Origin of the sequence: Mycobacterium sp. ACS1612, from assembly GCF_001667505.1 — a bacterium.
Lineage (GTDB): Bacteria > Actinomycetota > Actinomycetes > Mycobacteriales > Mycobacteriaceae > Mycobacterium.
Genome location: NZ_LZHZ01000037.1, coordinates 54,555 through 112,225, shown reverse-complemented (window position 1 = coordinate 112,225; position 57,671 = coordinate 54,555). Strand labels below are relative to the sequence as shown.

Here is a 57,671-nt window from a genome sequence, read left to right as displayed (position 1 = left end):
GCCGTCCCGGATACTGAAAGCTGGTCTGCTGGACTTCGCCGAGGGGGGTTGCCCAATGCGGCATCTGTTCACTGCACACCCTAATGTCGTTCGCGCTGCACTGACACGAGATGGCGGCCATTGATTACATATTCAGTTGTACATCCTGCCGAGCTTAGTCAATCTCAGCTGGATAAATGGCGCCACCTTCAGTCTGAGACGCCGTTACTCGGAAACCCTTTTTTGTCGCCTGAGTTTACCCTTGCAGTCGGTGAATTCCGGCCGAGGTCGAGGGTTGCAGTCCTCACAGAGGGAGCGCAGGTCGTTGGATTTTTTCCTTACGAACGACAGCGAATGGGCTATGGAGTGCCGATCGGAGCATGGCATTCGGACTGTCAAGGCATGGTTCAGTCGCCCGGTTTGGAATTCGATCCGCAGGAGCTTTTGCGGGCTTGTGGTCTTGCCGTATGGGAATTTAATCACCTGGTTGAGGGACAAACGCGCTTCGAACCGTACGAGGTAACAAATGCTCGATCACCCATCATGGATTTCTCCGCCGGGTTCGAGGCGTACTTGGAGGCGCTACTCGAAAAAGGCCGTGGCAAATATGTTCGTAACTTGATCCGCAAACAGCGAAAGCTTGCTCGGGAAGTGGGAGCCTTGCGGTTCGTGTATGACTCGCAAGATCATGGCGCCCTGCGAACGCTGATGGCGTGGAAGTCGGCCCAATACGTCCGAACGGGAAAGCTGGATCGTTTTGCACAACGATGGTTCGTTGACGTTTGCGACCGACTTTTCGCAACTAGCTCCGAAACCTTTGCGGGTGTCTTATCGATGCTCTATGCGGGTGACGAGCCGGTCGCGGGCCATTTTGGATTGCGGTCGGATCGCTTCATGGCGTATTGGGTTCCTGCGTACGACCGACAGTTCGCGCCATACTCGCCGGGTCTAATTGTGAACCTCCTCCTCGCAGAGGCCGCTGCCAGCCGCAGAATTCAGCATTTAGATCTAGGGCTTGGCGAGCAGGAATATAAGCAAAGGTTCGCCACCGGCACGCTCACTGTGTCGCAGGGCCGTGTGACGCGGCGATCGCCGGGCGCCGCGCTGCATTCGATTCGGCGTGTGTCGTCCCACAGAATGCGTCAAGCAGTTAAGGGCCTTCCGTCCTTACATCAGGCCGCCAAGCGTGCACGCTCTACGTACTTTCGTATCGACGCCGCAATCCAGCGCCGTAGGGGCTAACAGTGCCGGCAGATTCGCCGCGAAAGCCCTTGCGATAGTTGGGTGCCGTTTCGGATCATTGCTTGCGGCGGTGACGCAAACGGTCGTCTGCACCGTGCCGAAAGGCCGGGTGCGCTCCCGCTGCAGGTTTCTGCTCTTTGCCGTAATAGGGGTAGTGATAGTTCCCGGTTTTACCCGTCGGTGACATCGCGAATATCCCGCCGAGAATTCGAGCTCCAACTTTTGTGAGGTTTTCGATCGCTTGCGCGAGCTGTTCGCGCTTGGTCGTTGCGAATTTTGCGATCACGAGCACGCCATCGGATTCGGCCGCCAGGATCGCGGAGTCGGTGACCGCCAGGAGCGGAGACGAATCCACGATGACGTAGTCAAACCCCCCACGCAGTTCCCGCAGAACTTTTTTGGCCGCCTCTGACCCGAGCAGCTCGCTCGGGTTCGGCGGAACAGCTCCCGAGGTGAGAGCCGTCAGTCCAGGAAAGCGCGTCTTCTGTAGCACTTCAGGAAGCGACGCCCGGCCAGCGAGCACTGTGCTTAGCCCTACCGACCCGATCACGTCGAGGTATTCAGCCAATTTGGGGCGTCGCATATCGCCATCGATTACTACTACGTTGTAATCGGCTTCCGCCAATGCCAAGGCGATGTTTATGGCGATAGTGGACTTGCCTTCGTCTGGCAGAGAGCTCGTTACGACAAGCACACGGGGCGGGTCATCAACTTCCAGAAATTGCAGATTTGTCCGAAGTTCGCGGAAGGCCTCGGCAATTGGCGAGACGTCGTTGGCGAAAGATATTCCTGGGTCCTTTCGACGGTCCTTGTCGAAAGGTATGTTGGCGATGAGTCCGGCGCCAGCAATTTCTTCAAAAACTTGTCGACTTTTGACGGTGTTGTCAAGCCGATCACGGAGAATTGCAAGAGCAATCCCCAACAGCACGCCCAACGCCAGGCCGATTGCAATGTTGCGAGTCGTTTCCGGGATGACCGGTTTGGCAGCGACAGACGCGTGCTGCTCGACGACAACGCGAGCAACGGGCGCCTCACCATCCGGCGGAGTCTCCAGTTCCCGCACCATGACGACAAACTCGTCGGATAGGGCGTCGGCGATATCACGCGCCCTAACTGGTGAAGCGTCGAGCACCGATACGTCTATCAAGACCGTATCCGGAGGGGCAGTGGCCTTGACCTCTTTTCGGAGCGCTTCCGCGGTCATATCCAGGTGAAGTTTGTCAACAACGCGTTGAGCCAGGGTCTCGCCGGTCAGAAGCTTCGTGTACGAGACCACGCGCTGCTGCGAAGAAAGAGTGCCCGAGTAGATCTGGCTGGCGTCACCGGGTGCGGCGGACGTTGAAACGAAGAGTCTCGTCGACGACTCGTACAACGGAGTGGTGAGGATGTTATAGAAAACGGTCGCAGCGACAGCAACAGCCGCAGTGGCGACGATAATCAGCCAACGAGCCCGCATTGCCCGCAGCAATTCCTGAATGGTCATGTGGCCCCCTCGTAGCCCGCCCCCACCGTCAAACGATCTCGCGTTTGCTGCAGCAGCATACAGTCCCTTACTTGCGCTAGTGTCACTAATCAGCTATCACTTCCGCGCAGAGAGCTAGCACAGCAGGGCTACAGGTCCCCGATGATCTTGCCCAGCTCCGCCCGCGTCTTGATCCCGAGCTTGCGGTAAACCCGGCCGAGGTTTGCCTCGACGGTCTTCGGGCTGATGAACAGTGCGGCGGCGACGTCCTTGTTCGTCATGCCCGACGCCGCCAACTCGGCGACGCGTTGCTCGGACGGCGTGAGGGCCAGGTCCCGACTCGGTGCCACCTCCGCCCGAGCCAACTCGGCTTCCACCCGCTTCGCCCACAGCGGTGTCCCCAACTTGTGGAACGTCTGCAGCGCCTCACGCAACGTCGCGCGCGAGCCCTCCTTCTGCCGCTGCCGGCGTTGTAACTGTCCGAGCAGTAGCTGCGTACGGGCCCGCTCGAACGGCATCGGCAGCCGATCGTGGACAGCCATCGCCTTGTTCGCCGATTGCGCCGCAGCCTCGACATCGCCCTGGGCCGCCAGCCACATGCTGCGACACCGCCCGCCGACGGCCAGCATCCACGCCCGGTTGAATCTGCGGCCGTTGAATTCCAGCCGATGAATCAACTGCTTCGCGTCGTCGCTGCGGCCAAGCGAGATCATCGCTTCGACAGCGTCGGGGATGAACGACGCCGTCATGATCTCGGAGCCCGGGATCGCCTTGAGGATGCGGCGCATCGGTGCCAGGACCGCCAACGCGTCCGCGTAGTTGCCGACCGACACCTCCAAGAACCCCATCGTCATGACCGGCCACTGCGCCAACCGCGGCGTGGCCCCACGATTCGCGATATCGATGGCTGCCGTGGCCGCAGCCCGTGATTCTTCTTCGCGCCCAAGGTAAGCCGTCGCCAACGCCCGCATCGACAAAGCGATCGCCAACGAACCGCTGCCTTGTTCGGCCCGTTCCATCGCCTCGTCGGCCAGCTTCTCGGCCGCGACGAAATTGCCCCGCCAAATCTCGACCAACGCGTCGCAACTCGCCACCGCGGTGAGATCGTTCTCGGCGCCGCAGTCCGCGCACCGCCGTTGCACCGCCACCATCCTGTCGTGCGCCTCGTCCAACCACCCCGTCCAGGCGAACATCAAACCCTCGATCATGCTGGCGCTGAACGGCGACAGCGCATCGACGTCGAACTCCTCCAGTTCCACCGCCCGACGCAGCGCATCCTCCTCGACGCCATTGCCGAACATGAAGTTCAACTGCACCGACATCGCCAGCGCCCTACTGGTCAGCGCCGGATCACCGAGATGCTCGGCGTAGGTCACCGCCTTACGCGCGTAGAACAACGAGTCGTCGTACTTCGACATCATCCGTTTGCCGAACGCCAGCAGCACAAGCGTCCGTATCAACAACGGCGGATTGTCCTCGGCGTCGTCGAGCGCACGCTCGAGAACGGCAACGGCTTCACCCCAGTTGTCGTCATAGAGATGGATGCCGGCCATCAGGTTGAGCGTCGCCGCACGCAGTGCCCGCGGAGCCGGCGCGTTGAGCGTTGCTTCAACCAACGCGCGTGCCCGGTCCGGATCACCGGCGTTGAAATGTTGTTCCGCAGCGCGGATCCGGCGTTCGGGCGCATTGCCCCCGAGCCCGATCGCCAACTCGATCAACTCTGCCGCCGCGGCCGGCGCCCCGCGCGCTACCGCTTCCTCGGCCGCGGCATCCAAAGCGCTCAGCGTGTCGGCGTCGGCTTTGGCCGCCGCCAACGCCATATGCCTGGCCTTCAGCTCCGGCAGCGTCACCGCCTGCGCCAACGACCGGTGCATCGCCCGACGCTCACGCGCGGTCGCATCGGCATAGACGCTCTGCGCCAACAGCGGATGGGTGAACCGCACCAGGTTGCCGTCGATCACGACGATCCCCTTGGCTTCCGCCTCGCCGAGCGACTCGATCGGTGCGCCAGTGACCGCAGCCAACAACTCCACGGTGGGATTCGCCGCCGATGCCGCCGCCAACAGCAACGTGCGCGCATCGCGTTCCAGCCGTCCGATTCGCAGCCTCATCAGCTCCGCCAGTGAGCTCGGAAGCCCCGTCAGTGAATTCGACGGGCCCGCGTCGATCGCCCGAGCCAACTCGAGTGCGAAGAACGGGTTGCCACCCGAGATTTCGGCGATGCGCACCATCGTCGGCCGCGGAAACGACCGGCCGAGACGCCCGGAGATCAGCACATGCAGCCCACCAAGGCTCAACGGCCCGACGCGCAACCGCTCGATGCCGTCCGGCCTGGACAGCTGCAACCACGACACCGTGCTGCCGCCGTCTGCCTCCGACCTCTCGGTGAACAACAACGCGACCGGACCCTTGAACCGCCGGGCCGCGTAAGCCACCACGTCGTGGCTGGACCTGTCGAGCCACTGCACGTCGTCGATCCCGATCAGCACCGGAGAGTCACCGGCCAGGCGGTCGAACACCGCCGCGAACGCCGCGGCCACCACCCGCTGATCGGTGGCATGCTCATCGCTGCTCGCCCGCAGCAGCACGCGGTCGACGGCCAGCTTCTGCACGTCGGGCAATTCGGCGAGGATGTCGGCGTCGACGTCGCGAAGCAAATCCGCCACCGCGGCATATGCCAGCCCCGACTCCGCCTGCCCCACCCGCGCGGTGTGCACCCGAAAACCACTTTGCCGGGCCTGCTCGACGGCGGACAACCACAGCGTGGTCTTGCCGATGCCGGCTTCACCCTCGATAACGAGCGCAGTGGGCTGGCGTCCTGCTGATCGCAAGAAGTCCGAGACCGCACGAATTTCCAGCGGCCGGTCCACCATGCCCGGCATCCACGGCACCCCCAATCGCACCCAGCAACTGAGAGTACATGGCACTTGCAACAGCCGTACAGCAATGTGCAACGGCGTTTGCCAGCTGAATCGTCGGTTTACTGACGATTTCGCAACTAAACAGGGGCGCTATCGGCAACTTCGACGACGGGGCTCGGCTGGATCCGGGCGCCGACATCACCAGAAATCCGCTGGAAGGGGACACCGGCCTGGTCACAGGTCAACGACACGATGTCCGGCGACGTCGCGCCGAACACCCCGTACAACACTTCGTCGGTCGGCACGGACAGTGTGACGACGAGGCGGACACGTTCTTCGGCGTTGCTGACCGCCGCCGCGGCCGCATCGAGCTTGGCGACCATCTCATCGACCGAGGTGGTGGTCATCTCCGGGAGATACCACTCGGCGAGGAAGTACGCCAAGTTGTCGGTGGCCTCCATGACTCCGGACGGTAATGCCGACGTGCTGTTCCGGAATCGGGTGTTTCCCTATAGCTTCATCACGGTTTGGTCATCGGGACTGACGACCGCCAGCAGGGCCCGATGGTCCGAGCCGGGGATGGCCGCGGTGCGCACGACGGTGGCCGTCGCGCCGCGCAGCAAGATGTGATCGACCGCGAATACCGGGGGAAGCAGGATGTCAGCCGGGTGCGTTCTGGTCAGTCCAGCCCCCGCTTGCTCAGCGGCGTCGCGGTAGCCACCGCGCAACAGTCGCCGAAACTCGCGCACGTCCGGCGTCGCGTTCAGATCACCCGCCACGATCACCGGGCCCGGCGCCGACGCGCCGATCTCGCCGAGCACCTCCGCGAGCCTCGCGAGGTCGTCGCGCCAACCCTTCATCGGATCGGGCCACGGTGCCGACATGTGCGTCGTCGCCACCGTGGCCTGCCCATCCAGGCCGGGAAGGGCGACCCGCGCCGTGATGAGCCCGAGCCAGAATTCGTCGTAGTCGCGGCAGGCCGAGAGCGCATACCGGCTCCAGATACCGACACCCGCGGGACCCTCACGCGCCCGCAAATAGCGATGGGGCAGGACCGCGCCGATGCCCGCAGCCTCGATCTGCTCCGCCTTCTCCGGCGTAAGTTCCTGTACCGCAAGGATGTCCGCGTTGTCGGCCAGTCGCACGACGCCGACCGCATCCGCGCGTCCGTAGCGCAGGTTCGCCGAGACGACCCGAACACCGACCTCCCCATCGGCCTTCACCGAAACGTACCAGCGCCACCGGACCCATACGCTGGCGACCGTCAAGGCGCCTGCCGCAGCCACACCGACCCAGTTGCGTGTGAGTCCGAACAGCACCGCGGCGACGGGCGCACCGACCGCCAGGTACGGCGACAGTGCGGCGGTCGCCAGGACCGCGCGGTGCAGACACGGAAGGTTCCGGCTGGCCAACGCAAGCACGGCCACGGCGGTAGCCACGATCGCAAGTATGTCGAGGACGCTGATCAATCGGTGCCGCCGCACTCGACGAGGCGGCGCTGGAGGAACTCCTGTGCAGCGGGGGAGCCGTTGCGCTGTAACGCAACCCGATAACACCGCACCGCGTCTTCATAGCGGCCGGCGCGGCGCAGCAGATCAGCGCGGATCGAGATCACCGTGTTGGTGCCCGCCAGTCGCGGATCGTCGGCGACCGCGTCGAGCGCGGCCAGACCCGCGCTGAACCCGTCGCGAAAGCCGATGGCCATCGCGCGGTTGGCACGGGCGACAGGGGAGTCGGTGATCTCGATCAGCCGGTCGTATGCGGTGCAGATCGTCGCCCAGTCGGTGTCGCGCCAACTCGGCGCCGTCGCATGCAGCGCCGCGATCACCGCCTGCGGTAAATACGGCCCCGTCGCTCCCTCGGCGCGGGCGAGCCGCTCCAACCCACGCGCGATTTTGCCGCGGTCCCATCTCGTGCGGTCCTGCTCTTCGAGTGGCACCAGCGCCCCGGCAGCGCTGATCCGGGTCTGTCGACGCGAATCATGCAGCAGCACAAGCGCTGCCAACGCGTGTGCGTTGCGCTCGTCGGGCATCAGCGAACACAACTCACCGGCCAGCCGCACTCCCTCGTCGCACAACTCGTCGCGGATCACCGACGGACCTGCGGTCGACCAGTAGCCCTCAGTGAACACCGAGTAGATGCAGGCCAACACGTGCGGTGTGCGCTCAGGAAGCAGTTCTCCCGGCGGCACCCGCAGCGGGATGTTGGCGTGCCTGATCTTGTTCTTGGCCCTGGTAATTCGCTGTCCGACCGCGGCCTGCGACTGCAGCAGCGCCCGCGCGATCTCGGCGACCGTCAACCCGGAGATCAGCCGCAGCGTCAACGCCAGCTGGGAGGCCGGGTCGAGCGCCGGGTGCGCGCAGGTGAACATCATCCTCAGCTCGTCGTCGCGAACGGGATGCACGTCGACCCGGTCGGTGCGGGCCCGAATGTCGTCCACCACGGCTGCGAGTTCCTTTCCCGGCCGCACTGATTCACGTCGCAGTCGATCCAACGCTCGGTTACGGGCCACTCTCACCAGCCATCCGCCCGGGTTGTCCGGCACACCGTCGCGCGGCCATGCCCGCAGCGCCTCGGCGAAGGCTTCCTGGACGGCGTCCTCGGCGACGCTGAGGTCACCCGACCAGCGAGCGAGCGCGGCGACGGCTGGTCCCCATTCGCGTCGAAAGACGCCGTCCAGGCTTGTCATCGACGCGGTTACAGCCCCGAAACGCCCATGAGTTGCCGAAGCTCCACCGTTGTCCCCGGGATCATCGACGCGACCTTGACGGCCTCGTCGCGGTCGGAGGCCGACAGCAGGTAGAAGCCGGTGGCGATCTCGGCGCTCTCCGGGAACGGGCCGTCGGTCAGCAGCACCTTGCTGTCGCGGACACGCACCGTCGTCGCCGACGCCGGCTCGTGCAGCGCGGCGCCTGCCACGATGTGGTCGCCTGCGGCAGCCGCGAATTCGCCATGCCGGTCGGCTTCGGCTTGCCACTCGGAAGTACCCGGTGTGTGGGCGGATGCGGGTGGTTCCAGCAGCAGCGCCAACCATTGCGCGCCGGAGACCGACCACGCCGGATCGAAGGTGTGGTAGATCGGTCGAACCTCGACGGCGCCGTGCTGCGCGGCCGGGACGTCTCGTGCCAACGCCAGCGCCTCGTCGAGATTGTCGGCCTCGAATATGTAGTAGCCGCAGGCCACCTCGGCGCCTTCGGCGAATGGGCCGTCGGTCACCGTCGGCGCATCGGGGCCGCCCGTGATGCGCACACCCATCGCCGACGGGGTCAGTGCATCGCCCGCCAGGATCGCCGATCCGGCCTTGGCGTGGAACGCCTGATATGCCGCCATTCCGGCGGCCTGTTCGTCGGGGGTCAGCGGTGTGGTGGGCTCGCCGAGCAGCAGTGCTAGGTAGTGCATGAGGGTCACCTTCCTGTCGCGGAGCGGAGCCGTCTGCTCCACTTTCTACCCGTCCGACGAACGGCGCCGCGCGAATCCGACATCACAGGGAATTTTGCGGAAGCAAATTCATTGTTCCGCTACCGAGCCTCGCTAACTATGTGATCGTTTACCCATGCGTAAGACGGCACGCGCCTTCGCCCTTGTTCTGCTGGCCCTGCTCACCTCGACCGTTCTCGGCATCTCGTCGGCCTTCGTGGCGGCATTCGCCCTTGGCGCCACAACGGCACTCATCGTGCCGGGGACGGGCACACCGAACGCGAACAACGTGACCGACTACATGGAGAACGCCCGCAGCCGCTATTTGGCCCCGTTCACCACGTGCACTGACGCCTCGTGCACCCTTGACGGCATCAACTACCCGGCGTCGTTTTACCCCTTGGGTTTCATCGGCAACTGGTGTCCCGGGTTCAAGTGCGACACCTGGAACAAGTCGGTCGGCACGGGTGTGCAAAACCTTGACTCTGCACTGAGGAACCTGCTCGACAACACTACGGACGATGTCGTCATCTTCGGCTACTCGCAAGGCGGTGCGGTTGTCTCCGATGAGCTCGGCAATCTCGGTGACCTCACGCCGGAGCAGCGCGCCCGCATCCAAGCGGTCACGATCGGCAACGCCTTCAATCCCGACGGCGGAATCTTCACGCGTCTGGGCTTCCTGCCGACGATCCCGTTCCTGAACATCACATTCGGTCCGAAAATGCCGACCAATACCGGGATTCCGATCACCAGCATCGGGTTCCAGTACGACCCCGTCATGTACGCCCCCACATTCTGGGGTAACCCGTTGACGATGCTGAACGCGTTGGCGGCGTTCGACAGCGTGCACGGCTACTACCTGACGCCCAACGGGAACGGGCCAACCGATCCGATCGCGTATGGCTATCCGGATGCGCAGCTACAGACCATTTTGGCCGGGCCGTGCCCGGGCCCGAACTGCCGCGTCGACGCGAACGGCAACAAGTACTACATGATTCCGGCGAAGAGCCTGCCGATCGTGAATGCGGTCATGGCAGCGGTTCCCGCTCCGCTGCAGCCGGTGGCCAAGCCGGTCGCGGATCTGGTCTCGCCGGTGCTGAAGGTGCTGATCGACCTCGGCTACGACTTCAGCGGCGATCCGGGCAAGGAGCGGTGGCTTTCGCCGTTGCCGTTCAACCCGATTCAAAACTGGCCTGCAGTGGGCGTGAAGCTGGTTGCCGCCACGGTGCAGGGCATCCAGGCGTTCGTCAAGGACCTCGGTGGGCTGGCTCCGAACCTCGCCCCTGCGGTGCAGGCGCCCGTCACCCCCGCGCCGCTGTCGACGCTGGCGGCAGCGAAGACCACCGAAACGGTCGAGCCGACCGACAAGAAGCAACTGACCACGAAGCTGACGGCGGTTAAAGACAACGACACCGACACCGTGGCGCAGCAGTCGACCGACGAGCCTGAGAAGACGTCGGCGGCGTCCGAGGAAACACCCGCGACGAAACCGGAGTCGACGGCGGACGAGAAGAAGTCCGATGAGGACAAGACCGACGCCAAGAAGACCGACGACAAGAAGACCGACGACAAGAAGACCGAGAAGGCCGAGAGGGCCGACAAGAAGACCGAGAAGGCCGACAAGAAGAAGGCCGCGAAGTCGGAGAAGAAGACCGAAGCCGACAAGTCGGACGCGGGCAAGGCGGCGGCCTGACCCACGCCATTCCGGCAAACTTTTTGAGTAGTTTCGGCCACTTAGCCAACTGCCGCGTGTGATGGTTGACGCATGCGTAAATCGGTGCGGTCAATTCTCCTTGTGGTGCTGGCTCTGCTCAGCACGGTCGTCCTTGGTGTGGCCGCGGCGTTCACGTCGGCCATCTCGCTTGCCGCCTCGACAGCGACGGTGCTGATCATGGGCGGCAGCGGGACTCCCGACCCTGACGCGGAGCCCGGCTACGTCCCGAATGTCATGAGCTACTACATCTTGACGAACACTCCGTGCACGGATCCGACGGTGCAATGCAACCCCCTTGCGGTCGTCACCCCCTCGGAGGCGTGGCCACTGTATGGCGGGTTGTCCGCCCTTACGTGGCAGGATTCGGTCAACGAGGGCGTCGAGGACCTCGACGCGGAGGTGCAGCCGCGGCTCGCGACATTGAGCGCCGACAACCAGCTGGTGATCTTCGGCTACTCGCAGAGCGCCGCGATCGCCTCGATCGAGAAGCAACGCCTCGCCGAGCAGCTGACACCCGAGCAGCAGGCGTTCGTGAAGTGGGACATCATCGGCAACGTGTCGCGGCCTAACGGCGGCCTCAACGGCCGCCTTCCGTTGACGCTCCCGATCGTCGAATTCCCTTACGGCCCAGTGACACCCACCAACACCTCGATGGAGACCGACGACATCGCGTTGAAGTGGGACATCATCGCCGACGCACCGCTGGTCGTGACCAACCCGCTCGCAATGTTCAACGCCTTGATCGGCGGTCCGGGTCTGGGGATCGTCCACGGCACCTATCCGAACCCTGAAGGCAACTCGCCGACGGGCTTGGTCGGCGGCTGGACGCAGGAGCAGTGGCAGGCGATCATGGACAACCCTGAGGGCTACGCCGCGACGAACCCTGACATCGTCAACGTGCAGCAATACAACGACACCCGCTACATCACCGTCGCCCCGCGGGTGCTGCCGATGTTGGTGCCCCTGCACATGATCGGCCTCGGTTTCGTTGCGGATTTGTTCGAACCCGCACTGCGGGACATCATCGAGCAAACCGGTTACGACCGCTCGATTCCGTACGGCCAGCCGACCACGTTCCGGCTGATCCCGATCTTCAACCCGATCAAGCTGGCCGTCGACCTGATCCAAGACATCCCGGAGGGCATCCAGCAGGCGCTCAACGGTGGACCTCCGCCGCTGAACCCTCCGGAGACGCTGACCATGTCGACGCTGGCGAGGACGCAGGAAACGACGGAGCCGACAGTGGAGCCGGATTCGACGGAGCCGCCCGAGAACAAGCGCTCGGCGCACAAGCTGACCGTGGTCAAGGACACGACGTCCGCCGTCGAGCAGACCACCGCGGTGACGGAGGCGAAGCCTGAGTCCGTGACCGACGAGAAGCAAGCCGACGAGACGAAGGCCGACGGGAACACGGTTGACAAGAAGGTCGACACGAAGAAGGCCAGCGACAAGAAGAAGGCCGACAAGAAGAAGGCCGACAAGAAAAAGGCCGACAAGAAGGTCGACAACGAGAAGAAGGCCGAACCCGATACCAACGATGCGGATTCGGATACGGCCGCGGCCTAACCCGATAAGCCAATCCCCCGTCACATCAGGCAGTGGCGGGGGATTTCCTTGTGCGGGCTCAGGCCGCGGCGCCCGGCTTCAGGTACGTGACTAGATGGACGTCGATGTACTCGTCGGCGAACTTCTGCGCGCAGCCCCGCAGGTATTTCATGTAGTTCTCGTAGACCGTCTCGGACTGCAGTGCGATCGCCCGGGCCTTGTTGGCCTCCAGCGCATCCGCCCACAGCGTCAACGTTCGCACGTAGTGCAACCGCAGCGACATCACGTCGTCGACGCTGAACCCGGCCGCCTCGCCATGGGTCCGCATCATCTGCGTCGACGGCAGGCGCGCGCCGGGGAAGATGTCCGTCACCATGAACTTGATGAACTTGAGCACATCGATCGACAGCGGGATGCCGCGCGCCCGGAACTCGTCGGGATGGTAGCTGATGTTGCTCTGGATGGTCATCCGGCCGTCTTTGGGCAGGATCGAAAAACACTTCTTGAAGAACTCGTCGTAGCGTTCGAATCCGAAATGCTCGAACGCCTCGATCGACAGGATCCGGTCGACCGGCTCGTCGAACTCCTCCCAGCCGCGCAGCAAAATTCGCCTGCTGCGGTCGGTGTCGATTTCGTCGAGCAGTTTCACGCTGGCCGCATGCTGGTTGCGGCTCAACGTGAGGCCGACAACGTTGACGTCGTGTCGCTCGATTGCGCGTTTCAGCGTTGAGCCCCAGCCACATCCGATGTCGAGCACCGTCATGCCGGGCTCCAACTGCAGCCGGTCGAGGTGCAGGTCGACCTTCGCGTGCTGGGCCTCCTCCAGGCTCAAATCCTCGGGCTCGAAATAGGCGCACGAGTAAATCCTGCTGGGGTCCTGAAACAGTCCGAAGAAGTCATCGGAGAGGTCGTAGTGGGCGCCGATGTTGTGGAAGTTCTTGCGCATCTTCTCCGAGATGACTGCCGATTCCGACACCGCCCGCTACCTCCCTCGACCTTGATTTCAAGGTATATAACCGCAAATCCCCCGCGCGCGCCACACGCCGGGGGATTTGCTAACGGAGTTGCAACTAGGCTGCCGCACCCGGCTTCAGGTATGTCACAAGGCTGACATCGATGCTGTCGTCGATGAAGTAGAACTGGCAGCCCTTCAGGTAGCGCATGTACCGGTGGTAGTTCTCCTCATCGGTCGCAGCGATCGCCGCTTCCTTGTTGCGCTCTAGGCGGTCCGCCCAGATGCCGAGGGTCTTGATGTAGTGGTTGCGCAGCGAGATCGGCTCCGGCACGACGAAGCCGGCCTTCTCGCCGTGCTCGATCATCATCTGCGTCGTCGGAATCCGGCCACCCGGGAAGATCTCGGTGATCATGAACTTGATGAACCGGGCCAGCTCGAACGTCAGCTTCTTGCCGCGCTCGGCGAGGTCGTACGGGTGGTAGCCGACACTGCTCTGAATGGTCATCCGGCCGTCGTCGGGCAGGATGTCAAAGCAGGTCTTGAAGAAGTCGTCGTAGCGCTCGAAGCCGAAGTGCTCGAAGGCCTCGATCGACACGATCCGGTCGACCGGGCTGTGGAACTGCTCCCAACCCTCCAGCCGCACGTCGAACGTCCGGTTCGTGTCGATCTTGGAGAGCAGCTGGTCGCAGTACGCCTTCTGGTTCTTGCTCAGCGTGAGGCCGATGACGTTGACGTCGTACTTCTCCATCGCCCGCTGCAGCGTCAGGCCCCAACCACAGCCGACCTCCAGCAGCGTCATGCCCGGCTTCAGGTCGAGCTTGTCGAGGTGCTGGTCGACGTTGGCGATCTGGGCCTCCGACAGCGTCACATTGGGCCCGGTGAAGTACGCGCAGCTGTACTTGCGGGTCGGGTCCTGGAACACGCCGAAGAAGTCGTCGGACAAGTCGTAGTGCGCCTGAATGTCCTCGAAATGCGGCGTCATGTCCTTGGTGCCGGATGAGTTGTCAGACATATTTCCCCTGCTTGGCCTTCCGTCGTGACCCATTGGTGCTGCGGCAAGCAGCCGTTCACGTATCAGTATTGCTGCGACCGTACCCCTGGCACAGTCCATCGACGTGCGAACACGCGTCTCAAGCCTGACACCCTAACGTTTTGCAGGGTCAGGACTGAAATCCGGCTACTTCTGCAGGGTGAATTGGTTGACGTCGATGTAGCCGACCCGGAAACCCTTCGCGCAACCGGTCAAGTAGTGCAGGTAGCGTTCATAGACCTCTTCGGACTGCACGGCGATCGCCTCGTCCTTGTGCGCCTGCAGCGCCTCGGCCCAGCAGTCCAGGGTTCTGGCGTAGTGCGATTGCAGCGACTGGCGACGGGTCAGCTCGAAGCCGGCATTGGCCGAATGCTGCTCGACCTTTTCGATCGACGGGATCCGTCCGCCGGGGAAGATCTCGGTGACGATGAATTTCACGAACCGGGCGACATCGAAGGTGAGCGGAATACCGCGCTCGGCCATCTGGGGAAACGTCAGCCCCGTGATGGTGTGCAGCAGCATCACGCCGTCGTCGGGAAGCAGGCCATAGGCCAGCTTGAAGAAGTCGTCGTAGCGGTCGAAACCGAAGTGCTCGAACGCGCCGATCGACACGATCCGGTCGACGGGTTCGTCGAACTGCTCCCAACCCTGAAGCAGCACCCGCTTGCTGCGCGGACTGTCAGACGCCGCGAAAATTGTCTGCACATGCGCCATTTGGTTTTCGCTCAGCGTTAACCCGATGACGTTGACGTCGTACCGCTCGATGGCGCGCATCATCGTCGAACCCCAACCGCATCCGACGTCGAGCAGCGTCATGCCCGGCTGCAGCCCGAGCTTGCCCAACGCCAGATCGATCTTCGCGAGCTGGGCTTCTTCCAGCGTCATGTCGTCGCGTTCGAAGTACGCGCAGCTGTACGTCTGGCTGGGGTCCAGCCACAACCGGAAGAACTCGTCGGACAGGTCGTAATGAGCCTGGACGTCCGCGAAATGCGGCGTCAATTCGGCTTTGTCAGCCATGGATGATGCCTTCCTGGCAGTTCAGAACCCAGCGGTGTCGCCGTTGAGGGTATTCAAGCCCTGAAGCACTCGACCTCAAAGAGCGTACGCGACCAAAATTTCTCCGTCGTACTGGCAAGGTGTGCTAACCGTTACCAGGCTTCGGCGAAAGTGGTCTTCAACTCGCCGACGATGTCGTCCCACAATTCGCGGGGCAGATCGTGACCCATGCCGTCGAACAGCACCAACCGGGCGCCTCTGATGGCGCGGGCGACGGCGCGACCGCCAAACGGTCGCATCAGCTTGTCGGCCTTGCCGTGGATGACGACGGTCGGGGCGCTGATCTGACGGTCATAGCCGAGCAGGCTGCCGCTGCCGAGGATCGCGGCGAAATGCCTGCCGACGCCTGCGGGGTAGTAGGACCGGTCGTAACCTTCAATTGCCTCGGCGCGGATCCGGTCCTCCGGCGGTGGATAACCGGGGCTGCCGGTGATGCGCGTGACCCGGATCGTGTTCTCGACGATCGCCTCGCGCGTCGCCTCCTTGGGTTTTTGCAGGATGGCGAGCAACTGCCTGGTTCCCGGCGGCGGCAGCAGCGGTTGGTTGTTGCTGGAGAAGATGACCGCGAGCGTCTTGGTGCGCGCGCTGTGCACCGCCGCGAACACCTGCGCGATCATGCCGCCCATCGAGGCGCCGACGATGTGCGCGCTGTCGATCTGCAGGTGGTCCAGCAGCGCGGCGGCATCGTCGGCGAGATCCTCCAGCGTGTAGGGCGCCGGGCTCTTCAGCCCCAGGAATGAGCGAACCATCCGCATCGGCAGAGGCATGCCGGAGTGTTGATGCCTGACCTTGGACGACAGGCCGACGTCGCGGTTGTCGTAGCGGATAACCCGCAGGCCCTGATCGACGAGCTTCTCGCAGAAGTCGGTGCGCCACAACAACAATTGCGCGCCAAGGCCCATGATCAGCAGGACGGCGGGATCGTTGGGATCGCCCATGTCCTCGTAGTAGATCTCGAGATCACCGGACCCCGGCGCGTGGTCGCCGGAGATTCGGCTCCGTGCTGTGCCGGAACGAATTTCCACTTAGGCCTCGACTTCTTCGGTGTGTTCGCGGCTGACCTCGACCATGAAGTTGGCGAAGTAGCCCGTCAACTGCGGGTCGGACATCATCTGCCACTTTGGCGCCAGCAGCTTCATGTAGCGCTCGACGTAGAGGAACTGCTTGCCTATCAGCACCAGTTCGCGGGGCAGCTTCACGTCGTAGGCGTCGGCCAAAGCCGAAAGCTGGCGCCCGATTTCGGCGTAGCTCATATCGCCGAGCGACTTCATGGTCAGCGGGGTGGCGAACTTCTCCAGGTCCTTGGCGGCCTCCGCCTCAGGCTTCATCGTCCCCACGGCGCCCATCAGCACGACGATCTTGCCCGCCGCGGCGTGGTCCTTCTTGACCAGCAGCGCGTACACCAATTCCCTCAGCAGCCAACGGGTGCGGGGGTCGATGCGGCCCATGATGCCGAAGTCGAAGAACACGATCTTGCCGTCGGGGTCGACGTACAGGTTGCCCGCGTGCAGGTCCCCGTGGAACAGCCCGTGCCGCAGACCGCCCTCGAAGACGCTGAACAGCAACGCCTTGACCAGTTCAGTGCCGTCGAAGCCAGCCTTGCGGATGGCGGCCGCGTCGTCGATGCGGATGCCGCCGACGCGCTCCATCGTCAGCACCCGCTCGCTCGTCAGGTCCCAATAGACCTGCGGCACCCGGATGTTCTTGCCCAGCGGCGACGCATGCATGTGCGACACCCAGGCGTCCATCGACTGCGCCTCCAGCCGGAAGTCCAGCTCCTCGGCGAGGTTGTCGGAGAAGTCGGCGACGACGTCCTGGGCGGACAACCGCCTGCCCAGCTTGGCCAGCTCGACGATCTGCGCGCCGCGTTTGAGGATCTGCAGGTCCGCGGCGACCCGGCGGCGGATGCCCGGCCGCTGGATCTTGACCACGACCTCTTCGCCGCTGTGCAGCGTCGCGTAGTGCACCTGCGCGATGGAGGCCGAGGCGAACGGCTTCTCCTCGAAGGTCTTGAACAGCTTGCTCGGCTCGTCGCCGAGTTCCTCGCGGAACAGCTTATGGACTTCGTCGGCGTCGGCCGGTGGGACAGCATCGAGCAGGCCGCGGAACTCGCGGCTCATCTGTTCGCCGAACGCACCCGGGCTGGACGCGATGATCTGGCCGAACTTGACGTAGGTCGGGCCGAGATCGGCGAATGCCTTCGGGATTTCCTTGATGATCTTCTGCTGCAACGAGCCCTTACCGGCGAGCTTGGTGACGACTCGCGCGCCAGTGCGGGTTATCTGCCAACCCGTCGCGCCGATCCGGGCGGCCTCGACCGGCAACGGCACCCGGTCCAACTTGGCCACCTCGCGGTGTCTAGTCGTACTCATGGTTGCAGTGTCTCAAACGGCGGGTTGACGAGTAAAAATCGTGTGCAGCGGCTCACAGTCCTGCTGGCGCCGAAACGGCATTCCAGCACGCCTCTTCTCGCACTTTTCGTCCCGGAATGCCGTTTCGGCGAAATGCGCAGAACGTCGAGAACGCTGGTTACCCGGACAGTGCGCACAACCGCGACTTGGCGGCAGCTAATCCATAGCTTCGGACGAAAACTACGTCTGAGGAGCGAATATGGCCATGCTGATACCGGGAATGCGGCGGGTCGCTGCCGCCAGCTTCGTCGGGTCCGCCATCGAGTACTACGACTTCTACATCTACGGCACCGCCGCCGCGCTGGTGTTTCCGAAAGTGTTCTTCCCGCACCTGGGCACCGCCTTGGCCACGGTCGCGTCCATGGCGACCTTCGCCGCGGCGTTCGTGTCCCGGCCGTTGGGCGCGGCGTTCTTCGGACACTTCGGCGACCGCCTCGGCCGCAAGTCCACGCTGATCGCCACGTTGCTGACGATGGGTCTATCCACGCTGACTGTGGGGCTGGTGCCCGGCACAGCGACCATCGGCATGGCCGCACCGCTGATCCTGCTGACCCTGCGCCTCGTGCAGGGCTTCGCGGTCGGGGGTGAATGGGCCGGCGCCGCGTTGTTGTCCGCCGAGTACGCACCGGCCCACGCCCGCGGGCGCTACGGGATGTTCACCCAGATGGGCGTCGGCAGTGGCCTGGTGATGAGCAGCCTGCTGTTCCTGGCGGTGAACAAGACGGTCGGGGAGTCGAGTTCCGCCTTCCTCGACTGGGGCTGGCGCATTCCGTTCTTGTTCAGCGCGGTGCTGATCGCTATCGCGTTGTACGTCCGGTTGAACGTCGCGGAGACGCCCGTCTTCGCCGAACAGAAACCTCACTCGGGCACGCCATTGGCGGCGCTGTTGCGCGAACAGCGCCGCGAGGTGGTGCTGGCCGCGGGAAGCATGATCGGGTTCTTCGCACTTGGCTACATGGCCAACGCCTACCTGATGAACTACGCCCATACCCACGTTGGCTTTTCGCCGGACCTGATCCTCGCGGTCGGTCTGCTCGGCGGCGTCGTCGTGGTGGTGTTCAACGCCCTGAGCGCCGTGCTGAGCGACACCTTCGGCCGCAGGCGGGTCATCATCGCCGCGCTGGTCGTCGGGGTCCCGTGGGCGTTCCTGGTGCTTCCACTGATCGACACGGGCAACGCCGCGTTGTTCGCGTTGGCGATGGCGGGCACGTATGCGGTCGCCGCCAGTTCCTACGGCCCGATGGCGGCGTTCATCCCGGAGATCTTCGGCACGCGGTATCGCTACAGCGGTGCGGGCCTGTCGCTCAACCTCGCGGGGTTGGTGGGCGGCGCCGTGCCGACCGTTGCCGCCGCACCCCTTCAGGCGGCGTGGGGTGTGCCCGCCGTGGGCGCCATGATGGCCGCCGTCGTCGTGGTCAGCCTGGTGTGCGCCGCGGCCCTGCCTGAGACGAAAGGTGTTCCGCTGCAACAAGTGCGAGCACAATGCGCAAAACGTGGAGATCGCCAACAGCGCGTGTTGTGAGCACAACCGCGACACCGTCATTCCCGGTCCGTAGTTTCGTTGATGTGACACCGTCACGGACAACCAAACACCAACTCACACAGGAGAATTCAAATGAACACCACCACCAAGTCACGGTTCTTCGCCCGGTTCGTTGTCGGCCCGATCGCCGCCGCAGGCATCCTGGGCGGTGCCGCAATGGGATTGGCCGCCGCCGCCAATGCCGACCCCGGCCCGTCGGATCACCCCAGCGGTGGCTACTCTACGGAGTACCGGCCTGGCCACGACTCGCGCGACTTCTACCGCGAGTTCCGCCCCTTTTTCTGGGATTTCTGGGGCTGGCACCACCACCGCGATCACGATTTCGGGTGGCGTCACGGCAGCTGATGCGGGCACACACACTGAACCCCTTCTCGACGTATCGAGAAGGGGTTCAGTGTATTTGGCGTATCAGGCGAAGGTCAGCTCGACCTCGGCGCGGCTGAGCTCGGGGTCGCTGCCGGGCACATGCGTCGGGACGGTGTGTGGGACGGTGGTGCCCGCCTTGACCCGTGCCTTGGCTTGCCGGAATTCCGGCGTCGGGCCGGACACCACGCTCAGCCCGTTGATCACCGACCACACCGCCGCCCGGCGTGCGGTGCGCTCGACGACATTGGGGTCGCGATGCTGGATGAGTTGCTTTGCCCACCGGGGCATGGTGTCGCGGATCGCCCAATCGATGACGCTATGCGGCAACGGCACATTCGGGCCGGTGGCCATCGCCGTGCCGTGCGTGACCGCAAGCCGGGGCAGGTAGGACTTCAGGCATGCCAGCGTCTCGGCCTTGGTGGCGGGCAGGTCGGTACCGCCGAGCGCGTGGCCGACCCGGACGAACTCGCCGTAGTACCGGTCGAGTTTCTTGCCGCGCAACGGGTTCGGGTGATACAGCTCGTGTGCGGTGGCCAGCCCCCACACCACCGTTGCGTAGTTCCAGCGCAGCCACTCGGGATCGTCGGCGTCGTAGCGCGCGCCGTCGGGCCTGGTGCCCTTGATGGTGTGGTGCATGGCGCGCACGGTCTGCGCCAGCCGTTCGGCGGTCTCCGTCGACCCGTACGCCGTGCCGATGAAGAACGCCACCGAATGTCCGAGGCGCACCGCGGCGCCCTTGGGATCGATCTCCGGTATCGCGGTTCCGTCGTCGTCGCGCTTCACCAGCCGCGAGTGGTGCATGCCCATCCAGTAGATCGACGGGTCGAGCCGCTCCAGATAGGCCGCGCACTGCAACCCGAAGATCACCGCGTGCATGTGCGAGTGCACGTGCCAGACGGCGCTGCCAGGGCCGAACCATCCGGGGTCGCCGACCGGCGCGGCGAAGTCCATGCCGCGGAAGAAGTTCTTGCGGACGGTCTGGTCGAACCGGTCGTTCAGCAGTTGCCCGACGAACTGGTGCGGAAGGAACACGTCAACCCTTTCTGGTTACAGCTGTAGCCAGAATACATTTTGGGCACAGGCGTGACCAGATCTAGGCTGTGGGGATGTCGAGCCCGACCCGGTGGGCAGGCGTGCCGATCAAGGACCGCCGCGCCGAACGGCGTGTGCTGCTGGTCGACGCGGCGTTCCGGTTGTTCGGTGACGGGGGCGAGGCCGCGGTCTCGGTGCGCTCGGTGTGCCGCGAGTGCGGGCTCAATACCCGCTACTTCTACGAAAGCTTCTCCGGCGTAGACGATCTGCTCGGCGCGGTATACGACGACGTGAGCGGGCAGCTCGCAGTGGAGGTCGAGGCGGCCATCGGCCAAGCGGGTGACTCGCTGCGGGGGCGCACCCGCGCGGGCATCGCGGCAGTGCTGGGTTTCTCGTCGGCCGATCCGCGACGGGGCCGGGTGCTGTTCACCGACGCGAGGGCAAACCCGGTGCTGCAGGCGCGGCGGGCGGCGACGCAGGACTCGCTGCGCGAGAGCGTGCTGACCGAAGGTTTCCGGTTGCATCCGGGTTCGGATCCGGTGGCAGCGGAGGTGACTGCGGCGATGTACACCGGCGCGATGGCCGAACTGGCTCAGCAGTGGCTTGCCGGGCATTTGGGCGACGACCTCGATCGCGTCGTCGCCCATGCCCTCGACTTCGTGTTGCGGTAGTAGCCCGCGCGCGGTATCAGAGCATCATGCTGATGCGCTCCGGAACGCCGAGCAGGGCCTTGCCGAAGATCTCGTAGCCGACGAATTCGTTCAGCCCCGCATGGCGCGCGGCGGTATTGGCGTCCCGCCAGTACTGCTGCATCAGGCTGCTTTCGGCGAAAGAGGCTGCGCCGTGGACGTTCAGCAAGATCTGAATGGCTTCCAGCACCTGTTGTGCGGCATAGCCGCACTGGGCTCGCGCCCGCGCCCGGTCTTCGTAGGAAAGATCGAACCGTTTCGCGACGATGGTGTCGAGGTCATCGGCGATGCCGTAGACATGCAACTTTGCGGTCGTGAGTTTCAGCGCTGCTTGTGCGATCTGAATTTGTACGCCGACCGAATCGCTTTGTCGGGCAAAGGAGGTTTGGTGCATCGACTTCAGCGGTGCCTGCTCGGTGGCCAGCGTGAGAGCCGCGCGCCCGACCCCGAGCAGCGTGCCGGCCAGCGGCAACATCGCGAATTGCCCGAACGGCAACTCGCCGCTGGCCGACCCCTCGCTCAGCGCGGCCAGCGGAATCAACCGGTGCTGGGGAACGAACACGTCGTTCGCCACATACGTATTGCTGCCCGTGCCCCGCATCCCCACGGTGTGCCAGGTGTCCTCCAGTCGAAGCTCCGCGGCGGGCACGAGGCAGAAGTAAGGCTCGGGCGGCTGATCAGGACCGTCGCTGACCGTTACTGCCAGGGCCGCCCACGTGGCGTGGGGAGATCCCGATGCGTACCCCCAGCGACCGCTCACGCGCAGGCCGCCGTCGACCCGCTGGGCAGGACAGGGCATGCCGGTGCCTGCAAATCGGGCGTCGGGATCGGCGAAGATCTCCTGCTGCACGGCTTCGGATCCGCGTGTGGCTGCCCGTGCGCCGGTGGAAGCCAGTCCCACCACCCACCCGGCCGAGGCGTCGGCCTCGGCAAGGATTTCGGTGATCCGGAGAGTGGTCCGCAGATCGATCGGATATCCACCGAATTTGCGCGGCTTGTTGAGCCTGAAGAAGCCGGCCGCGACGAGCGCCGCGATCACCTCGTCTGGTTGCTTGCGCTGAACTTCGCTGTCGGCGTGAGCTTTTCGCAACAGCGGCTGCAACTCCACCGCCCGAGCCACGAGTTCGCCTTGGGTGGGATAGGCGTCGCGTTCGATCGTCGTCGTCATGCTCGGGTAAACCCTGACAACGAGTGTGCGCGTTCAATCCGGCGGTAGTGACGTCCGCCACAATGTCGACGCCATGTTTACTGCGAATGCTTCGACGTTGGGCCGCCACACCGGCGCCGGCAAATCGCGACCGTCAGCTACCGGTGACGTCGGCGGTCGGTCTCCAGCGCTTGATGAAATCGGTCTCCGGCCACTGCTCGTAGGCGGCCATCAACTCGTACATCGTGGCGCGGTCGATCGATTCGCGGATGATGTCAGCGTGCCCTGCGTGCCGGGTCAGTTCCTCGATCAGGTGCAGCGCGACCCAGCGCACCGACCAGTGGTCGATGTCGTGCGGGAACCACGGCACCTCATGCGGCACCGGCACCTGCGTGTCGAGATCGGCCTCGGCGAACACCCCCAGCGTCTCCTCGTTCTGCCTACGCAATTCGTCGAGCAGGCCGGTGAGGGTTTCGTCGTCGCGCATCACGTATTGGTCGGCGTACTCGGCCATGATCTCCTCCATCGGCCGTTCGTCACGCGGCGGGAAGTCCGGCGCGGCCGCGGCCCGTTGCACCCAACCCTTTTGCACACTCGTGGCGTGCTTGATCAGGCCACCGATGGACAGTGCACTGACCGACGGCGTCGACCGGGCCAGCTCATCGGTCAGTCCGTACGCCACCGAGAAGAACGCGTTCTGGTTGAACTTCAGGAACTCGAGCAAACTCTGCCGCTCGTCGACGGCGGGCGGAGGCATTCCTGGCATGGCTACTTTCCCTCTCTTTTGGTGGTGTGCACGTAAAGATCTCTAATACAAGCAATTTCGGCTCCGTGGTGGATGGCTTCGCGATTGATGTGCAGGACGAGTTCCGACATCGGGTGCTCGGCCCACGGGCCCTCCGCGGGGCCGATCGGGCGCGCCAGATCGGCTGCGTCCAGTCGCCGCACTCCGGTGATCCAACCGTGGTAGGCGTCGTCGAGTTGCTGCAGGGCGGTCTGCGCGTCGGTTGCGTAGTGCCACGACTGGTAGTCGGCGACCGGCCCACCGAAATGAGAGTGGTTGCGCATCGCGAAGACGCCGACGATGACGTGGGCCAGCCGCCACGCGATGGTGGTGAACGGCGCTGGCTGCGGCGCGGGGTGGGCGAAGTCGATCGAGCCGTCCTGGTGCACCGTCCAGCAGGCCGGGACCGGTTGCCAGAAGTACTCGGCGTCGGTCAATCCGTCGAGCCGGGGTCGCAGTTGGTGCGTCCAGTGGTAGTCGAGTTGGTCGGCCAGTTGGGTCGTCACATCACTCATGGGAGTAGCGTGACACCAATATAGGACAGTTTCTGTCCTATAACTGTGACAATCTAATCGGGTGTCCGAGACGACGAGCCGACTGCTGCAGCTCCTTGGCTTGCTGCAGTCGCGTCGGGTATGGACCGGGGAGGAGCTCGCCGAGCGGCTGTCTGTGACCACCCGCAGCGTGCGTCGCGATGTGGAGCGGCTGCGTGATCTGGGCTATCCGGTGCACGCCAGCAAGGGGCATGGTGGCGGCTATCAACTCGGGGCGGGCGCGGCACTGCCGCCGCTGCTGCTCGACCCCGACGAGGCGGTCGCGATGGCGGTGTGCCTGCGCGTGGCTGCGGGCGGCAGCGTGGCCGGCGTCGGCGAATCGGCGCTACGCGCGCTGAGCAAGCTCGACCAGGTGATGCCCGCACGGCTGCGGTCGCAGGTGGCGGCCGTGCACGAGGCGACCGTCACGCTGCCGTCGAACTACTCGGACTCACCCGTCGAACCGGACGTGCTGATGACGTTGGCGCGCGCGTGCCGCGACCACGAACACGTCAACTGCGGATACGTCGACATCCGCGGTAACGCCACGGATCGGCGCCTCGAGCCCTACCAACTGGTGACCACCGGCCGACGCTGGTACCTGCTGGCCTACGACCGCGACCGGCAGGACTGGCGCAGCCTGCGGCTGGACCGGATGGCCGACGTGCACGCGCTCGGCAGCACGTTCACCCCGCGGGAGGCGCCCGACGCCGCTGCCTATGTGCGGCGCTCGATCAGCTCGTCGCCGTACCGCTACGTCGCTCGCGTGCGCTATCAGGCTCCCGAACATGTTGTGGCCCAACACTTCTCTACCGCGTCGGTGACCATCGAACCGGACGGTCCCGACGCCTGCATCCTCACCGCCGGTGCGGATGACCCCGAGCGCATGGTGTTCTACCTGGCGCTGCCCGCCTGCGAATTCGAAGTGCTCGAGCCGCCAGAGGTGATCAGGGCGGTGGGCGCGTTGGCCGAACGGCTACGGCGTGCGGCGGGCTAGGCGGTGATCCCGAGTCGGTCGGTGAGGACCAAGAACGCGACGGCGAAGTCGTTGTCGGCGGTGCTCTCGCGGACCTGATGCCAGTTCACCTGCTCGCGGACGGCGCGCACGCCGGGCAGCAGCGCGGCGAAGTCGCAGTGGTGTTCGTTGAGCGAGGACAACTTCTCCGAGACCACCAGCGTCGGCGCCAGCACCGGCATCGCGATCGCGAGCACTTCGATGACCTCGGCGCCGCTGATGGTGGCCGAGGTGACCGGCACGTCGTTCAGCCGATGCAGGATATCGACCACGACGTCACCGACGCAGGCCTTGAACAGCCAGTCCTCGGGCGGGCGATCCACCCGGAAGCCGGCCTCCGCCAGCGTCTTGGCGGCCGCTTCGGCGTCGTCTTCTGCGACGACGAAGTCCACGTCGTGCACAGGTTCCGGCGCCCCGTGCACCCACAGCGCATAGCTGCCCGCGAGGGCGAACTCGGGGCCTTGCGCCTTGAGCGCCGACGCCGCGCGCTTGAGCGCGTCGCGCAATTCGTCATTGTTTCCAAGCACATCGGAATCCGTCATCGTGGGTATTGAGTACCCATGGGGATCCGAATGGCCACCTTCAACATCCTGCACGGGCGCAGCGTCCACGACGGGGCGGTGCACCTGGACAGACTCGTGGCCGCGGTCAAGGAACTGGACCCCGACATCCTGGCGCTGCAGGAGGTCGACTGCGATCAACCGCGCTCGGGCATGGCCGACCTCACCGCGGTCGCCGCCGAGGCGATGGGCGCGGTCAGTCACCGGTTCGTCGCGGCGATCTCCGGCACGCCGGGCGCCACCTGGATGGCCGCCACCGGACGCGAGCAGCCCGGCACCGCCGCTTACGGCATCGCGCTGCTGTCCCGCTACCTTGCCGAGAGCTGGCAGGTGGTGCGGCTACCGCGGATCCCAATGCGGTTCCCGATGTACCTTCCCGGTCCACGCCGTGTGCAGATCGTGCACGAGGAGCCACGGGCGGCGATGGTCGGTCGGTTCGACACCCCGCTGGGACCGCTGACCGTCGCGAACACCCACCTGTCCTTCGTGCCCGGTTGGAACCGGGTGCAGTTGCGGCAGCTGATCCGGGACCTGCGCGGGTTTCCCGGTCCGCGGTTCTTGACGGGCGACCTGAACATGACGCCGCCGACGCCGCGCCGGTGGACGGGGATGCGCCCGCTGGCTGAGGCGGCGACATTTCCTTCCGACGCGGCATGCAACCAGCTCGACCACATCCTGACCGACGATGGCTCGATGCGGGTCGAGGAGTGCGCGGCGCCGCGGTTGCCCATTTCCGACCATCGGGCACTGGTTGTCGACATTTCGCGCGAGTGAATACCGTCGGCCGCCGTAGTGTTGTTGGCGTGCAGGTCATCTCCGCGGAGTCGACGGAGCTCTTCGTCGGTCCCGCCGACGATCCGCTGCAGATAGTGCGCGTCGGCTACACCGGCGGTGGCGGCGAAATCCTCGTCGAGGGCGACGGTCTCGCAGGTCGCGTAGAAGTAGCGGCCGGCGACGGCAGCGTCGAGATCCCCGTTCGCGTCGACGCGCCGACGCGAGGAGAGCAGCGGCCAGCCCGCGCCGGTGACGCGCCGTTCGTGTTCACCGTCGCCGAGCCCGGCTGGACGCTGTACATGATCAGCCACTTCCACTACGACCCGGTCTGGTGGAACACGCAGGCGGCCTATACCAGCGTTTGGAGCGAGGATCCGCCGGGCCGCTGCCGTCAGACCAACGGGTTCGAGTTGGTGTGCGCGCACCTGGAGATGGCACGCCGGGAGCCGGAGTACAAGTTCGTGCTGGCGGAGGTCGACTACCTCAAGCCGTACTGGGACACTCACCCCGAGGACCGCGAGGATCTGCGCCGGTTTTTCGCCGACGGACGCATCGAGGTGATGGGCGGCGCATACAACGAACCGAACACCAACCTGACCAGTGCCGAGACCACCATCCGAAACTTCGTGCAGGGCATGGGGTTTCAACGCGACATCATGGGCGCCGACCCGGCCACCGCGTGGCAGCTGGACGTCTTCGGCCACGACCCGCAGTTCCCAGGGATGGCCGCCGACGTCGGGCTGACATCCAGTTCGTGGGCCCGCGGCCCGCACCATCAGTGGGGCCCGGTCGCCGGTGGCGGCGACCCCCGACGCATGCAGTTCTCCAGCGAGTTCGAATGGATCGCGCCGTCCGGGCGCGGCCTGTTGACGCATTACATGCCCGCGCATTATTCGGCGGGCTGGTGGATGGACTCGTCGGCGACGCTCGCTGAGGCCGAGCAGGCCACCTACGAGTTGTTCACCACACTCAAGACGGTCGCGCTGACCCGCAACGTGTTACTGCCCGTCGGCACCGACTACACCCCACCCAACAAGTGGGTCACCGAAATCCACCGCGATTGGAATGCCCGCTACACCTGGCCCCGGTTCGTCTGCGCGCTGCCGCGCGAGTTCTTCGCCGCCGTGCGCGACGAACTCCAACAGCGTGGTGTGGCGGCGTCGCCGCAGACCAGGGACATGAACCCGATCTACACCGGCTGTCACGTGTCGTACATCGACACGAAGCAGGCCAACCGCGCCGCCGAGGACGCGGTGCTGGATGCCGAACGATTCTCGGTGTTCGCCGGCCTGCTCGGCGGTGCGACGTATCCGCAGGCGGCGATGGCCAAGGCGTGGGTGCAGTTGGCGTACGGCGCGCACCACGACGCGATCACAGGGTCGGAATCCGACCAGGTGTACCTGGACCTGCTCACCGGATGGCGCGACGCGTGGGATCTCGGTGTTACGGCCCGCGACAACGCGCTGCGCCTGCTGTCCAGCGCCGTCGACGCGCCGGTGGTGGTGTGGAACCCGTTGGCCCACAAGCGCTCCGATGTGGTGACCGCCCGGCTGTCCCGCCCGCCCGCCGGGGGTCTTCGAGTGCTGGACGCCGACGGCGCGGAGTTACCGGTGCAGGTAGAACACGACGGCAGGTCGGTGAGCTGGCTGGCCCGAGACGTGCCATCGGTCGGTTGGCAGTCCTACCGGCTGGCCTCGGGGAGTCGGTCCTCGGGCTGGGAACCGTTGGCAGGCAACAGCATCGGTAACGAGACCTACCGGCTGACCGTCGATCCGGCCCGCGGCGGCGGAGTCAGCTCTGTCGTCGAGGTCGACTCCGGTCGCGAACTGATCGCCGACGGTCGAGTCGGCAACGAGCTGGCCGTGTACGACGAGTATCCCGCGCACCCGGAGGCGGGGGAGGGGCCGTGGCACCTGCTCCCCAAAGGACCAGTGGTCGCGTCGTCGGCCGCACCGGCCTCGGTGCAGGCCTACCGCGGGCCGCTCGGCGAGCGCCTGGTGATCAGCGGCCGCATCGCAGATCTGCTGCGCTACAAACAAACCGTGACGCTGTGGCGGGGCGTGCCGCGTGTGGACTGCCGCACCACCGTCGACGAGTTCACCGGCGCCGACAAGCTGCTGCGGCTGCGGTGGCCGTGCCCTGTGCCTGGCGCGCTGCCGGTGAGCGAGGTCGGCGACGCGGTGATCGGCCGCGGATTCGGGCTGACGCATGAGCGCGGCGCGCGCGACGCGGTGGACTCGGCGCAACATCCATGGACGCTGGACAACCCGGCGTACGGTTGGTTCGGTCTTTCGTCGGCCGTGCGTGTGCGCGTCGGTGCAGACCTGCGTGCGGTGTCGGTCGCCGAAGTGGTGGCTCCGGCGGAATCGGTGGCGGCGCCGCTGGCCCGTGGCCTCATGGTGGCCCTCGTGCGTGCGGGTGTCACCGCCACCTGCAGCAGCGCGGGCAAGCCGCGCTACGGCGACCTTTCGGTCGACTCCAACCTGCCGGACGCGCGGATCGCCCTGGGCGGCCCGGACGAAAACGATTTCACCGCAGCAGTTCTCGCGGACGCCGATCCCGCGTATGCCGAAGACTTGAAGCGGCAACTCGACACCCGCGGCACCGCCAGGGTGTGGGTGCCTGCCGTATCGCCGTTGGTGGAGCAGTGGGTGCCGAGCGCGGATCTGCGCGGAGTGCGAGCGCTGCCGGTGCTGATCGTCGCGGGCGCAGCACTCGAGGACGCCGTCGGCGCCGTCGTCGAGGATCTCGCCGACTTCGAGATCGAGGTGAGCCAGACCGCGCCATCGGCGGTCGAGCCCTTCGAGTCCCGGACCGTGGCGGTGCTCAACCGCGGAATGCCCGGCTTCGCCGTCGACGCCGACGGCACGCTGCACATGTCGTTGATGCGCTCGTGTACCGGATGGCCGTCGGGCACCTGGATCGACCCGCCGCGACGTACCGCACCGGACGGCTCGAACTTCCAATTGCAGCACTGGACACACACATTCGACTACGCGGTGGTCTCAGGCGACGGAGATTGGCGGCAGGCCGACATCCCTGCTCGAAGCGCGGAGTTCTCCCGCCCGCTGCTGATGGTTGCCGAAAACCAGCGACCGGTCGGCGGCCTGCCAGCGTGGGGATCGCTGCTCGCGATCGAGCCCGCGGGCAAAGTGGCACTCGGTGCGCTCAAGGCGGCGGGCAACCCGCTGGCCGCGGGCAGCGGGCAACATGTCGATCCCGCGGATGGCGTCGCGATCCGACTGGTCGAAACATGCGGAGTCACCACCGATGTCGTGGTCCGGTCTGGGCTCAGGCGGATCGCTGCGGCGTCTCGCGTCGACCTGCTCGAGCAGCCCCGGCTGCAGGAGATGGCGTCGGATTCGTTGACGCTGCACGGCTACGAGATCGCGACCGTCTTGGCTCGGCTGAACATGCCGCGGGTGCTCGAGGCCGACCACACCGAACTCGCCCCGGAGGCGGAAGCCGCGCAGCCGCTGTACGCCAGGTATTGGTTGCACAACCGTGGCCCCGCCGCCGTCGGTGGTCTACCCGCCGTCGCGCACCTGCACCCACAGCACGTCGATTTGTCACCGAATTCGGTAGTACCGCTTCGCCTTACGGTGGCCAGCGACAGCAGCGACGCGGCGCTGCACGGCAAGGCGCGGGTGCTGTGCCCGCCCGGATGCAGCGTGGAGCCTGCCGAACTGCCGTTCGTGCTGCCGCCGGGGCGGCACCTCGACGCCGAGCTCACGTTGAGGGTGGCACCGGATGCGCCGCGCGGATTGCTGCCCGTGCGTGCCGAACTCGCCGTGACGGGAAGCGACGCGGCGACGATACCGCCGTCGTGGCGGCAGCTGGTCGAGGATGTGTGCGTGGTGTCGGTCGATGCCTCGGACGACCAACTGCTGAAACTGGTCAGCGATCCCGAGCCGGTGGCGTTATCGCCAGGTGACACCGGGCGGCTGTCAGTCACCGTCGGTACCGACGCCTATGCCGATCTGGCCGTCGAGGCGCATCTGATCAGCCCGTGGGGCACCTGGGAGTGGATGAGGCCCGCCGCCATCGGCCGCGAACTGCCTGCCCGTGGGACGCTCGAAATCGGCTTCGACGTCATGCCCCCGGCGGGGTTGGAACCCGGCGAATGGTGGGCACTGATCCGGGTCGGCTGCGCGGGCCGGCTGCTGTACTCGCCCGCGGTGAAGGTGACGGTGCGATGAGCATCGCTGCGACGGTTGGGGGCGTGCCGGTAGCGGTCGCCGAGGTCGACGCCCGCGAGGACCGGCTACGCGGGTCACGGATCGCCTCGGCGCTGCCTCGCCGCGGCACGAGCGAGGGCAGACAGTTGCGCCGCTGGCTGACTCAGCTGCTCGTCACCGAGCGGGTGGCTTCGGCGGAGGCGGCGGCGCGCGGGCTGATCGCCGACGACGCGCCCGCCGAGGAGGTGTTGCTGCCGGACGCGACCGCGCGGCTGGAGATAGGCAGCGTCGCGGCCGCCGTGCTGTCGCACCCGGCGGCGCGTGCGTTGTTCGTCGACGTGACCGCTTCCGTGGACATCAGTGAGGCGCAGGTGCGCGACTACCGTGACCGCAACCCGCGGCGGTTCGGCACCGACGCCGAGATCGCCGACCACCTGCTCGGCGCCGCGCGGCGCCGCGCGTTCCGGTTGTGGCTGGACGCCCGATGCGCCGAAATGGTCGAGCTTGCACCGGGTTATGAGCATCCCGGTGACCCACGTCAGCCCGACAACACCCACAGGCACTGATGGCGCTGGCACTTGTGCTCGACATCGGCGGCACGAAGATCGCGGCCGGACTCGTCGACGAGGACGGGAAGTTGGTGCACCACGCCAAGCTGCCGACACCGGACGGGGACGCCGAGGCGGTGTGGGCGGTCGTCGATACGTTGGTCACCGAAACCCTCGCCTCGGCCAGGGGAAACGTGCGAGGCGTCGGAATCTCGTCGGCGGGCCCCATCGACCTTCCGAGCGGAACCGTCAGCCCCATCAATATCACGCAGTGGCAACGCTTTCCGATCGTCGATCGGGTGAGGGCACTGACCGGTGCACCGGTCAGGCTCGGCGGCGACGGTCTGTGCATGGCCCTCGGAGAGCGGTGGCGCGGCGCGGGCCGCGGTGCCCAGTTCCTACTCGGCATGGTGGTGTCCACCGGCGTCGGTGGTGGTCTCGTCCTCGACGGCGCCCCCTATGACGGGCGGACGGGCAATGCCGGCCACGTCGGCCACGTCGTCGTCGAGCCCGACGGCGGACCCTGCTCGTGTGGCGGCCGCGGCTGCGTCGAGACGATCGCCGCAGGACCGCGGATGGCCCAGTGGGCTCGCGAAAACGGTTGGGACGCGCCGGAAGAAGCCGACGCGAAAGAACTGGCGTATGCCGCCAATGCGGGCGACCCGGTGGCAATGCGTGCGTATCGCCGCGGCGCGACGGCGGTGGCGGCGATGATCGCGTCGGTCGGGGCGGTGTGTGACCTCGACCTGGTGGTCATCGGCGGCGGGGTGGCCAAGTCCGGCGGGTTGTTGTTCGACCCGGTCCGCGAAAAGCTGGCCACCCTCGCCCGCCTCGACTTCATCCGCGACCTGCGCGTGCTGCCCGCCCAACTCGGCGGTGAGGCGGGCCTGGTCGGCGCGGCGGCCCTGCTGGACGCGTGAGTCGTTTCTACTGCCGCGAGCGACCGGAAAATGCCACCGATATGCGGCGTGTCTGCGTGCAAACACGGTCGCTCGCGCTGGTAGGGGTGGGCGCCGTTTTGGCTGATCGGGAGGTGGTCGGCTACTCTTGACTGGTTCCACCGAAGACCGTCGGTCACCGAGCAATCGGTTGAAGGTCCGGACGTATCTGTTGTTCTTCGCGCAAGCGGCTCATCAGATACCCGGCGGCCCACGCAGGAGGACGAGGCTAGTAGCTGTTTCTGCGCGCCCCGACCTGTCTGCGTCGGGGCGTTCCTCATTTCCGGCCACCTCCGGTTGTAGGCGGGACAACCCGATACCAACACGAGGAGGCAATGCATGGCCAAGGCTGACAAGGCCACCGCGGTCGCCGACATCGCCGAGCAGTTCAAGGATTCGACGGCCACCCTGGTCACCGAGTACCGCGGGCTGACCGTCGCCAACCTCAAAGACCTGCGCCGCTCGCTCGGTGATTCCGCCACCTACACGGTCGCCAAGAACACGCTGGTCAAGCGTGCCGCGGCGGAGGCGGGCATCGACGGGCTCGACGACCTGTTCGTCGGCCCGACGGCGATCGCGTTCGTCAAGGGTGAGGCCGTCGACGCCGCCAAGGCGCTGAAGACCTTCGCCAAGGACAACAAGGCGCTGGTCATCAAGGGCGGCTACATGGACGGCCGCGCCCTGAGCGTCTCCGAGGTCGAGCGGATCGCCGATCTGGAGTCGCGTGAGGTGCTGCTGGCCAAGCTGGCCGGTGCGATGAAGGCGAACCTGTCCAAGGCTGCTGGCCTGTTCACAGCCCAGCAGGCGCAGGCAGCCCGGCTGTTCGCGGCACTGCAAGAGAAGAAGGCCGCCGAGGCACCCGCCGAGGCCGCATCCGAGAGCCCGGCGCCGTCCGACGACGCTGCCGAATAACCCGACCACCAAACCCGCACGTAAGTAAGTAAGGAAGGACCAATCATGGCCAAGCTGTCCACCGATGACCTGCTCGACGCGTTCAAGGAACTGACGCTGCTCGAGCTCTCTGAGTTCGTCAAGAAGTTCGAGGAGACCTTCGACGTCACCGCCGCCGCGCCGGTCGCCGTCGCGGCTGCCGCTCCCGCCGCAGGTGGCGCTGCCGCCGAGGCCGCCGAGGAGCAGTCGGAGTTCGACGTCATCCTCGAGGGTGCCGGCGACAAGAAGATCGGCGTCATCAAGGTCGTCCGCGAGATCGTCTCCGGCCTGGGCCTCAAGGAAGCCAAGGACCTGGTCGACAGCGCTCCCAAGCCGCTGCTCGAGAAGGTCGCCAAGGAGGCCGCCGAGGAGGCCAAGGCCAAGCTCGAGGCCGCAGGCGCGACGGTCACCGTCAAGTAGGGCAAACCACCGGGTGTGGGGCGGATCTGGCAAACAGGTCCGCCCCACATTCGTCTCTGCGGGGCAGCTACGGATTGTCTAGGGACGGTCACAATCTGACGCGAGACGAGTGTTGTGGTCAGAAGGCGTAAGCTACAGTGACTCAAACCACAGGCGGGAGGCGTGTGGCGGGCAGCGTAATAGTTGGCGGAAGGATCGCGCGTGGGCATCGGAATTCAAGTAGAGGGACTGACCAAGTCCTTCGGGGCCCAGCGAATTTGGGAAGACGTCACCATGGAGATCCCGGCCGGTGAGGTCAGCGTCCTCCTTGGCCCGTCGGGTACCGGCAAGTCCGTCTTTCTGAAGTCCCTGATCGGCCTTCTGCGCCCGGAGCGCGGCAAGATCATCGTCGACGGCACCAACATCATCGAGTGCTCGGCCAAGGAGCTCTACGAGATCCGCACGCTGTTCGGGGTGATGTTCCAGGACGGCGCGCTGTTCGGCTCGATGAGCCTGTACGACAACACCGCTTTCCCCTTGCGTGAGCACACCAAGAAGAAGGAAAGCGAGATCCGCAACATCGTCATGGAGAAGCTCGAGCTTGTCGGCTTGGGCGGTGACGAGAACAAGTTCCCCGGCGAGATCTCCGGTGGTATGCGCAAACGTGCCGGCCTGGCCCGGTCGCTGGTGCTCGACCCGCAGATCATCCTCTGCGACGAGCCCGACTCCGGTCTGGACCCGGTGCGTACCGCCTATCTGTCCCAGTTGCTGATCGACATCAACGCGCAGATCGACTGCACGATCCTGATCGTCACGCACAACATCAACATCGCCCGCACGGTGCCCGACAACATGGGCATGCTGTTCCGTAAGCACCTGGTTATGTTCGGCCCGCGCGAGGTGCTGCTGACCAGCGACGAGCCCGTCGTCCGGCAGTTCCTCAACGGCCGCCGCATCGGTCCGATCGGTATGTCCGAGGAGAAGGACGAATCGACGATGGCCGAAGAGCAGGCCATGGTCGACGCCGGTCACCACGACGGTGGCGTCGAGGAGATCGAGGGCGTGCCGCCACAGATCCAGGCGACACCCGGTATGCCGGAGCGCCAGGCCGTCGGTCGTCGTCAGGCTCGGGTGCGCGAGATCCTGCACACCCTGCCGCCCGCCGCCCAGGAAGCCATCCGCGACGACCTCGAGGGCACGCACAAGTACTCGGCGTCCGAGTTCGGCAACGAGCCGACCGCGCGGCACCGCAACATCGACGACGACGCTCCCACCGGGGCGATCCCTCGAGCCGAGAGGTAACCGTTGACGGCAGAGCAGAGGATCACGTTCTGCCGTATCTGCGAGCCGCTGTGCGGCATGGTCGCGACCGTCGAAGACGGCCGACTGATATCGCTGCGCCCCGATAAGGACCATCCCCTCTCGGCCGGGTTTGCCTGCCAGAAGGGCATCGCGTTCACCGAAGTGGTCAACGACCCCGACCGGGTGACGACGCCGCTGCGCCGAGGGCCCGATGGCTTCGAACCGGTCGGCTGGAACGAGGCGATGACCGACATCGCCGCCAGGCTCACCGACATCCACCGCAGGCACGGAGCAGGCGGTATCGGCTGGTATTACGGCAATCCCGGTGCGTTCAGCTATTCACACACCCTGGGGTTGAACACCTTCATGCTCGGCCTCGGGCCCCATATGCACGTCTTCACTGCGGGCTCTCAGGACGTCAACAACCGCTTCGTCGCCAGCCAGATGCTGTACGGCTCGCCGCTGACGCTGCCGGTGCCCGACGTCCTTCGCACCGATCTGCTCATCGTGATCGGCGCGAACCCGGTGGTGTCGCACGGCAGCGTGCTGACCGTGCCGCGGGTCAAGGACCGGATGCACGACATCGTCAAGCGCGGTGGCCGGGTGGTCGTCGTCGATCCGCGCAAGACCGAGACCGCCGCGCAGTTCGAGTGGCTGGGCATCATTCCCGACGGCGACGCGTTCCTGCTGCTGTCGCTGCTGCACGTGCTGTTCGGCGAGCACCTCGCCGACCTCGCAATGCTGGACCGCCAGGCCGACGGGGTGGCGTGGCTCGAGCAGTTGGCCGCGCCGTTCAGTCCGGAGGCCACCGAATCGCGCACCGGAATCGACCCGGACACCGTGCGCGCACTGGCCCGCGATCTGGCCCGCACCCCACGGGCCGCGGTGTATGGCCGCGTCGGCACTAGCACCGGCGAAAACGGAACGCTGACAACGTATTTGCTCGACGGGGTGAACCTGGTCGCAGGTAACCTCGACCGTCCGGGCGGCAGTATGTTCGGCACTTTCGGGTTGCCGGGGGAGCGTTGGGCGATGAAGGCCCTCGGCGCGCTGCTGCGAACCACCTACACCCGCAGGCGGTCCCGGATCGGCGGCTTCCCGTCGGTGCTGTTGTCCGAGCCCGCAGGTGTGATGGCCAAGGAGATCACCACACCGGGCCGCGGCCAGGTGCGGGCGTTGTTCGTCAGCGCGGGCAACCCGGTGCTGTCGGTACCCAACGGCGACGAACTAGAGACGGCGCTGAAGTCCTTGGATTTGATGGTCGGCATCGACCTCTACGTCAACGAGACGCTGGCGCACTGTGATTACGTGCTGCCCGCGGCGACCATGTACGAACGCGACGACTTCCCGCTGCCGTTCCAGACGTTGCAGCCCACCCCGTTCCGCCAGGCCACCGAGGCCGTCGTCGCGCCTGCCGGGCAGGCCCGTACCGAATGGCAGGTGATCGACGACCTGACCCGCCGGATGTGGCGTCGCACGCCGGGGCTGGCCGCGCTGGCGGTCGCCCGAAAGTTGTTCGGGCTGTTCGGTGTTCGGCTGACGCCGCGGCTGCTGGTGGATGCGGTGATCCGGTTGAGCGAGGGTGGCGACCAGTTCGGGTTGCGCCGCGGTGGGCTGACCTTCTCCCGGCTGACGGCCGAGCATCCGCACGGCAAGGTGCTGGCGCGCAACCTGCGCGATGGTGTGCTGCGCAAGGTCGTCGTCTATCGCGGCGCCAAGATGCGGCTGCGCCACGACGAGATCGGCGCCGAAATCGACAAGTTGGCGCATCGCAGCACGCCCGACGGCTATCCGATGCGGCTGATCGGCATGCGCGAGACACGGTCGGAGAACTCGTGGATGCACAACTCGCCGCTGCTGATGCGCGGTGAGCGCATGCAGGCCGCACGTCTGCACGCCGACGACGCCGCCGCGGCCGACATCATCGACGGCGACAGGGTGCGGATCGCGTCGCCGCATGGGGAGATCGAACTGCCCGTCGTCGTCACCAAGGACATCGTCGCCGGCGTCGTCGCGGTGCCGCACGGCTGGGGCCACAAGGGCACCGGCGGCTGGCAGGTGGCCAACGGCGCGGGCGGCGCGAACGTCAACCGGCTGATGTCCAGCGCACCGGAGGACTTGGAGAAGCTGGCGGGCATGGCCCGGCTGACCGGCGTCGCCGTGCGGATCGAACGCGCGTAGTCATGTCCGACGGACCCGGACGTCTTCGTGGGAAGTCGGCGGTGGTCACCGGCGCCGTGCTACCCGTCGACGGCGGATACCTCGCGCAGTAGCGGTCAGATCCGTTGTGCCACAGCGGCTTCGACTGCCCGATCGAGGAAATCCGGCGGCACCTCCTGCCATTCGGTGCGCCACCGACCGGAGCGTTGGTCGGCTTGCAGTTCGGTGAGCACCGTGGCGACGTACGGGCCGCCGTCGACGAGGTAGCGCAGCATCTGCAACTGGGCGCACTGGGCGGCGACGCCAGCGATGACGACCTTGGCTTCGTCGACGCGGCCCGCTGCGGACAGGCTCGCACCGAGCAGGCGACGCGCGCGCAGCAGCGCCTGCGGCCGGTTGGGTGATGACGTCCGGTCGACCCACTCCTGCGCCCACCGGCACGCCCGCTCCTTCGAGTCCTGATCGTCGGCCGCCATCAGCACCCGGATCGCCGACGCCTCCTCGAACTGGACGGTGATCTCGTCGATCGCGTCGACCGGTTGCCTGCGGTGTTCGTAGGAGGTCGCGGGCCACGGGTCGGCATCCGGAAGCGACGCAAGCCCAAGGCGGGTGCGTTCGTGTTCGGCCATCGCCCGCAACCGGGGCAGCGAAAGTGTGCGGCCGATGCGGATGGCCTCGTCGAGGCGTTGCGCCGCCGCATGCCGGTCGCCCTGCAGTGCCTTGATCCTGGCGGCGATCACATAGCGCGCGATCTTGAAATCGACCGAGCCGCCCTCGGGGCCGAGCTTGTAACCCTCTTCCAGAAGCCGGTCGGCTTCCTCGAGATCGCCTCGCTCGTAAAGTAATTCGCCCAGCGCCGAGCTCGCCAACCGGGCGGTGTAGGAATGGCTGCCGCTCGACCTCTTCGCGATCTTCAGTGCTTTTCGGAAGCAGGCTTCAGCGGTCGGGTTGTCGAGCATCAACCGGTGCGCGAGCCCGGTGTAGCAGAGGCCGTGCACCAAGTTGAAGGTGTCGCCTTTGCGTTCGGCGTACGGCGCCGCCCACGCCTGGATGCGGTTCACCTCGTCGAGGTTGTAGTGATACGCCGCAGCGAAGGTCGACACGGTGGCCGCCACCCCGACGGCGAACGGACGCTGGCTGTCCCGACGCGCCAGGCACGGTCCGATGTGCTCGTCGATGCCCGCGAGCCGGTCCGAACGCAGGTCGGCGACTCCGCGCACGACGCCGGCTTCCGCGCGCAGGTCCGCGATCTCCTCGTCGCCGAAGCCACACTTCGTCAGCCCGGCTTCCATCAGCTCCAGTGCCTGGTTGGCCGCCGGGATCCGGTGCAGCACGATGTTCGCCCACGCCAGCGCCAGCTGCAGCCGCGGGTCGGTGCGCACGATCGCGGCGGGCAGCTTGCCGACCAACCCGATCAAGGTCGCCATTTGCGAGTTCGCCACCAGATCGATGCCGTCGTTCTCGACGAGCTGCACCGCCCGCGCGTCGTCACCGGCCGCCAGCGCGTGATCGACTGCCTCGCTGACCATCTGGTGCTCGGCGAACCACGTCGACGCCACGTTGTGCAACCGGGTGACCCGCGCAGGATCGTCGCGGCTCAGCCGGTGCCGCAGGAAGTCACTGAACAATTGGTGGTAGCGAAACCACTGATCGTCGAGCCGACGCAGGAACAGGTCGCGCTCCTCGACCTGCTCCAGCATGGCCTGGCCGTCCGGCACGCCGGACAACGCCGATGCCAGGCCGCCGCAGATCCGTTCGGTGATCGACGTGGCGAGCAGGAAATCGAGCATCGACGGTTCCAGGGTGTCCAACACGTTCTCCGCGAGAAACTCGCTGATCGCGTGGTGGCGGCCCGTCATCGTGCCGATCAGTTGGACCGGGTCGTCGCGGCCGCGCAGCGACAGCGTCGCCAGTTGCAGCGCGGCGACCCAGCCGTCGGTCTTGGCCGTCAGCTCCTCGACGTCGGCGCGGTCGAGATCCAGTCCGCCAAGCTCCACCAAGAAGTTCTCCGATTCGGCTATGTCGAAACGCAGTGCGGTGGCGTCGATTTCGACCAACTCGTCCTGCATCCGCATCCGGCTCATCGGTAAGCCGCTCTGGCTGCGGCTGGTCACCACGACCGACAGATCGTCGGAGGCGTAGACGAGTAGGTACAGCAGCGCCCCAATGGTCGCCGGGTCGGTGACCCGGTGCCAGTCGTCGATCACCAGGGTCATCCGGGTGCCGCTCTGATGGATCTCGTTGATCAGCGAGGTGAGCACGTATCGTTCGGCTTCGTCGCCGTGCTCCTCCAGCACCTCGCCCAATTCGCTTGCCAGCGTTGGCGTTACCGTGCGAATGGCCTCGATCAGATGCGACAGGAACCAGACGACATTGTTGTCGTCGTGGTCGACGGTCAGCCACGCCACGTCGACGCCCTCGGCGGTCAGTTGCTTGGCCCACTGCGCGGCGAGTGTGCTCTTCCCGAAGCCGGTCGGGCCGTGGATCACCGTGAGCTTCTTGTGGCGCCCAGCCCGCAACGCCTCCATCAGCCGGGCGCGATGAACCAACTCCTTCGTCGACACCGGCAACTGGAAGCGGGTGGCCGGCGCCGGTGGAGTCAGTACGCGCGCCGAGTAGCTCGGCGTGCCGGTCGAGCGCGCCGGGTTGTAGCGGATGATCGGCGCAGGCGTCGGCACCGGCATGTCGTCGACGGGCAGGCCGTGCGTTCGCTGCACCTCCCGCAACTGTTCGCCGAACGCCTCGGCGGTCGGTGGCCGATCCACGATGTTGCGCGACATGGCCTGCTCGATCACCGCGCACACATCGGTGGGCAGGCCGGAGTCGCGCAGGCTGGGCATCGGGTGCCTGGTGATCCGCAGAAACTGCGCGACCATCTGCTCGCCCTTGCGACGTTCGAAAACCGCGTGTCCCGTGCCCGCGCAGAACAACGTCGCCGCCAGGCTATAGACATCTGACGTCGCGTCCGGTTGCTCGCCGAGCAGCACCTCCGGTGCGGTGTAGGCCGGTGAACCCATCACCGCACCGTCACCCGTCTCGAATCCTCCGACGATGCGGGCGATTCCGAAATCCGTCAACGCCGGTTCGCCGTACTCGGTGAGCAGGATGTTCGCGGGTTTGACGTCGCGGTGCAGGGTTTCGCGTCGGTGAGCGGTTTCCAACGCACCCGCGACCTTGACGCCGAGATGCAGCGCGTCGGCCCATCCGAGCGGTCCGTTGTCGTGGATCTTGCCCTCCAACGAACCGTGCGGGTGGTACTGCATCACGATGTACGGCCTGCCGGTGGCGGTGGCGCCGACTTGAAAGATGGTCACGATGTGCGGGTGCCCGGACAGCTTGCCCATCGCGACCTGTTCGCGCATGAACCGCCCCAGGTTGTCGGGCTCCAGATCCGCGGTCAGCACCTTCACCGCGACGACGCGATCCAGTTCGGGCTGACTGCAGCGATAGACGACACCGAAGCCGCCGCGGCCGATCTCCACGGGGTCGGAGAAACCGACAGCCATCAACTCCGCCGGCACCCCGGCGTGCACATCCCCCTGTGTTGGCAGTGGGTCGTTCGTGACCATCGGTCGTCTCGATATCGCCGCCGCCACGACGTCGTCATGGCCGGTGACCTGAGCATAATCCGATCTGACCCGACCCGATTGCGGATGACATAACGCCGACTCCGCGGTTGCTTCTGCAACAAACCCGGCCCGCCGTCTGACAACGCGCGTTACCGTTGCGCGGACGGGGACAGGAGGCCGCCATGTCAGACCGCTTCCGAATGTGGTTGAGCGCAAGCATGGTGAGCGCGGGGGTGGTCGCGGCGCTGTTAGCCGGGGCGGGCACGGCGGCCGCCGACGATGCGCCCAGCAGCGACGACAAGGGCGCCACCTCCGCCGAATCAGCGAAACCCGCTGAGAACAAAGCGGATTCGGACACCGAAAGCGGCACACCCAAACCGAAACCCGCAGACGACGAGGCGCAGGAAGCAACCGTCGACGAGCCCACCGGCCAGCCGTCCGCCCAACCACCCGCGGAGAAGCCGACGAACGGCAAGAAGTCGAAGACGACCAAGAAGGCGCTGCCGAAACCGGCCAAACCCGCCGCGGCAGCCGAGAAGCCGGCGGCCGCGCCGTCGAGAGAGCAGGCGGAGCCCCAACCCGAAAAACCCGAACCCGACAAACCCGAACCCGAAAAACCGGCCACGGTCACCGAACCGGTCGTCGAGGTCTCGGCGGCTGTGGTGCCGCTCTCGCGCACCGCGACGAAGGCCGAACCGGTTGAATCGGCCGCGGTGGCGGTTGCGACACCTGTTGCGGCTGAGATCACCTCGACAGCGACAGCCTCTCCGCTGTCGGGGCTGCTCAGTGCAATCGGCACCATCGTGTTCGGCATCTACGGCCTGGCCACCCAGATTTTGGGAGGGCCGCCGATTCTGCCGCCGGGCAGTACCGTCACCGTCCGCACATCGACACTGCACCTTGACTGCGGCTGCAACTCCGGCGACGGCGTCGACGTGCAAGCTGACTGGTACGTCCCGAAGACAGCCGAGGGCGCGCCCGCACCGGACCGGTTGATCTACCTCCAGCACGGGTTCCTCGCCCGCGGCCCCTGGTATAGCTACACCGCGGCGGCGCTTGCCGAGCAGACCCGCAGCATCGTCGTCGCGCCGTCGATCACGTCGAACTTCCTGGCGTCCGATGCGTGCTGGCTCGGCGGCAGTGCGATGCACGAGTCGATGGCGCGACTGTTCGACGACGGCAACACCGCGCTCGCCGACAGCGCCGCGGCTGCCGGTTACTCGGGCGCGATCCCGGACCGCGTCGTGCTGATCGGACACTCGCTGGGCGGCGGCGCAGTAATCGGTATCGCGGGCGCGATGGCAGGAAAGGAGTCCGAGCAGAGGCTCGCCGGGGTCATCATGCTCGACGGCGTCCCGTTCGATCGCAAGGCCGCGGAGAAGATCGGGGACGTCGACGACAGCATTCCGATCTACAACTTGGCGGCGCCGCGGTACTTCTGGAACCAGTTCGGCGTCGGCACCGACGCGCTGCTCGCGGCGCGGCCAGGGACGTTCATCGGCGTCACCCTGGCCGGCGGATCGCATGTCGATTCGATGCGTGGTGGCAACCCGCTGATTCAATTCGGCCAGGAACTCGTCGCCGGGTTCGTCCGGCCGCAGAACGGCGATGCGGCGCAGATCCTGATGATCGACTGGGCCAACGAGATGTTCGACGGCATCCAGCGCGGACCGATCACCGACCCCTTCACGATCGATACCCCGTCCGGCGTGGCGACCGCGGTGCCGCTGCCCAACTCGTTGACCAAGCCGTTCATCCTCAATCCGTTGCAGTCGTTGGTGTCGCTGGGCACCGGTTACGTCACGATCGAGCCGGCCTGTGTCCAGGAGTCGATGGCCGCGAGCACCTGCACGTCGGAATCAATCGCCGCATGACGAGCAAACCGGCTGCGCCCCCGGACCGACGCTCATGGAGTCGGTCGACTTCAACGCCCACGGAACCTGTAGCCCCGCGAGCACCGCTGGGGCGTGCCAGATGTGAGGTTTTGGCGTAAAACCTCACAGCAACACGGCGCTATCTCTTGACGGAAAGAGGTAAACGGGCCAATCTGTTGGGCAGCAATGTATGCATGGGTCAGTGATCGAGTCGCCAGCCAGCGCCCGGTGAGTCCTGCATGCAGTGGTTGAGGAATACGCCGTCCTGCGGTACTGTTGGACGTTGCGCTGGCTGCATCCTGCCCACCTAAACCCGCACCTGACACCGATGTCCTGGCCTGAGCCCCGCTCAGTGACCTAGTCGTGTGCCGTGCGTTCGGGGAGTTTGTGGTCGTGAGAGGCCAGCCGAACCGACGCAGATATAGCGACTATTCGGATAGGGCAGAGCCCGCACCGCAATCGTCGCATGAGGTGCTGGAAGGATGCATCTTGGCAGGGTCCCGCCAGATCAAGACCGAATCTTCACTAGTAGCTACCACCAATAGCTCCGTTCCCGGAGCACCCAACCGAGTTTCTTTCGCCAAGCTTCGTGAGCCTCTCGAGGTTCCGGGTCTGCTTGACATCCAGACCGAGTCATTCGACTGGCTGGTCGGCTCAGACTCGTGGCGCGAGAAGGCCAAGGCCCGCGGTGACGCCACTCCCGTCGGCGGCCTCGAAGAGGTGCTGGCCGAGTTGTCGCCGATCGAGGACTTCTCCGGCTCGATGTCGCTGTCGTTCTCCGACCCGCGCTTCGACGAGGTGAAGGCCCCGGTCGACGAATGCAAAGACAAGGACATGACGTACGCGGCTCCGCTGTTCGTCACGGCCGAGTTCATCAACAACAACACCGGTGAGATCAAGAGCCAGACGGTCTTCATGGGCGACTTCCCGATGATGACCGAGAAGGGCACCTTCATCATCAACGGCACCGAGCGTGTCGTGGTGTCCCAGCTGGTCCGCTCGCCGGGTGTGTACTTCGACGAGACCATCGACAAGTCCACCGAGAAGACGCTGCACAGTGTCAAGGTGATTCCCGGCCGCGGTGCATGGCTGGAGTTCGACGTCGACAAGCGCGACACCGTCGGTGTCCGCATCGACCGCAAGCGCCGTCAGCCGGTCACCGTGCTGCTCAAGGCGCTCGGCTGGACCAACGAGCAGATCGTCGAGCGCTTCGGCTTCTCCGAGATCATGATGGGGACGCTGGAGAAGGACAACACCGCAGGCACCGACGAGGCGCTGCTGGACATCTACCGCAAGCTGCGGCCGGGCGAACCGCCCACCAAGGAGTCCGCGCAGACCCTGCTGGAGAACCTGTTCTTCAAGGAGAAGCGCTACGACTTGGCCCGGGTGGGCCGTTACAAGGTCAACAAGAAGCTGGGCATCACCGAGAACCCGGCTCAGACCACGTCGACCACGCTGACCGAAGAGGACGTCGTCGCCACCATTGAGTACCTGGTGCGTCTGCACGAGGGTCAGACCACGATGACCGTTCCCGGCGGTGTCGAGGTGCCGGTAGAAACCGACGACATCGACCACTTCGGCAACCGTCGGCTGCGCACCGTCGGCGAGCTGATCCAGAACCAGATCCGGGTCGGCCTGTCCCGCATGGAGCGGGTCGTGCGCGAGCGCATGACCACCCAGGACGTCGAGGCCATCACGCCGCAGACCTTGATCAACATCCGTCCCGTCGTGGCGGCCATCAAGGAGTTCTTCGGCACCAGCCAGCTGTCGCAGTTCATGGACCAGAACAACCCGCTTTCCGGGCTTACTCATAAGAGGCGTCTGTCCGCTTTGGGCCCGGGCGGTCTGTCTCGTGAGCGCGCCGGCCTGGAGGTCCGCGACGTGCACTCCAGCCACTACGGCCGGATGTGTCCGATCGAGACGCCGGAAGGTCCGAACATCGGTCTGATCGGTTCGTTGGCGACGTACGCCCGAGTCAATCCGTTCGGGTTCATCGAGACGCCGTACCGCAAGGTCGTCGACGGTGTGATCACCGACCAGATCGACTATCTGACCGCCGACGAGGAGGACCGCCACGTCGTGGCGCAGGCCAACTCGCCGACCGACGAGAAGGGCCGCTTCGTCGAGGAGCGGGTGCTGGTGCGCCGGAAGGGTGGCGAGGTCGAGTTCGTCCCGTCGACCGAGGTCGACTACATGGACGTCTCGCCGCGCCAGATGGTGTCGGTCGCGACGGCGATGATCCCGTTCCTCGAGCACGACGACGCCAACCGTGCCCTGATGGGTGCCAACATGCAGCGCCAGGCGGTTCCGCTGGTGCGCAGCGAGGCCCCGCTGGTCGGTACCGGTATGGAGTTGCGCGCCGCGATCGACGCGGGCGATGTCGTGGTCGCCGACAAGGCGGGCGTCATCGAAGAGGTGTCCGCCGACTACGTCACCGTGATGGCCGACGACGGCACCCGGCACACCTACCGGATGCGCAAGTTCGCCAGGTCCAACCACGGCACCTGCGCCAACCAGCGTCCGATCGTGGACGCCGGGCAGCGTGTCGAGGCGGGTCAGGTCATCGCCGACGGGCCGTGCACCGAGAACGGTGAGATGGCGCTCGGCAAGAACCTGCTCGTGGCGATCATGCCGTGGGAAGGCCACAACTACGAGGACGCGATCATCCTCTCCAACCGCCTGGTGGAAGAGGACGTGCTCACTTCGATTCACATCGAGGAGCACGAGATCGACGCCCGCGACACCAAGCTGGGCGCCGAGGAGATCACCCGGGACATCCCGAACGTCTCCGATGAGGTGCTGGCCGACCTCGACGAGCGCGGCATCGTCCGCATCGGCGCCGAGGTCCGCGACGGCGACATCCTGGTCGGCAAGGTCACCCCGAAGGGTGAGACCGAGCTGACCCCGGAGGAGCGGTTGCTCCGTGCGATCTTCGGTGAGAAGGCGCGCGAGGTCCGCGACACGTCGCTGAAGGTGCCGCACGGTGAGTCCGGCAAGGTCATCGGCATCCGGGTGTTCTCCCGCGAGGACGACGACGAACTGCCTGCCGGCGTCAACGAGTTGGTCCGCGTCTACGTCGCGCAGAAGCGCAAGATCTCCGACGGTGACAAGCTGGCCGGACGCCACGGCAACAAGGGCGTCATCGGCAAGATCCTGCCCGTCGAGGACATGCCCTTCCTGCCGGACGGCACGCCGGTCGACATCATCCTGAACACGCACGGTGTGCCGCGACGGATGAACATCGGCCAGATCCTGGAGACCCACCTCGGCTGGGCGGCGAAGGCCGGCTGGAAGATCGAGGGTTCCCCGGACTGGGCGGCCAACCTGCCCGAGGACATGCTGGAGGTCGAGCCGAACAGCATCGTCTCGACGCCGGTGTTCGACGGTGCCCGCGAGGCCGAGCTTCAGGGTCTGCTGGCGTCGACGCTGCCCAGCCGCGACGGCGAGCAGTTGGTCGACGAGGACGGTAAGGCGAAGCTGTTCGACGGTCGCAGTGGCGAGCCGTTCCCGTATCCGGTGACGGTCGGCTACATGTACATCCTCAAGCTGCACCACCTGGTGGACGACAAGATCCACGCCCGCTCCACTGGTCCGTACTCGATGATCACCCAGCAGCCGCTGGGCGGTAAGGCGCAGTTCGGTGGCCAGCGGTTCGGTGAGATGGAGTGCTGGGCCATGCAGGCCTACGGCGCGGCGTACACGCTGCAGGAGCTGTTGACCATCAAGTCCGACGACACCGTCGGCCGGGTCAAGGTGTACGAGGCGATCGTCAAGGGCGAGAACATCCCCGAGCCGGGCATTCCGGAGTCGTTCAAGGTGCTGCTCAAGGAGCTGCAGTCGCTGTGCTTGAACGTCGAGGTGCTGTCTTCTGACGGCGCGGCGATCGAGATGCGTGACGGTGACGACGAGGACCTGGAGCGCGCCGCGGCGAACCTGGGAATCAACTTGTCGCGCAACGAATCTGCTTCTGTCGAGGATCTTGCTTAGCGGCGAGCGCTCGCGCGAGTCGCCATTGATTAGTGTTTCTAGTCCCGAAAGGGGAAAGGGAGTTACGTGCTAGACGTCAACTTCTTCGATGAGCTCCGGATCGGTCTTGCCACCGCCGACGACATCCGTAACTGGTCGTTCGGTGAGGTCAAGAAGCCGGAAACCATCAACTACCGCACATTGAAGCCGGAGAAGGACGGCCTGTTCTGCGAGAAGATCTTCGGACCGACTCGCGACTGGGAGTGCTACTGCGGCAAGTACAAGCGCGTCCGCTTCAAGGGCATCATCTGTGAGCGCTGCGGCGTCGAGGTGACCCGCGCCAAGGTGCGTCGTGAGCGGATGGGCCACATCGAGCTGGCCGCGCCGGTCACGCACATCTGGTACTTCAAGGGCGTGCCGTCTCGCCTCGGCTACCTGCTCGACCTGGCGCCGAAGGATCTCGAGAAGATCATCTACTTCGCGGCTTACGTGATCACCGCCGTGGACGACGAGATGCGGCACAACGAGCTGTCGACGCTGGAGGCCGAGATGGCCGTCGAGCGCAAGGCCGTTGAGGATCAGCGTGATTCGGATCTCGAGGCCCGGGCGCAGAAGCTCGAAGCCGATATGAAGGAGCTCGAGGACGAGGGCGCCAAGTCCGACGTCAAACGCAAGGTGCGTGACGGCGGCGAGCGCGAGATGCGCCAGATCCGTGACCGGGCCCAGCGTGAGCTGGACCGGCTCGAGGAGATCTGGAACACCTTCACCAAGCTGGCTCCCAAGCAGCTGATCGTCGACGAGGTGCTCTACCGCGAGCTCGTCGACCGCTACGGCGAGTACTTCACCGGCGCCATGGGCGCGGAGTCGATCAAGAAGCTCATCGAGACCTTCGACATCGACGCCGAGGCCGACAACCTGCGCGAGGTGATCCGTAACGGCAAGGGCCAGAAGAAGCTTCGTGCTCTCAAGCGGCTCAAGGTGGTCGCGGCCTTCCAGCAGTCGAGCAACTCGCCGCTGGGCATGGTGCTCGACGCGGTGCCGGTGATCCCGCCGGAACTGCGCCCGATGGTGCAGCTCGACGGTGGCCGGTTCGCCACGTCGGACCTCAACGACCTGTACCGCCGCGTGATCAACCGCAACAACCGGCTCAAGAGGCTGATCGATCTCGGTGCGCCCGAGATCATCGTCAACAACGAGAAGCGCATGCTTCAGGAGTCGGTGGACGCGTTGTTCGACAATGGCCGCCGCGGCCGTCCGGTCACCGGCCCGGGTAACCGTCCGCTGAAGTCGCTGTCGGATCTGTTGAAGGGCAAGCAGGGTCGGTTCCGCCAGAACCTGCTCGGCAAGCGCGTCGACTACTCCGGCCGTTCGGTCATCGTGGTCGGCCCGCAGCTCAAGCTGCACCAGTGCGGTCTGCCCAAGCTGATGGCACTCGAGCTGTTCAAGCCGTTCGTGATGAAGCGTCTGGTTGACCTCAATCACGCGCAGAACATCAAGAGCGCCAAGCGGATGGTCGAGCGTCAGCGCCCGCAGGTGTGGGACGTCCTCGAAGAGGTCATCGGCGAGCACCCGGTGCTGCTGAACCGCGCACCGACGCTGCACCGCCTCGGTATCCAGGCCTTCGAGCCACAGCTGGTGGAAGGCAAGGCCATTCAGCTGCACCCGCTGGTCTGTGAGGCCTTCAACGCCGACTTCGACGGTGACCAGATGGCCGTGCACCTGCCGCTGAGCGCGGAGGCGCAGGCCGAGGCTCGCATCCTGATGCTGTCGTCGAACAACATCCTGTCGCCTGCGTCCGGCCGCCCGCTGGCTATGCCGCGTCTGGACATGGTGACCGGCCTGTACTACCTGACCACGATGATCGAGGGCGACACCGGCGAGTACACGCCTGCCGCCAAGGATCGACCGGAGACAGGTGTGTACAGCTCGCCCGCCGAGGCGATCATGGCGATGGATCGTGGCGCGCTGTCGGTGCGGTCCAAGATCCGGGTGCGGCTGACCCAGCTGCGTCCGCCCGCCGACCTCGAGGCCGAGCTGTTCGGCGATGCGGGTTGGAAGCCGGGCGACGCGTGGACGGCCGAGACCACGCTGGGCCGCGTGCTGTTCAACGAGCTGCTCCCGCTTGGGTATCCGTTCGTCAACGAGCAGATGCACAAGAAGGTGCAGGCCCGCATCGTCAACGATCTCGCCGAGCGCTACCCGATGATCGTGGTCGCGCAGACCGTCGACAAGCTCAAGGACGCCGGCTTCTACTGGGCCACCCGTTCGGGTGTCACGGTCTCGATGGCCGACGTCATCGTGCCGCCGGAGAAGCAGGAGATCCTCGAGCGCTACGAGGCCGAAGCCGACCGGATCGAAAAGCAGTACCAGCGTGGTGCCCTCAACCATGAGGAGCGCAACGGTGAGCTGGTGAAGATCTGGCAGAAGGCCACCGAAGAGGTCGGTGAGGCGCTGCGGAGCCACTACCCGGCAGACAACCCGATCATCACGATCGTGGACTCGGGCGCCACGGGTAACTTCACGCAGACGCGAACGCTGGCCGGCATGAAGGGTCTGGTGACCAACCCGAAGGGTGAGTTCATCCCGCGTCCGATCAAGTCCTCGTTCCGCGAGGGCCTGACGGTGCTGGAGTACTTCATCAACACCCACGGCGCCCGAAAGGGTCTGGCGGACACCGCTCTTCGTACCGCCGACTCGGGTTACCTGACCCGTCGTCTGGTCGACGTTTCGCAGGACGTCATCGTTCGCGAGACCGACTGCGAGACCGAGCGCGGCATCACGGTCACGCTTGCAGAGCTGCAGTCCGCGGATTCGGGTTCCGCCTTGGTGCGCGATCAGCACATCGAGACCTCGGCCTATGCACGGACTTTGGCGGCCGACGCGCTGGACGCGAAGGGCAACGTGATCGTCGAGCGCGGCCACGACCTTGGCGACCCGGCGATCGAGGCACTGCTCGCGGCGGGCATCACCGAGGTGAAGGTCCGCTCCGTGCTGACCTGCACCACCGGCACCGGCGTGTGCGCGATGTGCTACGGCCGTTCGATGGCGACGGGCAAGCTCGTCGACATCGGCGAGGCGGTCGGCATTGTCGCCGCGCAGTCCATCGGTGAGCCCGGCACACAGCTGACCATGCGTACGTTCCACCAGGGTGGCGTCACCGGCGGTGGCGACATCGTCGGTGGTCTGCCTCGCGTGCAGGAACTGTTCGAGGCCCGCGTGCCGCGCGACAAGGCGCCGATCGCCGACGTCACCGGCCGGGTGCGCCTCGAAGAGGGCGAGCGCTTCTACAAGATCACCATCGTCCCCGACGACGGTGGCGAAGAAGTGGTGTACGACAAGCTGTCTCGTCGTCAGCGCCTGAAGGTGTTCAAGCACGAGGACGGCACCGAGCGGCTGCTGTCGGACGGCGACCACGTCGAGGTCGGCCAGCAGCTGATGGAAGGCTCCGCCGACCCGCACGAGGTGCTGCGTGTCCAGGGCCCCCGCGAGGTGCAGATCCACCTCGTCAAGGAGGTCCAGGAGGTCTACCGCGCTCAGGGCGTGTCGATCCACGACAAGCACATCGAGGTGATCGTCCGGCAGATGCTGCGTCGCGTCACGATCATCGACTCGGGTTCAACGGAGTTCCTGCCCGGATCGCTGACCGAGCGTGCGGAGTTCGAGGCCGAGAACCGTCGGGTGGTTGCCGAGGGCGGCGAGCCCGCGGCGGGTCGCCCGGTGCTGATGGGCATCACGAAGGCGTCGTTGGCCACCGACTCGTGGCTGTCGGCGGCGTCGTTCCAGGAGACCACTCGCGTGCTGACCGATGCGGCGATCAACTGCCGCAGCGACAAGCTGAATGGTCTGAAGGAGAACGTGATCATCGGCAAGCTGATCCCGGCCGGTACGGGCATCAGCCGGTACCGCAACATCCAGGTGCAGCCGACCGAAGAGGCGCGGGCCGCCGCGTACACGATCCCGTCCTACGAGGATCAGTACTACAGCCCGGACTTCGGCCAGGCCACCGGTGCCGCGGTGCCGCTGGACGACTACGGCTACTCGGATTATCGGTAGGCAATACTGAAGAAGCCCCCGCCTTGTGCGGGGGCTTTTTCGTTGCGTGATGTGGGCCGAACGTGGGTTACCGGCACGGTTCGCGTCCATTTTGCGTGACTCAAGTCCACACTCGACGGGTGTTGGCGAACGTGGTGTGGTTCCTCGCGGGGTTGGCCGCGCTGATCGTCGGCGCGGCGCTGGTGGTGCGCGGCGGCGCGCGCGTCGCCGCGCGTTTCGGCGTCAGCCCGATCGTCGTCGGCCTGACGGTGGTGTCGATCGGCACGAGCATGCCCGAGCTGGCGGTGGGTGTGGTCGCGGCGCTCGAGGACAACGGTGCGCTGGCGGTCGGCAACATCACAGGCACCAACGTCGTCAACCTGCTGCTCGTGCTCGGGCTGAGCGCGTTGCTCGTGCCGCTGAGCCTGCAGATCCGCACGCTGCGGTTCGAGTTGCCGGTGATGGCCGGCGCGGCGGCGCTGCTGTGGCTGTTGGCGGCGGACGGTGTGCTTTCGCGATTCGACGGCCTCGTGATGGCCCTAGGCGCGGTCGTCTACACCGTCGCGGTGGTGCGTGCGGCCCGACGTGAGAGTCAGGATGTGGCAGCAGAATTCACCGAGGCCTATCCGAAAGCGCAGTCAGAGCGCACCGGGTTACATGTCGGCATGACGTTGGTAGGCATTGTGGTCATCGTGCTGGGCGCCGAACGGCTTGTCGACGCGGCGGTCGGCATGGCCCGCGGGTTCGGGGTGTCCGATGCGTTGATCGGGCTCACAGTGGTAGCCATCGGGACCTCCGCCCCCGAATTGGTCACCACCGTGGTGTCCACCGTGCGCGGCGAGCGTGACATCGCCATCGGAAACCTGCTCGGCAGCAGCATCTACAACATTCTGCTGATCCTCGGCGTCACCAGCCTGGTCCCCGCCCACGGTCTGACGCTGCCCCCGGAAATGGTACGCATCGACATCCCGATCATGGTGGCTGTTGCCATCGTCTGCGTCCCGATTTTCGTGTCGGGCAGGCGGGTCAGCCGTTTCGAGGGCGGCGCGATGGTGTGCGCGTATGCCGCGTTCCTGGTGTTCCTGCTCCTGACGCAGACGTGACGATCAAATCGGTTGCCGCACTTGCGCGGTGAAGCCGTCCAGGTTGGCCTCGAGGAACTCGCGCATGGTGATCGGCTCACGGCCGATCAGTGCGGCCAGCGCGGCGCTATCGGCGGGCATCGTACGCCCGGCCGTTGAAACCGTGTGTCCGACCGCGGAGATGTGTTGTGCCATGGACAGATTGACCACGCCCTGGCCGCCTGACCGGGCCAACTGCTCGAGGTCGTAACGCCATTGCTCCTGCGTGACGGGCTCGAACCGAACGAGGGCGTCGGTGAGTTCGGTCAGCAGGTCGGCGATGTCGGCGTGGCTGAACAGCTCCGAACCCTTCGCGTAGCAGACGGATTCGGTGAACCGCTCGGGATGCAGCAGCCCCGCCAGCCCCAACTCCGCGGCGTCGCGGCCATTGATCCAGGCGACCTCGCCGGGACCGAACGAGTTGCGAATCAGCCCCTGTTCGCGGACCGAATCGCTGTGCAGGACAGCGAGATTCTCGTGGAACAAGGCCACGATGCGAAGGATCAGCAGATCGAGGCCTGCCCACTGCAGAATCTCCTCGGCCAGCCACTGCGCGCGCCCGAGACCGCTGAGGCTGCCGGGTTGGGCCGGACCCATCGACATCACGACCGTGCGGGGCTGGCGTCCCACCTCACGGACAGCCGCGGCGTAGTTGGCCGCGGCCGGGATGATGCCTGCATCGATCGGATACGTGAAGTAGGCGAGGTCCACATCGGCCAACGCGGGCAACAGTGTTCGGCGGTCGTGCAGATCCCCGATGACGATCTCGGCGCCAAGTTCCGCGAGCCGCTCGGTGCGCTCGCTGAGAGTGCGGGCCAGCACCCGCACCGGTCGGCCGTGATCACGCAATCGCCGCACCAAGTATTCGCCGGTACCGCCGTGGCGCCCCGTCGCGCCGAATACCAGAATCGGATTGTCAGCCATGTATCTCGTCTTTCGTGTCAGTCGAAGGTGAACAGAACTTTGCCGCCGCGCTCGGTGGTCTGGGCGTGGTCGAAGGCCTTGCGGTAGTCGCTCAAGTGATAAGTCGCTTCGATGGGTACCGACAGTTCGCCGTCGGCCACCAAACCGGCGAGGTGAGAAAGCGTCTCGACGACTTCTCGCTGCGGCGCGCGCGCATACCAGTTGCCCAGCCAGAATCCCGTGAAGCGAACCTCTTTCATGAAGAGCGCGGCTGACGACGGGCCGGTCGGCGCGCCGGTCAACGAGCCGTACGTGACGGCCGTGCCGCCGAACTCCAACGCGCCGAGCAGATCCGAAGCCAGCGTGCCGCCGAGCGGGTCCAGCACCAGGCTCAGCTGTTGGCCGTCGAGTGCGCCTTCGATGTCGGCGGCCAGATTCTCGCCACTGATCAGCACGACATCGCCTCCGGCGCGGCGGATCTCGGCCGCGGCTTCTTCGCGGCGAACCACGTTGAGCGTCTTAAGTCCGCGCCGCTTGGCCAGTGCCACAACCAGCCTGCCGACCGCCGAATTCGCCGCGGTCTGCCCGACCCAGTCGCCAACCTTCAGATCGGCGCGCTCGAGCAACAGGTGCGCGGTCGGTGGGTTGATGCTCACCATTGCCAACTGCAGCGGATCGGCGTCGGGCGCCTCGACGATGTCGTTCGCGGCCACGATCACCTGCTCCGACCAGGTGCCGTACTGATAGGTGGGCAGCACGATCATCCGCTTGCCGACGACGCCGCTGTCGACGCCGGACCCGGCGGCGTCCACGATTCCGACGCCCTCCGCCCCGACGGTCGCAGGCAGTGCAGGTCGTGCCAAGTATTTGCCTTGCACCAGCAGCAGATCGGACGGGTTGATCGCGGCGGCCTCCAGGCGAATCGACACCTGGCCAGGGCCGGGTGTTGCGTCGGAACTGTCCACCAGGTGGATGGATGTGTCAGGTTGCCCGAATTCGGTCAGGACGAGGTGGCGCATGGATACCTCCTACTTCAAGGCTGCGCATCAAAGTACACCGATCGGTATCTTAAAAGCCAGACGCAATGGAATTCACAATATTCGGTAATACCACTCGGTCTACTGGGATCAGCCGAGCGAGTCCTTGTAGTAGACGAAAGCCGGCGCGAATTGTTGGCCCCGCGTGGTCGAGATCGGGCCCTCGCGGAGGTCGGCGACTATGGCAGTTGACATCACACCAGCGGACTGGGTGAGCTAGGCCGGAACGGATGAACCATCTGACCGTCTCCTACGTAATCATCCGACGAAATGGTAACGATCGGTATACTCGGCGGCGTGACCAGGGAGGCGGCCACACGCAGCGGTGGCAGGGGAGCGCGCGAGCGGTTGGCCACCGCAGCCGCCAAGCTGTTCTATCGCAACGGCATCAACGCCACCGGCGTCGAGACCATCATCCAGCACGCCAAGGTGTCCAAGCGGACGCTGTATCAACACTTTTCGACCAAGACCGAACTCGTCGAGAACTACCTCCGCACGCTCGACGAGTCGGGCACACCGATGGAGCATCCCCTGGACCGCGGGGACCTGGCGCCCCGCGAGCGGTTGCTGGCGGTTTTCGACGTGCCACCCGTAGAGCGCTTTCGTGGCTGCCCGTTCCACAACGCCGCGGTCGAGTCGGCGGGCACCTGGGCCGGCGTCGACGACCTGGTCCGGTCTCACAAGCGCCGCTTCACCGAACGACTGGTCGCGGTGGCGCAGGAAGCCGGGGCCCGAGACCCGTACGCGCTGGGCAATCACCTGATGGTGTTGTTCGAAGGTGCGACGGCGTTGGCGACATCGCTCAACGACACCGCCGCGCTCCTGCACGCCCGATCTGCGGCCGCACAACTGATCGATGACGCCTGCCGCTGACGCAGACCGCGGTGGTGTCGGGCGGCCCGCCTAGACTCGACCACGTGTTGATCGGTTCGCATGTGCACGGAGACGACCCCCTGGCCGACGCCGCGGCCGACGGTGCCGATGTGGTGCAGTTCTTCCTCGGCAACCCGCAGAGCTGGAAGAAGCCGAAGCCCCGGGAGGACGCCGCAGTCCTGAAGGCGGCCGGCATGCCGCTGTACGTGCATGCGCCGTACCTGATCAACGTTGCGTCGGCCAACAACCGGGTGCGCATCCCGTCGCGCAAGATCCTGCAGGACACTTGCGATGCGGCGGCCGAGATCAACGCCACCGCGGTGATCGTGCACGGCGGACACGCCGACGACAACGACTGGGACGCGGGCTTCGAGCGTTGGCGCAAGGCGCTGGACTACCTCGAGACTGACGTGCCGGTGTATCTGGAGAACACCGCGGGCGGCGACCACGCGATGGCCAGGCATTTCGACACCATCGCCCGGTTGTGGGACCACATCGGTGACAAGGGCATCGGCTTCTGCCTCGACACCTGCCACGCCTGGGCCGCAGGCGAAAAGCTCATCGACGCGGTCGAGCGGATCATGAGTATTACCGGCCGCATCGACCTGGTGCACTGCAATGACTCCCGCGACGCCGCGGGCTCGGGCGCCGACCGGCATGCCAACTTCGGCACCGGGCAGATCGATCCCGAACTGCTGGTCGCCGTCGTCAAGGCCGCCGACGCGCCGGTGATCTGCGAAACCGCAGACGAAGGCCGCAAGGACGACATCGCCTATCTGCGCGAACACCTGGGGTAGTCCGGCCGAAGGCACGGTTCGATAACCGAACGGTCACCGAACCTGCGGTAACTCCTCGGTGAACTACGCTGAATTGAGTGTCGGCAGTCGATGACTCGCCTATTGCCTTGGTCCGCCCCCAGGAAGCGGACCGTACGCGCAACCGCCGATTGACCATCGTCCGCCGCATCGCCGTCGCGATTTGGGCTGCCGTCGTCGTCTATCGGACAATCACAACGGGTTTCGCGTTCAACCGCGAACTGCTGCTGGTGTACATCTGCACCGGCCTGCTGGCCGCCAGCATTGGTCAGGGCCGTCGCATGCTGTACGTCATTCGCGACTGGCTGCCGTTCGCGCTGGTGCTCGTCGCGTATGACCTGAGCAGGGGAGCGGCGACGCTGATCGGGCGGCCGACGCTGTGGCATTGGCAGGTCGACGCGGATCGCAGGCTGTTCTTCGGCACGGTCCCGACGGTGTGGCTGCAGGAGCATCTGAAACAACCGTTCCCGCCCTGGTGGGAAATCGTGATCAGCACCGTCTACATGTCGTTCTTCATCCTTCCCTACATCGTCGCCGCCGCGCTGTGGCTGCGCGATCGAGACGAGTGGAAGGCGTTCGTCCGATTGTTCGTCGGGCTGTCGTTCACGGCGCTGCTCATCTACGCGCTGCTGCCCGCCGCACCGCCATGGGCCGCAGCCAGGTGCACGGCCGCCGACGTCGAAGGCGGTCCCGCAGGCCCGCGATGCATGTTCCGGTCACCCCGCGGCGTGCCCGACGGCGGCCTGCTTGGCGCGATGCACACGACGCAAAACGGTGCCAACGACTGGGTCGAGCGGATCGTCGGCAGGGGCTGGGGCAAGCTCAACCTCCAAACGGCGAGCGCGTTGATCGACCAAGGTCAGGCCAGCGTCAACCTGGTGGCGGCCATCCCGTCGCTGCATGCCGGCCTGACCGCCGCGATCGCCGCGTTCCTGTGGACACGGGTCTCACGCAAATGGCGGCCGCTGCTGGTGGCTTACGTGCTGGTGATGGCGTTCACGCTGGTCTACACCGCCGAGCACTACGTCGTCGACATCCTGCTCGGCTGGCTGCTCGCCGCGGTCGTGATGAGCGCCCTGCGGTGGTACGACTCCCGGCGCAGGCAGCCTGCGAAATCGACTGCCGATGTTACAACTCTTGAGCAGCTGTCGTAAAACTGTAATATGAAGGCATGCCGGATACGCACGTCGTCACCAACCAGGTCCCGACCCTGGAGAACTACAACCCCGCAACCTCACCGGTCCTGACCGAGGCGCTGATCCGCGAAGGCGGCGAATGGGGGCTCGACGAGGTCACTGAACTCGGAGCGCTGTCGGGCAGTAAGCAGGCGGTGCGCTGGGGTGAGTTGGCCGACCGCAACCAGCCCATCCTGCACACCCATGACCGCTACGGCTATCGCGTCGACGAGGTCGAGTTCGACCCCGCCTACCACGAACTCATGCGGGCGGCCATCGGCCATGGCCTGCATGCCGCGCCGTGGGCCGACGACCGGCCGGGCGCTCACGTCGTGCGTGCCGCCAAGATGTCGGCGTGGACGCCTGAACCCGGCCACGTCTGCCCGATTTCGATGACGTACGCCGTCGTGCCCGCACTGCGCCACAACGCCGAGCTCGCGGCGATCTACGAACCGCTGCTCACCAGCCGCGAATACGACCCCGAGCTGAAGGTGCCGACCACCAAGGTGGGCATCACCGCGGGCATGTCGATGACCGAGAAGCAGGGCGGATCCGACGTCCGCGCAGGCACAACGCAGGCCACGCCGAACAACGACGGCAGCTACTCGCTGCGCGGGCACAAGTGGTTCACGTCGGCGCCGATGTGCGACATCTTCCTGGTCCTGGCCCAAGCGCCCGGCGGACTGTCCTGCTTCTTCCTGCCGCGCATCCTGCCCGACGGCAGCCGCAACCGGATGTTCCTGCAGCGGCTCAAGGACAAACTCGGCAACCACGCCAACGCCTCCAGTGAGGTCGAATACGACGGTGCCACCGCATGGTTGGTCGGCGAGGAGGGTCGCGGCGTGCCGACCATCATCGAGATGGTCAACCTCACCCGGCTCGACTGCACACTGGGCAGCGCCACCAGCATGCGCAGCGGGCTGACCCGCGCCATTCACCACGCCCAACATCGAAAGGCGTTCGGGCAGTATCTGATTGACCAGCCGCTGATGCGCAACGTGCTGGCCGACCTCGCGGTCGAGGCCGAGGCCGCCACCATCGTCGCGATGCGGATGGCGGGCGCCACCGACGCCGCGGTGCGCGGCGACGAACGCGAAACGCTGCTGCGTCGCATCGGCCTTGCGGCCAGCAAGTACTGGGTGTGCAAGCGCGCCACCCCGCACGCAGGCGAAGCGATGGAATGCCTCGGTGGCAACGGCTACGTCGAGGAGTCCGGGATGCCCCGGCTGTACCGCGAGGCGCCGCTGATGGGCATCTGGGAGGGTTCCGGCAACGTCAGCGCGCTGGACACGTTGCGCGCCATGGCAACTCGTCCGGAATGCGTCGACGTGTTGTTCGACGAACTCGGTAGGACCGCAGGCCAGGACCCGCGGCTGGACGCCCACGTCGCGGCGCTGCGGCCCGCACTGGAGGACCTGGAGACCATCCAGTACCGCGCCCGCAAGATAGCCGAGGACATCTGCCTGGCCCTGCAGGGTTCATTGCTCGTGCGCCACGGCCACCCCGCCGTCGCGGAAGCGTTCCTTGCCACCCGCATGGGAGGTGTGTGGGGTGGCGCGTTCGGGACCATGCCGACGGGGCTGGATCTGGCACCGATCCTCGAACGTGCAATGGTCAAAGGATGACTTGCAAGCGAGAAGCGAAGGCGGATTGCGCATGACACACGCGATCAGGCCGGTGGACTTCGACAACTTGAAGACGATGACCTATGAGGTCACCGATCGCGTCGCCCGCAT

General features: G+C 65.8%; 43 protein-coding genes (1 of these 43 only partly in view). 24 read left to right on the top strand and 19 right to left on the bottom strand.

The genetic code is table 11. From position 1 onward, the window contains the following. Window positions 1-381: 381 nt before the first annotated feature. Entirely contained in the window at window positions 382-1,221 is an 840-nt protein-coding gene (locus tag A5724_RS17195; RefSeq protein WP_197518693.1) for a GNAT family N-acetyltransferase, read from the top strand. Window positions 1,222-1,276: 55 nt separating this feature from the next. Here the strand turns inward: A5724_RS17195 and A5724_RS17190 are convergent, their stop codons facing one another. The 6 genes from A5724_RS17190 to A5724_RS17165 all read right to left on the bottom strand — a co-directional run bounded on the left by A5724_RS17190 (window position 1,277) and on the right by A5724_RS17165 (window position 8,943). Beyond that, window positions 1,277-2,704, bottom strand: a complete 1,428-nt coding sequence (locus tag A5724_RS17190; RefSeq protein WP_067804276.1) for a polysaccharide biosynthesis tyrosine autokinase — start codon at window positions 2,702-2,704, stop codon at window positions 1,277-1,279. Window positions 2,705-2,832: 128 nt separating this feature from the next. After that, complete coding sequence (locus A5724_RS17185) at window positions 2,833-5,565, bottom strand: LuxR family transcriptional regulator (RefSeq protein WP_067804613.1); 2,733 nt, start codon at window positions 5,563-5,565, stop codon at window positions 2,833-2,835. A 116-nt stretch (window positions 5,566-5,681) separates the two neighbouring features. Continuing rightward, the gene (locus A5724_RS17180) at window positions 5,682-6,005 is read right to left on the bottom strand and encodes a hypothetical protein (RefSeq protein ID WP_067804274.1); all 324 of its coding nucleotides are present in this window, start codon (window positions 6,003-6,005) and stop codon (window positions 5,682-5,684) included. Between the two features lie 48 nt (window positions 6,006-6,053). Further along, window positions 6,054-6,983: an endonuclease/exonuclease/phosphatase family protein gene (locus A5724_RS17175; protein ID WP_232004873.1), complete on the bottom strand. Its 930-nt coding sequence runs from the start codon at window positions 6,981-6,983 to the stop codon at window positions 6,054-6,056. Between the two features lie 26 nt (window positions 6,984-7,009). After that, window positions 7,010-8,233: an RNA polymerase sigma factor gene (locus tag A5724_RS17170; protein ID WP_067804273.1), complete on the bottom strand. Its 1,224-nt coding sequence runs from the start codon at window positions 8,231-8,233 to the stop codon at window positions 7,010-7,012. A gap of 8 nt (window positions 8,234-8,241) precedes the next feature. Next, window positions 8,242-8,943 carry a YciI family protein gene (locus A5724_RS17165; protein WP_067804609.1) on the bottom strand — a complete coding sequence of 234 codons (702 nt, stop codon included), beginning with the start codon at window positions 8,941-8,943 and terminating at the stop codon, window positions 8,242-8,244. Window positions 8,944-9,097: 154 nt separating this feature from the next. Between A5724_RS17165 and A5724_RS17160 the strand changes: the two genes are divergently transcribed. Beyond that, a complete protein-coding gene (locus A5724_RS17160) occupies window positions 9,098-10,654 on the top strand; it encodes a PE-PPE domain-containing protein (protein WP_067804270.1) in 1,557 nt (518 codons plus the stop codon). 72 nt (window positions 10,655-10,726) lie between these two features. After that, window positions 10,727-12,241: a PE-PPE domain-containing protein gene (locus tag A5724_RS17155; RefSeq protein ID WP_082965091.1), complete on the top strand. Its 1,515-nt coding sequence runs from the start codon at window positions 10,727-10,729 to the stop codon at window positions 12,239-12,241. Between the two features lie 58 nt (window positions 12,242-12,299). On the opposite strand, the gene A5724_RS17150 is transcribed toward A5724_RS17155, so the two are convergent. The 5 genes from A5724_RS17150 to A5724_RS17130 form a co-directional block, all read right to left on the bottom strand. Next, on the bottom strand, window positions 12,300-13,166 hold the full coding sequence (locus A5724_RS17150; RefSeq protein ID WP_067804606.1) for a cyclopropane mycolic acid synthase family methyltransferase: 867 nt from the start codon (window positions 13,164-13,166) through the stop codon (window positions 12,300-12,302). A 124-nt stretch (window positions 13,167-13,290) separates the two neighbouring features. After that, the gene (locus tag A5724_RS17145; RefSeq protein WP_067804264.1) at window positions 13,291-14,187 is read right to left on the bottom strand and encodes a cyclopropane mycolic acid synthase family methyltransferase; all 897 of its coding nucleotides are present in this window, start codon (window positions 14,185-14,187) and stop codon (window positions 13,291-13,293) included. A 165-nt stretch (window positions 14,188-14,352) separates the two neighbouring features. Then, window positions 14,353-15,222, bottom strand: a complete 870-nt coding sequence (locus A5724_RS17140; RefSeq protein WP_067804261.1) for a cyclopropane mycolic acid synthase family methyltransferase — start codon at window positions 15,220-15,222, stop codon at window positions 14,353-14,355. A 131-nt stretch (window positions 15,223-15,353) separates the two neighbouring features. Next, the gene (locus A5724_RS17135) at window positions 15,354-16,286 is read right to left on the bottom strand and encodes an alpha/beta fold hydrolase (protein WP_067804260.1); all 933 of its coding nucleotides are present in this window, start codon (window positions 16,284-16,286) and stop codon (window positions 15,354-15,356) included. Further along, entirely contained in the window at window positions 16,287-17,633 is a 1,347-nt protein-coding gene (locus A5724_RS17130) for an AarF/ABC1/UbiB kinase family protein (RefSeq protein WP_067804257.1), read from the bottom strand. It lies immediately after the preceding gene. 259 nt (window positions 17,634-17,892) lie between these two features. Here A5724_RS17130 and A5724_RS17125 point away from each other — a divergent pair, with 259 nt between their 5' ends. Both A5724_RS17125 and A5724_RS17120 read left to right on the top strand, forming a co-directional pair. Next, window positions 17,893-19,194, top strand: a complete 1,302-nt coding sequence (locus A5724_RS17125; protein ID WP_067804603.1) for an MFS transporter — start codon at window positions 17,893-17,895, stop codon at window positions 19,192-19,194. Between the two features lie 93 nt (window positions 19,195-19,287). Further along, window positions 19,288-19,560, top strand: coding sequence for a hypothetical protein (locus A5724_RS17120; protein WP_067804254.1), 273 nt, complete (start codon window positions 19,288-19,290; stop codon window positions 19,558-19,560). 63 nt (window positions 19,561-19,623) lie between these two features. On the opposite strand, the gene A5724_RS17115 is transcribed toward A5724_RS17120, so the two are convergent. Further along, on the bottom strand, window positions 19,624-20,613 hold the full coding sequence (locus A5724_RS17115; protein ID WP_067804251.1) for an oxygenase MpaB family protein: 990 nt from the start codon (window positions 20,611-20,613) through the stop codon (window positions 19,624-19,626). 74 nt (window positions 20,614-20,687) lie between these two features. On the opposite strand from A5724_RS17115, the gene A5724_RS17110 reads away from it, so the two are divergent. Beyond that, window positions 20,688-21,284, top strand: a complete 597-nt coding sequence (locus tag A5724_RS17110; RefSeq protein ID WP_067804248.1) for a TetR/AcrR family transcriptional regulator — start codon at window positions 20,688-20,690, stop codon at window positions 21,282-21,284. Window positions 21,285-21,300: 16 nt separating this feature from the next. Here the strand turns inward: A5724_RS17110 and A5724_RS17105 are convergent, their stop codons facing one another. From A5724_RS17105 to A5724_RS17095, 3 genes are all read right to left on the bottom strand, one after another. Continuing rightward, window positions 21,301-22,470 carry an acyl-CoA dehydrogenase family protein gene (locus A5724_RS17105; protein ID WP_067804245.1) on the bottom strand — a complete coding sequence of 390 codons (1,170 nt, stop codon included), beginning with the start codon at window positions 22,468-22,470 and terminating at the stop codon, window positions 21,301-21,303. 133 nt (window positions 22,471-22,603) lie between these two features. Then, on the bottom strand, window positions 22,604-23,215 hold the full coding sequence (locus A5724_RS17100) for a DinB family protein (protein ID WP_067804242.1): 612 nt from the start codon (window positions 23,213-23,215) through the stop codon (window positions 22,604-22,606). Window positions 23,216-23,217: 2 nt separating this feature from the next. Continuing rightward, window positions 23,218-23,748, bottom strand: a complete 531-nt coding sequence (locus A5724_RS17095) for a DinB family protein (protein ID WP_067804239.1) — start codon at window positions 23,746-23,748, stop codon at window positions 23,218-23,220. Between the two features lie 61 nt (window positions 23,749-23,809). Here A5724_RS17095 and A5724_RS17090 point away from each other — a divergent pair, with 61 nt between their 5' ends. Next, window positions 23,810-24,763 carry a YafY family protein gene (locus A5724_RS17090; RefSeq protein WP_067804236.1) on the top strand — a complete coding sequence of 318 codons (954 nt, stop codon included), beginning with the start codon at window positions 23,810-23,812 and terminating at the stop codon, window positions 24,761-24,763. Here the strand turns inward: A5724_RS17090 and A5724_RS17085 are convergent. Further along, the gene (locus A5724_RS17085; protein WP_067804233.1) at window positions 24,760-25,323 is read right to left on the bottom strand and encodes a hypothetical protein; all 564 of its coding nucleotides are present in this window, start codon (window positions 25,321-25,323) and stop codon (window positions 24,760-24,762) included. The two genes, A5724_RS17090 and A5724_RS17085, sit on opposite strands and share 4 nt — an antisense overlap. 24 nt (window positions 25,324-25,347) lie before the next feature. Between A5724_RS17085 and A5724_RS17080 the strand changes: the two genes are divergently transcribed. The 8 genes from A5724_RS17080 to A5724_RS17045 all read left to right on the top strand — a co-directional run bounded on the left by A5724_RS17080 (window position 25,348) and on the right by A5724_RS17045 (window position 36,591). Further along, the gene (locus A5724_RS17080) at window positions 25,348-26,115 is read left to right on the top strand and encodes an endonuclease/exonuclease/phosphatase family protein (protein ID WP_067804601.1); all 768 of its coding nucleotides are present in this window, start codon (window positions 25,348-25,350) and stop codon (window positions 26,113-26,115) included. Between the two features lie 29 nt (window positions 26,116-26,144). Beyond that, complete coding sequence (locus A5724_RS17075) at window positions 26,145-30,314, top strand: NEW3 domain-containing protein (RefSeq protein WP_067804231.1); 4,170 nt, start codon at window positions 26,145-26,147, stop codon at window positions 30,312-30,314. Then, window positions 30,311-30,859, top strand: coding sequence for a malonyl CoA-ACP transacylase (locus A5724_RS17070; protein ID WP_067804598.1), 549 nt, complete (start codon window positions 30,311-30,313; stop codon window positions 30,857-30,859). The genes A5724_RS17075 and A5724_RS17070 overlap by 4 nt, the downstream gene beginning before the upstream one ends. After that, entirely contained in the window at window positions 30,859-31,761 is a 903-nt protein-coding gene (locus A5724_RS17065) for an ROK family protein (RefSeq protein ID WP_067804228.1), read from the top strand. Before A5724_RS17070 ends, A5724_RS17065 begins: the two co-directional genes overlap by 1 nt. Window positions 31,762-32,118: 357 nt before the next feature. Next, window positions 32,119-32,691, top strand: a complete 573-nt coding sequence (gene rplJ / locus A5724_RS17060; protein WP_067804225.1) for a 50S ribosomal protein L10 — start codon at window positions 32,119-32,121, stop codon at window positions 32,689-32,691. A gap of 45 nt (window positions 32,692-32,736) precedes the next feature. Continuing rightward, window positions 32,737-33,129 (top strand): 50S ribosomal protein L7/L12, encoded by a 393-nt coding sequence (gene rplL, locus A5724_RS17055; protein ID WP_067804221.1) that lies wholly within the window; start codon window positions 32,737-32,739, stop codon window positions 33,127-33,129. A gap of 201 nt (window positions 33,130-33,330) precedes the next feature. Next, window positions 33,331-34,410, top strand: coding sequence for an ABC transporter ATP-binding protein (locus tag A5724_RS17050; protein WP_067804217.1), 1,080 nt, complete (start codon window positions 33,331-33,333; stop codon window positions 34,408-34,410). A gap of 3 nt (window positions 34,411-34,413) precedes the next feature. Then, the gene (locus A5724_RS17045) at window positions 34,414-36,591 is read left to right on the top strand and encodes a molybdopterin-dependent oxidoreductase (protein ID WP_067804214.1); all 2,178 of its coding nucleotides are present in this window, start codon (window positions 34,414-34,416) and stop codon (window positions 36,589-36,591) included. Window positions 36,592-36,686: 95 nt separating this feature from the next. Here the strand turns inward: A5724_RS17045 and A5724_RS17040 are convergent, their stop codons facing one another. Further along, complete coding sequence (locus tag A5724_RS17040; RefSeq protein ID WP_067804211.1) at window positions 36,687-40,139, bottom strand: serine/threonine-protein kinase; 3,453 nt, start codon at window positions 40,137-40,139, stop codon at window positions 36,687-36,689. Window positions 40,140-40,321: 182 nt separating this feature from the next. Here A5724_RS17040 and A5724_RS17035 point away from each other — a divergent pair, with 182 nt between their 5' ends. The 4 genes from A5724_RS17035 (at window position 40,322) to A5724_RS17020 (ending at window position 51,114) form a co-directional block, all read left to right on the top strand. After that, window positions 40,322-42,013 (top strand): hypothetical protein, encoded by a 1,692-nt coding sequence (locus tag A5724_RS17035; RefSeq protein ID WP_067804208.1) that lies wholly within the window; start codon window positions 40,322-40,324, stop codon window positions 42,011-42,013. A 489-nt stretch (window positions 42,014-42,502) separates the two neighbouring features. Further along, the gene (locus tag A5724_RS17030; protein WP_067804596.1) at window positions 42,503-46,000 is read left to right on the top strand and encodes a DNA-directed RNA polymerase subunit beta; all 3,498 of its coding nucleotides are present in this window, start codon (window positions 42,503-42,505) and stop codon (window positions 45,998-46,000) included. Between the two features lie 66 nt (window positions 46,001-46,066). Beyond that, window positions 46,067-50,032, top strand: coding sequence for a DNA-directed RNA polymerase subunit beta' (locus A5724_RS17025; protein ID WP_067804204.1), 3,966 nt, complete (start codon window positions 46,067-46,069; stop codon window positions 50,030-50,032). A 119-nt stretch (window positions 50,033-50,151) separates the two neighbouring features. Beyond that, window positions 50,152-51,114, top strand: a complete 963-nt coding sequence (locus tag A5724_RS17020) for a calcium/sodium antiporter (protein WP_067804201.1) — start codon at window positions 50,152-50,154, stop codon at window positions 51,112-51,114. A 3-nt stretch (window positions 51,115-51,117) separates the two neighbouring features. On the opposite strand, the gene A5724_RS17015 is transcribed toward A5724_RS17020, so the two are convergent. Together A5724_RS17015 and A5724_RS17010 are read right to left on the bottom strand one after the other, a co-directional pair. Continuing rightward, the gene (locus A5724_RS17015) at window positions 51,118-52,056 is read right to left on the bottom strand and encodes an NmrA family NAD(P)-binding protein (RefSeq protein ID WP_067804189.1); all 939 of its coding nucleotides are present in this window, start codon (window positions 52,054-52,056) and stop codon (window positions 51,118-51,120) included. 17 nt (window positions 52,057-52,073) lie between these two features. Then, window positions 52,074-53,054: a zinc-dependent alcohol dehydrogenase family protein gene (locus A5724_RS17010; RefSeq protein WP_067804186.1), complete on the bottom strand. Its 981-nt coding sequence runs from the start codon at window positions 53,052-53,054 to the stop codon at window positions 52,074-52,076. 288 nt (window positions 53,055-53,342) lie between these two features. On the opposite strand from A5724_RS17010, the gene A5724_RS17005 reads away from it, so the two are divergent. The 5 genes from A5724_RS17005 to A5724_RS16985 all read left to right on the top strand — a co-directional run. Beyond that, window positions 53,343-53,945 carry a TetR/AcrR family transcriptional regulator gene (locus A5724_RS17005; protein ID WP_067804183.1) on the top strand — a complete coding sequence of 201 codons (603 nt, stop codon included), beginning with the start codon at window positions 53,343-53,345 and terminating at the stop codon, window positions 53,943-53,945. Window positions 53,946-53,989: 44 nt separating this feature from the next. Continuing rightward, on the top strand, window positions 53,990-54,742 hold the full coding sequence (locus A5724_RS17000) for a deoxyribonuclease IV (RefSeq protein ID WP_067804593.1): 753 nt from the start codon (window positions 53,990-53,992) through the stop codon (window positions 54,740-54,742). 77 nt (window positions 54,743-54,819) lie between these two features. Beyond that, window positions 54,820-55,914 (top strand): phosphatase PAP2 family protein, encoded by a 1,095-nt coding sequence (locus A5724_RS16995; protein ID WP_067804180.1) that lies wholly within the window; start codon window positions 54,820-54,822, stop codon window positions 55,912-55,914. Window positions 55,915-55,931: 17 nt separating this feature from the next. Beyond that, the gene (locus tag A5724_RS16990) at window positions 55,932-57,560 is read left to right on the top strand and encodes an acyl-CoA dehydrogenase family protein (protein WP_067804177.1); all 1,629 of its coding nucleotides are present in this window, start codon (window positions 55,932-55,934) and stop codon (window positions 57,558-57,560) included. A gap of 31 nt (window positions 57,561-57,591) precedes the next feature. Next, window positions 57,592-57,671 carry the beginning of a crotonase/enoyl-CoA hydratase family protein gene (locus tag A5724_RS16985; RefSeq protein ID WP_067804175.1) on the top strand. The gene runs 859 nt beyond the window's last position, so only the first 80 of its 939 coding nucleotides appear in the window; the start codon lies at window positions 57,592-57,594; its stop codon lies beyond the right edge, outside the window.

Excerpts from the sequence above, each read along its gene's own strand:
- A5724_RS17005 (WP_067804183.1), top strand. The coding sequence starts at position 53,343 with ATGGTAACGATCGGTATACTCGGCGGCGTGACCAGGGAGGCGGCCACA.
- A5724_RS17155 (WP_082965091.1), top strand. The coding sequence starts at position 10,727 with ATGCGTAAATCGGTGCGGTCAATTCTCCTTGTGGTGCTGGCTCTGCTC.
- A5724_RS17195 (WP_197518693.1), top strand. The coding sequence starts at position 382 with ATGGTTCAGTCGCCCGGTTTGGAATTCGATCCGCAGGAGCTTTTGCGG.
- A5724_RS17145 (WP_067804264.1), bottom strand. The coding sequence starts at position 14,187 with ATGTCTGACAACTCATCCGGCACCAAGGACATGACGCCGCATTTCGAG.
- A5724_RS17070 (WP_067804598.1), top strand. The coding sequence starts at position 30,311 with ATGAGCATCGCTGCGACGGTTGGGGGCGTGCCGGTAGCGGTCGCCGAG.
- A5724_RS17015 (WP_067804189.1), bottom strand. The coding sequence starts at position 52,056 with ATGGCTGACAATCCGATTCTGGTATTCGGCGCGACGGGGCGCCACGGC.
- A5724_RS17105 (WP_067804245.1), bottom strand. The coding sequence starts at position 22,470 with ATGACGACGACGATCGAACGCGACGCCTATCCCACCCAAGGCGAACTC.
- A5724_RS17120 (WP_067804254.1), top strand. The coding sequence starts at position 19,288 with ATGAACACCACCACCAAGTCACGGTTCTTCGCCCGGTTCGTTGTCGGC.
- A5724_RS17190 (WP_067804276.1), bottom strand. The coding sequence starts at position 2,704 with ATGACCATTCAGGAATTGCTGCGGGCAATGCGGGCTCGTTGGCTGATT.
- A5724_RS17095 (WP_067804239.1), bottom strand. The coding sequence starts at position 23,748 with ATGAGTGATGTGACGACCCAACTGGCCGACCAACTCGACTACCACTGG.
- A5724_RS17110 (WP_067804248.1), top strand. The coding sequence starts at position 20,688 with ATGTCGAGCCCGACCCGGTGGGCAGGCGTGCCGATCAAGGACCGCCGC.
- A5724_RS16990 (WP_067804177.1), top strand. The coding sequence starts at position 55,932 with ATGCCGGATACGCACGTCGTCACCAACCAGGTCCCGACCCTGGAGAAC.
- A5724_RS17065 (WP_067804228.1), top strand. The coding sequence starts at position 30,859 with ATGGCGCTGGCACTTGTGCTCGACATCGGCGGCACGAAGATCGCGGCC.
- A5724_RS17035 (WP_067804208.1), top strand. The coding sequence starts at position 40,322 with ATGTCAGACCGCTTCCGAATGTGGTTGAGCGCAAGCATGGTGAGCGCG.
- A5724_RS17185 (WP_067804613.1), bottom strand. The coding sequence starts at position 5,565 with ATGCCGGGCATGGTGGACCGGCCGCTGGAAATTCGTGCGGTCTCGGAC.
- A5724_RS17040 (WP_067804211.1), bottom strand. The coding sequence starts at position 40,139 with ATGGTCACGAACGACCCACTGCCAACACAGGGGGATGTGCACGCCGGG.
- rplJ (WP_067804225.1), top strand. The coding sequence starts at position 32,119 with ATGGCCAAGGCTGACAAGGCCACCGCGGTCGCCGACATCGCCGAGCAG.
- A5724_RS17180 (WP_067804274.1), bottom strand. The coding sequence starts at position 6,005 with ATGGAGGCCACCGACAACTTGGCGTACTTCCTCGCCGAGTGGTATCTC.
- A5724_RS17170 (WP_067804273.1), bottom strand. The coding sequence starts at position 8,233 with ATGACAAGCCTGGACGGCGTCTTTCGACGCGAATGGGGACCAGCCGTC.
- A5724_RS17150 (WP_067804606.1), bottom strand. The coding sequence starts at position 13,166 with ATGCGCAAGAACTTCCACAACATCGGCGCCCACTACGACCTCTCCGAT.
- A5724_RS17125 (WP_067804603.1), top strand. The coding sequence starts at position 17,893 with ATGCGGCGGGTCGCTGCCGCCAGCTTCGTCGGGTCCGCCATCGAGTAC.
- A5724_RS17100 (WP_067804242.1), bottom strand. The coding sequence starts at position 23,215 with ATGCCAGGAATGCCTCCGCCCGCCGTCGACGAGCGGCAGAGTTTGCTC.
- A5724_RS17160 (WP_067804270.1), top strand. The coding sequence starts at position 9,098 with ATGCGTAAGACGGCACGCGCCTTCGCCCTTGTTCTGCTGGCCCTGCTC.
- A5724_RS17165 (WP_067804609.1), bottom strand. The coding sequence starts at position 8,943 with ATGCACTACCTAGCACTGCTGCTCGGCGAGCCCACCACACCGCTGACC.
- A5724_RS17130 (WP_067804257.1), bottom strand. The coding sequence starts at position 17,633 with ATGAGTACGACTAGACACCGCGAGGTGGCCAAGTTGGACCGGGTGCCG.
- A5724_RS17085 (WP_067804233.1), bottom strand. The coding sequence starts at position 25,323 with ATGACGGATTCCGATGTGCTTGGAAACAATGACGAATTGCGCGACGCG.
- A5724_RS17140 (WP_067804261.1), bottom strand. The coding sequence starts at position 15,222 with ATGGCTGACAAAGCCGAATTGACGCCGCATTTCGCGGACGTCCAGGCT.
- rplL (WP_067804221.1), top strand. The coding sequence starts at position 32,737 with ATGGCCAAGCTGTCCACCGATGACCTGCTCGACGCGTTCAAGGAACTG.
- A5724_RS17010 (WP_067804186.1), bottom strand. The coding sequence starts at position 53,054 with ATGCGCCACCTCGTCCTGACCGAATTCGGGCAACCTGACACATCCATC.